49 protein-coding genes and 6 tRNA genes (2 of these 55 cut by a window edge) are annotated in these 57,671 nt (G+C 61.9%); 38 read left to right on the top strand and 17 right to left on the bottom strand.

Annotated features, from left to right (window positions below; translation table 11 throughout):
• Window positions 1-1,190, top strand: the 3' portion of a protein-coding gene (locus tag AC07OO_RS13765; protein ID WP_495082661.1) for an Acg family FMN-binding oxidoreductase. Its footprint begins 43 nt before the window's first position; 1,190 of the gene's 1,233 nt are visible here — the last part of the coding sequence; its start codon lies beyond the left edge, outside the window; the stop codon is at window positions 1,188-1,190.
• Window positions 1,191-1,297: 107 nt separating this feature from the next.
• On the opposite strand, the gene AC07OO_RS13760 is transcribed toward AC07OO_RS13765, so the two are convergent.
• The 7 genes from AC07OO_RS13760 to apaG all read right to left on the bottom strand — a co-directional run bounded on the left by AC07OO_RS13760 (window position 1,298) and on the right by apaG (window position 6,747).
• Entirely contained in the window at window positions 1,298-1,810 is a 513-nt protein-coding gene (locus AC07OO_RS13760; RefSeq protein ID WP_495082660.1) for a CinA family protein, read from the bottom strand.
• Window positions 1,807-2,409, bottom strand: coding sequence for a phosphatidylglycerophosphatase A family protein (locus AC07OO_RS13755; protein ID WP_495082659.1), 603 nt, complete (start codon window positions 2,407-2,409; stop codon window positions 1,807-1,809). The genes AC07OO_RS13760 and AC07OO_RS13755 overlap by 4 nt, the downstream gene beginning before the upstream one ends.
• Window positions 2,406-2,930: an SRPBCC family protein gene (locus AC07OO_RS13750; RefSeq protein WP_495082658.1), complete on the bottom strand. Its 525-nt coding sequence runs from the start codon at window positions 2,928-2,930 to the stop codon at window positions 2,406-2,408. The genes AC07OO_RS13755 and AC07OO_RS13750 overlap by 4 nt, the downstream gene beginning before the upstream one ends.
• Before the next feature lie 87 nt (window positions 2,931-3,017).
• On the bottom strand, window positions 3,018-3,254 hold the full coding sequence (locus tag AC07OO_RS13745) for an HNH endonuclease (protein ID WP_495082657.1): 237 nt from the start codon (window positions 3,252-3,254) through the stop codon (window positions 3,018-3,020).
• Window positions 3,251-4,273, bottom strand: a complete 1,023-nt coding sequence (gene thiL / locus AC07OO_RS13740) for a thiamine-phosphate kinase (protein WP_495083347.1) — start codon at window positions 4,271-4,273, stop codon at window positions 3,251-3,253. Before thiL ends, AC07OO_RS13745 begins: the two co-directional genes overlap by 4 nt.
• Before the next feature lie 21 nt (window positions 4,274-4,294).
• Complete coding sequence (gene tlpB / locus AC07OO_RS13735; protein ID WP_495082656.1) at window positions 4,295-6,346, bottom strand: transporter-like protein TlpB; 2,052 nt, start codon at window positions 6,344-6,346, stop codon at window positions 4,295-4,297.
• Entirely contained in the window at window positions 6,346-6,747 is a 402-nt protein-coding gene (gene apaG, locus AC07OO_RS13730) for a Co2+/Mg2+ efflux facilitator ApaG/CorD (protein WP_495082655.1), read from the bottom strand. The genes tlpB and apaG overlap by 1 nt, the downstream gene beginning before the upstream one ends.
• A gap of 68 nt (window positions 6,748-6,815) precedes the next feature.
• On the opposite strand from apaG, the gene rpe reads away from it, so the two are divergent.
• Window positions 6,816-7,493, top strand: a complete 678-nt coding sequence (gene rpe / locus AC07OO_RS13725) for a ribulose-phosphate 3-epimerase (protein WP_495082654.1) — start codon at window positions 6,816-6,818, stop codon at window positions 7,491-7,493.
• Between the two features lie 47 nt (window positions 7,494-7,540).
• A complete protein-coding gene (locus AC07OO_RS13720) occupies window positions 7,541-9,691 on the top strand; it encodes a putative bifunctional diguanylate cyclase/phosphodiesterase (RefSeq protein WP_495082653.1) in 2,151 nt (716 codons plus the stop codon).
• Window positions 9,692-9,712: 21 nt separating this feature from the next.
• Here AC07OO_RS13720 and AC07OO_RS13715 read toward each other — a convergent pair whose 3' ends face one another.
• Both AC07OO_RS13715 and AC07OO_RS13710 read right to left on the bottom strand, forming a co-directional pair.
• On the bottom strand, window positions 9,713-11,455 hold the full coding sequence (locus AC07OO_RS13715; RefSeq protein ID WP_495082652.1) for a methyl-accepting chemotaxis protein: 1,743 nt from the start codon (window positions 11,453-11,455) through the stop codon (window positions 9,713-9,715).
• A gap of 162 nt (window positions 11,456-11,617) precedes the next feature.
• A complete protein-coding gene (locus AC07OO_RS13710; protein WP_495082651.1) occupies window positions 11,618-12,202 on the bottom strand; it encodes a chalcone isomerase family protein in 585 nt (194 codons plus the stop codon).
• A 461-nt stretch (window positions 12,203-12,663) separates the two neighbouring features.
• Between AC07OO_RS13710 and AC07OO_RS13705 the strand changes: the two genes are divergently transcribed.
• From AC07OO_RS13705 to AC07OO_RS13565, 29 genes are all read left to right on the top strand, one after another.
• A complete protein-coding gene (locus AC07OO_RS13705) occupies window positions 12,664-14,193 on the top strand; it encodes an anthranilate synthase component I family protein (protein WP_495082650.1) in 1,530 nt (509 codons plus the stop codon).
• Window positions 14,193-14,522, top strand: coding sequence for a chorismate mutase (locus AC07OO_RS13700; RefSeq protein ID WP_495082649.1), 330 nt, complete (start codon window positions 14,193-14,195; stop codon window positions 14,520-14,522). Before AC07OO_RS13705 ends, AC07OO_RS13700 begins: the two co-directional genes overlap by 1 nt.
• A complete protein-coding gene (locus AC07OO_RS13695; protein ID WP_495082648.1) occupies window positions 14,519-15,094 on the top strand; it encodes an aminodeoxychorismate/anthranilate synthase component II in 576 nt (191 codons plus the stop codon). The genes AC07OO_RS13700 and AC07OO_RS13695 overlap by 4 nt, the downstream gene beginning before the upstream one ends.
• A 45-nt stretch (window positions 15,095-15,139) precedes the next feature.
• Window positions 15,140-16,216, top strand: a complete 1,077-nt coding sequence (ltaE, locus tag AC07OO_RS13690; protein ID WP_495082647.1) for a low-specificity L-threonine aldolase — start codon at window positions 15,140-15,142, stop codon at window positions 16,214-16,216.
• Between the two features lie 7 nt (window positions 16,217-16,223).
• A complete protein-coding gene (locus AC07OO_RS13685) occupies window positions 16,224-16,877 on the top strand; it encodes a LysE family translocator (RefSeq protein WP_495082646.1) in 654 nt (217 codons plus the stop codon).
• A 19-nt stretch (window positions 16,878-16,896) separates the two neighbouring features.
• On the top strand, window positions 16,897-17,955 hold the full coding sequence (gene trpD, locus AC07OO_RS13680) for an anthranilate phosphoribosyltransferase (protein ID WP_495082645.1): 1,059 nt from the start codon (window positions 16,897-16,899) through the stop codon (window positions 17,953-17,955).
• Entirely contained in the window at window positions 17,952-18,740 is a 789-nt protein-coding gene (trpC, locus tag AC07OO_RS13675) for an indole-3-glycerol phosphate synthase TrpC (protein WP_495082644.1), read from the top strand. The genes trpD and trpC overlap by 4 nt, the downstream gene beginning before the upstream one ends.
• Before the next feature lie 18 nt (window positions 18,741-18,758).
• Window positions 18,759-19,505, top strand: a complete 747-nt coding sequence (locus tag AC07OO_RS13670) for a uracil-DNA glycosylase (protein WP_495082643.1) — start codon at window positions 18,759-18,761, stop codon at window positions 19,503-19,505.
• An 89-nt stretch (window positions 19,506-19,594) separates the two neighbouring features.
• Window positions 19,595-19,680 (top strand) — tRNA-Tyr (locus tag AC07OO_RS13665).
• A gap of 34 nt (window positions 19,681-19,714) precedes the next feature.
• Window positions 19,715-19,788: transfer RNA gene (locus tag AC07OO_RS13660), tRNA-Gly, on the top strand.
• Between the two features lie 47 nt (window positions 19,789-19,835).
• Window positions 19,836-19,910 (top strand) — tRNA-Thr (locus AC07OO_RS13655).
• A gap of 79 nt (window positions 19,911-19,989) precedes the next feature.
• The gene (gene tuf / locus AC07OO_RS13650) at window positions 19,990-21,180 is read left to right on the top strand and encodes an elongation factor Tu (RefSeq protein WP_495082642.1); all 1,191 of its coding nucleotides are present in this window, start codon (window positions 19,990-19,992) and stop codon (window positions 21,178-21,180) included.
• A gap of 12 nt (window positions 21,181-21,192) precedes the next feature.
• Window positions 21,193-21,268: transfer RNA gene (locus AC07OO_RS13645), tRNA-Trp, on the top strand.
• 107 nt (window positions 21,269-21,375) lie between these two features.
• The gene (gene secE, locus AC07OO_RS13640) at window positions 21,376-21,759 is read left to right on the top strand and encodes a preprotein translocase subunit SecE (RefSeq protein WP_495083346.1); all 384 of its coding nucleotides are present in this window, start codon (window positions 21,376-21,378) and stop codon (window positions 21,757-21,759) included.
• Window positions 21,759-22,349, top strand: coding sequence for a transcription termination/antitermination protein NusG (nusG, locus tag AC07OO_RS13635; protein WP_495082641.1), 591 nt, complete (start codon window positions 21,759-21,761; stop codon window positions 22,347-22,349). The genes secE and nusG overlap by 1 nt, the downstream gene beginning before the upstream one ends.
• A gap of 144 nt (window positions 22,350-22,493) precedes the next feature.
• The gene (rplK, locus tag AC07OO_RS13630; RefSeq protein WP_057674553.1) at window positions 22,494-22,925 is read left to right on the top strand and encodes a 50S ribosomal protein L11; all 432 of its coding nucleotides are present in this window, start codon (window positions 22,494-22,496) and stop codon (window positions 22,923-22,925) included.
• Complete coding sequence (gene rplA / locus AC07OO_RS13625; protein WP_495082640.1) at window positions 22,926-23,621, top strand: 50S ribosomal protein L1; 696 nt, start codon at window positions 22,926-22,928, stop codon at window positions 23,619-23,621.
• 240 nt (window positions 23,622-23,861) lie between these two features.
• Window positions 23,862-24,389, top strand: coding sequence for a 50S ribosomal protein L10 (gene rplJ, locus AC07OO_RS13620; RefSeq protein ID WP_495082639.1), 528 nt, complete (start codon window positions 23,862-23,864; stop codon window positions 24,387-24,389).
• 42 nt (window positions 24,390-24,431) lie between these two features.
• On the top strand, window positions 24,432-24,809 hold the full coding sequence (gene rplL / locus AC07OO_RS13615; protein WP_495082638.1) for a 50S ribosomal protein L7/L12: 378 nt from the start codon (window positions 24,432-24,434) through the stop codon (window positions 24,807-24,809).
• A gap of 271 nt (window positions 24,810-25,080) precedes the next feature.
• The gene (gene rpoB / locus AC07OO_RS13610; RefSeq protein ID WP_495082637.1) at window positions 25,081-29,193 is read left to right on the top strand and encodes a DNA-directed RNA polymerase subunit beta; all 4,113 of its coding nucleotides are present in this window, start codon (window positions 25,081-25,083) and stop codon (window positions 29,191-29,193) included.
• Window positions 29,194-29,212: 19 nt separating this feature from the next.
• Window positions 29,213-33,442 carry a DNA-directed RNA polymerase subunit beta' gene (rpoC, locus tag AC07OO_RS13605; protein ID WP_495082636.1) on the top strand — a complete coding sequence of 1,410 codons (4,230 nt, stop codon included), beginning with the start codon at window positions 29,213-29,215 and terminating at the stop codon, window positions 33,440-33,442.
• Window positions 33,443-33,517: 75 nt separating this feature from the next.
• Entirely contained in the window at window positions 33,518-34,072 is a 555-nt protein-coding gene (locus AC07OO_RS13600; RefSeq protein WP_495082635.1) for a LemA family protein, read from the top strand.
• 7 nt (window positions 34,073-34,079) lie between these two features.
• A complete protein-coding gene (rsmB, locus tag AC07OO_RS13595) occupies window positions 34,080-35,408 on the top strand; it encodes a 16S rRNA (cytosine(967)-C(5))-methyltransferase RsmB (RefSeq protein WP_495082634.1) in 1,329 nt (442 codons plus the stop codon).
• A 7-nt stretch (window positions 35,409-35,415) separates the two neighbouring features.
• A complete protein-coding gene (locus AC07OO_RS13590; protein ID WP_495082633.1) occupies window positions 35,416-35,997 on the top strand; it encodes a DUF4390 domain-containing protein in 582 nt (193 codons plus the stop codon).
• Window positions 35,994-38,288, top strand: a complete 2,295-nt coding sequence (locus AC07OO_RS13585; RefSeq protein ID WP_495082632.1) for a sensor histidine kinase — start codon at window positions 35,994-35,996, stop codon at window positions 38,286-38,288. Before AC07OO_RS13590 ends, AC07OO_RS13585 begins: the two co-directional genes overlap by 4 nt.
• A 36-nt stretch (window positions 38,289-38,324) precedes the next feature.
• Window positions 38,325-39,002, top strand: a complete 678-nt coding sequence (locus tag AC07OO_RS13580) for a response regulator (RefSeq protein WP_495082631.1) — start codon at window positions 38,325-38,327, stop codon at window positions 39,000-39,002.
• Window positions 39,003-39,051: 49 nt separating this feature from the next.
• Window positions 39,052-39,127, top strand: a tRNA-Phe gene (locus AC07OO_RS13575).
• Between the two features lie 56 nt (window positions 39,128-39,183).
• Window positions 39,184-39,259: transfer RNA gene (locus AC07OO_RS13570), tRNA-Gly, on the top strand.
• A gap of 154 nt (window positions 39,260-39,413) precedes the next feature.
• Window positions 39,414-39,965 (top strand): hypothetical protein, encoded by a 552-nt coding sequence (locus tag AC07OO_RS13565; protein WP_495082630.1) that lies wholly within the window; start codon window positions 39,414-39,416, stop codon window positions 39,963-39,965.
• Between the two features lie 6 nt (window positions 39,966-39,971).
• On the opposite strand, the gene AC07OO_RS13560 is transcribed toward AC07OO_RS13565, so the two are convergent.
• The gene (locus tag AC07OO_RS13560) at window positions 39,972-42,137 is read right to left on the bottom strand and encodes an ATP-dependent helicase (RefSeq protein ID WP_495082629.1); all 2,166 of its coding nucleotides are present in this window, start codon (window positions 42,135-42,137) and stop codon (window positions 39,972-39,974) included.
• 239 nt (window positions 42,138-42,376) lie between these two features.
• Between AC07OO_RS13560 and AC07OO_RS13555 the strand changes: the two genes are divergently transcribed.
• On the top strand, window positions 42,377-43,348 hold the full coding sequence (locus tag AC07OO_RS13555; RefSeq protein ID WP_495082628.1) for an AEC family transporter: 972 nt from the start codon (window positions 42,377-42,379) through the stop codon (window positions 43,346-43,348).
• Between the two features lie 6 nt (window positions 43,349-43,354).
• On the opposite strand, the gene AC07OO_RS13550 is transcribed toward AC07OO_RS13555, so the two are convergent.
• Window positions 43,355-44,407 (bottom strand): AraC family transcriptional regulator, encoded by a 1,053-nt coding sequence (locus AC07OO_RS13550; RefSeq protein ID WP_495082627.1) that lies wholly within the window; start codon window positions 44,405-44,407, stop codon window positions 43,355-43,357.
• Window positions 44,408-44,517: 110 nt separating this feature from the next.
• Here AC07OO_RS13550 and AC07OO_RS13545 point away from each other — a divergent pair, with 110 nt between their 5' ends.
• From AC07OO_RS13545 to AC07OO_RS13535, 3 genes are read left to right on the top strand one after another with little or no spacing between them, the layout of a single operon-like run.
• Entirely contained in the window at window positions 44,518-46,125 is a 1,608-nt protein-coding gene (locus AC07OO_RS13545; RefSeq protein WP_495082626.1) for an FAD-binding oxidoreductase, read from the top strand.
• Window positions 46,122-47,765 carry a glycerol-3-phosphate dehydrogenase/oxidase gene (locus AC07OO_RS13540; protein WP_495082625.1) on the top strand — a complete coding sequence of 548 codons (1,644 nt, stop codon included), beginning with the start codon at window positions 46,122-46,124 and terminating at the stop codon, window positions 47,763-47,765. The genes AC07OO_RS13545 and AC07OO_RS13540 overlap by 4 nt, the downstream gene beginning before the upstream one ends.
• Window positions 47,758-49,320: an FGGY-family carbohydrate kinase gene (locus tag AC07OO_RS13535; RefSeq protein ID WP_495082624.1), complete on the top strand. Its 1,563-nt coding sequence runs from the start codon at window positions 47,758-47,760 to the stop codon at window positions 49,318-49,320. Before AC07OO_RS13540 ends, AC07OO_RS13535 begins: the two co-directional genes overlap by 8 nt.
• A gap of 108 nt (window positions 49,321-49,428) precedes the next feature.
• Here the strand turns inward: AC07OO_RS13535 and AC07OO_RS13530 are convergent, their stop codons facing one another.
• Window positions 49,429-51,111 (bottom strand): hypothetical protein, encoded by a 1,683-nt coding sequence (locus AC07OO_RS13530; RefSeq protein WP_495082623.1) that lies wholly within the window; start codon window positions 51,109-51,111, stop codon window positions 49,429-49,431.
• Between the two features lie 142 nt (window positions 51,112-51,253).
• On the opposite strand from AC07OO_RS13530, the gene AC07OO_RS13525 reads away from it, so the two are divergent.
• The gene (locus tag AC07OO_RS13525) at window positions 51,254-52,231 is read left to right on the top strand and encodes a tetratricopeptide repeat protein (RefSeq protein ID WP_495082622.1); all 978 of its coding nucleotides are present in this window, start codon (window positions 51,254-51,256) and stop codon (window positions 52,229-52,231) included.
• 35 nt (window positions 52,232-52,266) lie between these two features.
• On the opposite strand, the gene AC07OO_RS13520 is transcribed toward AC07OO_RS13525, so the two are convergent.
• The gene (locus tag AC07OO_RS13520) at window positions 52,267-52,887 is read right to left on the bottom strand and encodes a hypothetical protein (RefSeq protein WP_495082621.1); all 621 of its coding nucleotides are present in this window, start codon (window positions 52,885-52,887) and stop codon (window positions 52,267-52,269) included.
• A 311-nt stretch (window positions 52,888-53,198) separates the two neighbouring features.
• On the opposite strand from AC07OO_RS13520, the gene AC07OO_RS13515 reads away from it, so the two are divergent.
• Window positions 53,199-54,395 (top strand): hypothetical protein, encoded by a 1,197-nt coding sequence (locus AC07OO_RS13515; RefSeq protein ID WP_495082620.1) that lies wholly within the window; start codon window positions 53,199-53,201, stop codon window positions 54,393-54,395.
• Window positions 54,396-54,423: 28 nt separating this feature from the next.
• Here the strand turns inward: AC07OO_RS13515 and AC07OO_RS13510 are convergent, their stop codons facing one another.
• The 4 genes in view from AC07OO_RS13510 to AC07OO_RS13495 are tightly spaced (at most 60 nt apart) and all read right to left on the bottom strand, a layout consistent with a single transcriptional unit that may run on beyond the window.
• Window positions 54,424-55,839, bottom strand: a complete 1,416-nt coding sequence (locus AC07OO_RS13510; RefSeq protein ID WP_495082619.1) for an adenylate/guanylate cyclase domain-containing protein — start codon at window positions 55,837-55,839, stop codon at window positions 54,424-54,426.
• Window positions 55,840-55,850: 11 nt separating this feature from the next.
• The gene (locus AC07OO_RS13505; RefSeq protein ID WP_495082618.1) at window positions 55,851-56,444 is read right to left on the bottom strand and encodes a GNAT family N-acetyltransferase; all 594 of its coding nucleotides are present in this window, start codon (window positions 56,442-56,444) and stop codon (window positions 55,851-55,853) included.
• A 60-nt stretch (window positions 56,445-56,504) separates the two neighbouring features.
• A complete protein-coding gene (locus AC07OO_RS13500; RefSeq protein ID WP_495082617.1) occupies window positions 56,505-57,611 on the bottom strand; it encodes an alpha/beta fold hydrolase in 1,107 nt (368 codons plus the stop codon).
• 6 nt (window positions 57,612-57,617) lie between these two features.
• On the bottom strand, window positions 57,618-57,671 hold the final stretch of the coding sequence (locus tag AC07OO_RS13495; protein ID WP_495082616.1) for a hypothetical protein. The gene runs 393 nt beyond the window's last position; the window shows 54 of its 447 coding nt (coding positions 394-447); its start codon lies beyond the right edge, outside the window; its stop codon occupies window positions 57,618-57,620.

Here is a 57,671-nt window from a genome sequence, read left to right as displayed (position 1 = left end):
GCCGTCGCCAGTTCATACGCCTGGTTGGCGGTGGCGCGGTGTCCGCCATCGCCGTGGCTGGCACGGCGGGCCTGTCCGGCTGTGCGCAAGGCATGCCGCCCGAGGCGATTGAAGCCTGGGCCGGTCCGGGTAGCGACATCGCCCAGCAGAGCGATGTGCGGCGCTGGTTGCTGAGCTACGCCATCCTGGCGCCGCATTCGCACAACCTGCAGTCCTGGGTGGCCGACCTGCGCACGCCGGGTGAGATCACGCTGTACTGCGACCTGCAGCGTGTGCTGTCGCAGACTGACCCACTGTCGCGCCAGATCATGGTGAGCCACGGCACCTTTCTGGAATTGCTGGACCTTGCCGCGCGTGAAAAAGGTTTGCGCACCGATGTCACGTTATTTCCCCAGGGTGCCTTTGGCCCCGCCAAGCTCGACACCCGCCCGGTGGCCACGGTGCGCCTGACACCGGACGCCATGGTGCAAAAAGACCCGCTGTTCGCCTACATCCTGCAGCGCCATACCAACCGCAGCGCGTATGACATCACCCGCGCCGTGCCCGCTACAGCCTGGACGGCGATGGCGATGGCGGCGGCGGCCGGCGGCGCGGCCCCCGTGCGCACGGGCTTTGCTGGACTGGAGCAGGGCGCGGCCACGCTGGACCAGCACCGCAGCATTGCGCGGGACGCCTGGCGCATCGAGCTGACGGTGCCGCGCACCATCATGGAGTCGTTTGACGTGCTGCGTGTGGGCCAGTCCGAGATCGCTGCCCATCGCGACGGCCTGTCGCTGACGGCGCCTATGGTGGTGGCCATGGACAGGCTGGGCCTGTTCGACCGCAAAAACGCCCCCAAGCCCGACGACTACGCCACCACCAGCCAGATCCAGGCCTTCGATGCCAAACTGGCCTCCACCCCCGGCTTCTGGTGGCTGGTGACGCCGGGCAATGACCGCGTGACCCAGGTCAACGCGGGCCGCGCCTATGCCCGTGCGCAGTTGGCGGCCACGGCCCAGGGGTTGGCGCTGCACCCGCTGTCGCAGGCGCTGCAGGAGTATGCGGAGCAGCAGAAGCCTTATGCCGACATCCACGCGCTGGCCGGCGCCACCGCCAGGGGCGAGACGGTGCAGATGTGGGTGCGAGTGGGTTTTGCGCCAACCGTCGAGCCCGCGCCACGGCGGCGACTGCTGGACTTCATTCGGACGTAGGGAAAAACGTGAGAGTTAGGAGGCTGGGCGGCGGGGCGTTCTGCGCAGGTAAAGGAGGAGACCGAAGGGCGGGGGACACGGAGCAGAACGCTCCGCCGCCCAGCCTCCTAACGTAGCAGCTCAACCAGACGCCGCAGCGCATGCTGCACTGTGGCGGAACGCACCTGCGCGCGGTCACCGGCGAAGTGCTGCAGCTCAGTCACCACACCAGCCGGCGTCGCCCAGCCCAGCCAGACCGTGCCCACCGGCTTGGCCTCACTGCCACCACCGGGGCCGGCCACACCGGTCACTGCAACCGCCACCTGGGCGGCAGAGTGTTGCAGGGCGCCCTGCACCATGGCGCGCACCACGGGCTCACTGACGGCGCCGTGGCGGGTGATCAGCGCGGCGTCCACGCCCAGCATCTCGGTCTTGGCGGCGTTGGAATAGGTCACAAAGCCGCGCTCAAACCAGTCGCTGGAGCCCGCCAGGTCGGTGCAGCAGGCGGCGATCATGCCGCCGGTGCAGCTCTCGGCGGTAGCCAATGTCCAGCCATGTGCTTTGAGTAAATCGGCCGCTAGCCCTCGTGAAATATGTACATGTTGCTCCGAATTTGATAGTGAATCCGTTGCAGGCTTCATACCAGAAATCTCCACAGGGCGATGACCAGCACCGTGCAGGCGGCCGCCACGATGTCGTCCAGCATGATGCCAAAGCCGGCTTTGCGCCAGGCGGCGCGGTCGGTGGCCGGGTTCAGGTGGTGGTACAGGCCGTCGGCCCAGCCCACGGGGCCGGGCTTGACCGCGTCAAAGAAGCGAAACAGGCCAAAGGCCAGCATCTGGCCGACCAGGCCGGTGGGCATGACCAGCCACAGCACCAGCCAGAAGGCCACCACCTCGTCCCACACGATGCTGCCAGGGTCCAGTACCGCCATATTGCGCGCCGTCACGCTGCAGGCCCACCAGCCCAGCGGCAAGGACAAGCCGATCAACAGGCCCCAGCGCATGTCGTTCATCCACGGCGCCAGCACCAGGAACGCCACCCAGGCCCACAGCGTGCCAGCCGTGCCGGGTGCGATGCGCGACAGGCCGGAGCCAAAGCCCAGCGCAATCCAGTGCGCCGGGTGGGACAACAAAAAGCGCAGGCTGGGCCGCGCCACCGGCGGAGGGCGGCCGCCATCGGCCGGGAACACCGTCACCGGGTCGGCAAAGGGGTCAGGCTGGTGGGCATCTGCATTCATGGTCGGGGCGGTAACTGTGCCAGGTAGGCATCGAGCTGTTCAAAGCTGGCATTGCAGCCCTGGGTCATGGAGGCGTGGCCGGCTTTGAACGCCGCGATCTCGTCCACGGTGGCGTCATGCGGCTGCCACTCGATGCGGATGTGGGTCTTGTTGTCGCCCTCGGCAACGAATGTGGTGGTCGACAGCGTCTGCAGCGGCCAGGCGGCCGACATGGGGTGGCGCGTGATGCCGCCATTGGCATCGGAGAAGGCCACGACCATGGACAGCGTGTGCGGCGCGTCTATGGTGACAAAGGTCCATTTACCCCACATCTCAAAGCCGGTCGGCGTGCGCAGGCAGTAGTGAAATTCGCCGCCGGGGCGCAGGTCAAAGCGGCTGACCGGCATGGAGAAGCCCGTGGGGCCGAACCATTGCATCAGCGGCTCTTGCTCGGTATAGGCCTTCCACACCGCGTCCAGCGGCCCGTTGACCGTGCGGCTGATGCGAAAGGTGGCGTCGGGGTTGGTGTTGAGGGTTGTCATGGCGGGTTCCGTCGTGGCTCGTGGCAGTGGGCGGGTGTTGCGCCATTATCAGCCGCCCCCAGGCGAGGCTGCGGCACTTTTGCAGCCTCAGACGGAAGAAGGGGAGGGGGATGCCGCTTGACTGCGTTGGTGGTTGCACACAGCGTGGCTGATGGCCAGGTTTTCCAGGTGGCTGTTGCCGCCTTCGCTCAGGGGCTTGATGTGTTCCAGCGTGGCCTCTGGCGGAGCCACGGGCTGGCCGCAGACCCAGCAGGGCACGACGCCGTGCAGTTGCCGGGCTACGGTTTTGTAGATTTTGTCGCGGGTCAGTCCTAATCGGCTCATGCTGAAGTGAAGTGGTTGAAGGCTTGGAAGCTGTTGGCTAGCACGGTGCCCTGCGCATCCACCAGGCGCAGCCCCGGTGCTGGCTCGATCTGGCCTATGCAGGTGACCGGCGTGGTGCTGGTCTGGGCTGCTGCTTGCACGGCGGCGCGTTGGCTGGGCGGGGCGCAGAACACCAGCTCGTAGTCGTCGCCACCGGCCAGCACGCAGCGCAGGGCCATTTCAGCGGAAACGGTTTTGCCAAACTGGCCGCTAGCCCCCGTCAAATCTAGGTGAGATGCTAATAAACTCATAGCAACGCTGGTGTCCAGCCTGGCGCCAACGCCCGAGCGCTGCAGGATGTGGCCCAGGTCGCCGACCAAGCCGTCGCTGACGTCGGCCGCAGCACTGGCGATGCCCCGCAGTGCCAGGCCCAATGCCACGCGGGGCGTGGGTTGCTCCAGGCGCTGGCGGGCAGCGGCCAGCAGGTCGCCCGGCAACGCGATATGGCCCTGCAGCGCTTGCAAGGCCAGGCAGGCATCGCCCAGTGTGCCGCTCACATAGATGTCGTCGCCCACCTGGGCACCGCCGCGCAACAGAGCCGAGGTGGCTGGCAGGCCTGGTCGCAGGGCGGGGCCGGCGGGCACTTCGCCGAACACGGTAATGCAGATGTTCAAAGGCCCACGGGTCGTATCGCCGCCAATCAGCTCGCAGCCGTGGGCATCGGCCAACGCCAGCAGCCCTTGGGCAAACGGTTCCAGCCAGTTGGCGTCGGCCTGCGGCAGAGCCAGTGCCAGCGTAAAGGCCAGTGGCCGCGCGCCGCAGGCGGCCAGGTCGCTGAGGTTGACGGCCAGCGCCTTGTGGCCCAGGCGGTAGGGGTCGGTGCCGGCAAAGAAGTGCCGCCCCTCGACCAGCATGTCAGTGGAGATAGCCATCTGCATGCCCGGTGCAGGCTGCAACAGCGCGCAGTCGTCGCCCACGCCCAGCACAGCCCGCGGCGTGGGGCGCGTGAAGAAGCGCCGTATCAGTTCGAATTCGCCGATGGCCATGGTCGTTTGCTGCCGTCAGCCTTCTTCGCGGGCCGGGCGCAAAAAGCTCATCGGTGCCTGGCGCAGCCGCTCGAGCACGGCGCGGCGTATGCGCACGCGGCCCAGGCCGGTCACGCTGTGGGCGCGCAGGGCCACATTGAAGGCCAGGTAAAAACTCACACCCAGGTTCAGCGCGCCAATGAAGGGCAGGCTGGCGACTGCCCACCACAAGGCAGGGTTGCGCACCACATCCCAGCCCAGGCTGGCGCAGGCGGCGGCCAGTTGGCCGGTGGACAGTGTCACATGCCGCACATCCAGCCCCAGGCTGAAGAAGCCGAAGATGACCGGCAGCAGACCCAGCATGAAGCCCAGTGAAATATTGGACGCAAAGCCCGAGATATGGTCGCGCATGAAGCTCGCCCAGCGGTCGGCCCGCGCCGCGCCCAGGCGGCGGGTGATCTGCGGGTTGTAGCGTATGGCCGAGTCCAGCCGGTGCAATACAAACCAGTTTTCCACCCAGCCGGCAAAGATGCTGGCGGCAAACAGCAGCACGCCGGTGAAGGCGGCAAACAGCAGGCAAGGGCCTAATAGCGTCAAGGCATGGAAGACGTGGTCCGCTTCGGCCGCATTGATCATGGGCTTGCCGCGTAGCAGTTGCATGGCGCCCGAGATCAGCAGCACGCTCGGGAACACGACCACCACATTGCCCAGCACCGCCGCCACCTGCGAGCGCACCAGGTGGGTGACCTCGTCGACAAAATCCTTCAGCGCGCTGGCGTCGGAAAAATCGCGCAGCTTGGCGGCCATGGCCGGTGCCGTCATCGCCGGTTGTTTGGTGGCCAGCGTGCAATGCAGCAGCTGGATCAGCACAAAACTGCCCGCATAGACGACGCCGCACCAAAAGCCGTACCAGAAGGCGGTCAGGCCCACGGTCATGACCAGGAACTTCATCAGCGTGGTCAGCGCAGTCAGGGCGCCGCCGCCAGCGGCACTGCGCAGCATGGCGCGGTACTCGCCGCGGGTGCGGGTGATGTAGTGCTCGCCGCGCTCCGAGCTGCGTTCGGCCACCTTGGCGGCCAAGAGCGAGGTGCTGTGCGAAAACAGCGCACGCAGGCTGCGCTGCGACTGGCCCACGCTGGCCAGGTGCGAGAACAGCTGCGCCGTATGCACCGGACCTGGTGCGCCCATCAGGCAGTCCAGCAGCGTGCGGATGCGCAGCACGCGTTCGCGTAACTGGCGCAACCGAAACACCAAGTCCACCGAGATGCCGTGCGCGTCCAGATGGGTGTAGACGGTGGCGGCGGCATGGCGGCAGGCGTCGAGCTTGGCGCGAAAATGCTGGGCGGCCTGGGCCAGTGTGTCGGCGGAGCCGCTGCCGTCTTGCTGCGCCAGCCAGGTGTCGCGCAATGTGTCGAAGTCGGCCGCCAGCGTATGGAAGGGGCTGGCCTCCAGCGCGGGGGCGCTCATGCGCAGGCGTATCTCGGGCGAAAAGCCGGTGGCGCGGATCTGGCTGGTGCAGAAGTTGATGGCCTCCAGCAAGGTGTTTTGCCAATAGCTGAGCGTGGGGTAGGTCTGCACATCGTGGCCCGCGGCTGGGGCGCTGATCAGACGACCCAAGCGCTCCAAACTGTATTCCGACAGCTCGGCCAGCCACTGCGCATCGCGCGGGCTGGGCATGATCAGCGAGAACAGTTCCGACGCGTCGCTGGTCTCGGGCGACACCGGCAGCAGCTTGTAGTGCAGGCGGTCTACCAGCTCGCTGACAAAGGCGTTGCGCGATGCAAAACCATAGTCCGACAGCAGCGTTGTGCCATCGACCGATTCCACCAGCGTGCGCCACCAGACCTGCAGGCGCACTGTCATCTCGGGGCTGGCTTCGACCGCGTCCAGGAAGATGTCCATGCGGGCCGATGCGCTTTCGGTGGGCGCCGCGCTGCCGCGTATCCAATCGACCAGGGCGATCAGCCACAGGTGGCGCTGCACCTGCGGTGCATCCGCATCCATGGTCTGGAGCAAGGCAGCCAATGCCTGGCCACTGCCGCTGTGCTTGCCGGGCAGGGTGGGTGCCGCTACTGCGTTGGAGGGCATCAGTGCAGCGTGCGCGACCCGCCCACGCCGGACTCGCCGCTCAGCGCGTCGAGTACAAACATGGGCACATCGGCGTCAAACTTTTCACCGTCTTCGGCCACGCAGAAAAAGCTGCCGTGCATGGTACCGGTGGGCGTGCGCAGCCGCGTGCCGCTGGTGTATTCAAAGGCCTGACCGGGCTTGAGCAGAGGCTGCTGGCCGACGACGCCCAGGCCCTTGACCTTTTCGGTGTGGCCATTGGAATCGTTGATGTTCCAGGTGCGCGAGATCACCTGGGCTGCTATGTCACCGGTGTTGCTGATGGTGATGGTGTAAGCAAACACATACAGGCCTTCGTCGGGCGCGGACTGATCGGGCAGGAATTGGGGTAGAACTTCGACAGAGATTTGGTACTTGGCCATAGGGCGCAATGCTATCCGGTCCTGAAAGACAGTTTCGCGCCAAGGAATCAAGTGTTTAAACTCCAGGGATGACCTTCCGCATCGCCCCCTCCATACTCTCTGCCGACTTTGCCCGCCTGGGCGAAGAAGTCAAAAACGTCATCGCCGCCGGTTCCGACTGGATCCATTTCGACGTGATGGACAACCACTACGTGCCCAATTTGACGTTTGGCCCCATGATCTGCCAGGCCTTGAAGCCACATGCCAAGACCGTCGCCGGCGTGGCCGTGCCAATTGATGTGCATCTGATGATCTCGCCAGTGGACGCGCTGGCGGCGGCCTTTGCGGATGCCGGGGCCGACTACATCAGCTTCCATCCCGATGCGTCCAGCCACGTGCACCGCAGCATCCAGGCCATCAAGTCCAAGGGCGTCAAGGCCGGCCTGGTTTTCAACCCCGCCGAACCGCTGGATGTGCTGGACTGGGTGATCGACGACATCGACCTCATCCTCATCATGAGCGTCAACCCTGGCTTTGGCGGCCAGAGTTTCATCGACTCGGCACTGCGCAAGATCGAAGACGTGCGCAAGCGCATCACTGCCAGCGGCAAGGACATCCGCCTGGAGGTGGACGGCGGCATCAAGGCGGACAACATCCGCCGTGTGGCCGATGCCGGTGCCGATACCTTTGTGGCCGGCAGCGCCATTTTTGGAAAACCCGATTACAAGGGCGTTATCGACGCCATGCGGCAGGCGCTGGCTGCCTAGGCCACACCAACCCCGCTGCTTGGTACAGGCGACCCTTTCGCAAACCCATGCCAAGCAGTTCCATTCCATCCAAGCCTGCGGCCGAGATACCCGCTGAGACAGCGGCCGCGCAGGTGGAGCGCCTCAAACGGCTGGCCCTGGTGGCCGAGCGCAGTTCCAATGCCGTGGTGCTGGCCGATGCCGACCGCACCGTGGTCTGGGTCAACAATGCTTTTTCCGCCATGACCGGCTTGCCCGCAGAGGCCTGCCTGGGCCAGCGCATGGCCGTGCTGCTGGAGCGCGGCAATGCCGACCCCACGGTGGCGGCGCAGTTCCAGGACGCGGTCGCCGCGGGCCTGCCGCTCAAGCGCGAGATCAGCCTGCGTTCCACCACCGGTGAGGCGCGCTGGGCCTTGATGGACATGCAGCCCATGCGCGGCGACGATGGTGCGGTCAGCGGCTGGGTCACAGTGGCCACCGACTTGACCGATGTGCGGGCCCAACAGCGCCTGTTGTCGTTGGCGGTGGACGGCGCGGGTTTGGGCACCTGGCAGTGGGACGTGCGCAGTGGCGGCATGCAATGCAATGACCGTCTGCTGGAGATCATGGGTTACCAGCGTGAGCAGATGGCCATGCATATTGACGCCTGGAACGCGTTGATACACCCCGATGACCTGGGGCCCTGGATCACGGCGGTGACCGCCCAGTTGCGCGACTCCAGCATGCCACTGCGCATGTCCTTGCGCATACGCCACCAGGCCAGCCGCTGGGCCTGGATCATGTTCGTTGGCGCGGTCGTGGATCGCTCCAGCAAGGGCCACGCTATCCGCATGGCCGGCGTTGCCATGGATGTGCAGGCGCAAAAGGCCATGGAGCAGGAACTGCGCGCTGCGGCCCGTACCGACAGCCTGACGCAGTTGCCTAACCGCAGCGCGGCCCTGCAGTCCATTGCCCAGGCCATCCAACGCCGCCAGGCCCAGCCGGGCTACCATTTTGCGGTGCTGTTCATGGACTTTGACCGGTTCAAGCAGGTCAACGACACGCTGGGCCATGCTGTAGGGGATGCGCTCTTGCGCCAGATCGCCACCCGCCTGCAGCACAGCCTGCGGCCCGGCGACAGCCTGATGCACACCAGCGACTTTGCGCATCTGGCGGCCCGTATCGGCGGCGACGAATTCGTCGTGGTGCTGGACGATATCCGCGGTGACCTGGATGCCGAAATCGTGGCCAGCCGATTGATCGATGTGCTGTCCATGCCCTACACCATCGGCTCCAACCGGGTCAATTCCTCGGTCAGCATTGGCATTGTCACCAGCGCCTATGCCGCAGAAGACGCCGATGGCGCGCTGCGCGACGCCGACATTGCGATGTACGAGGCCAAGCGCACGGGCCGCGCCCGCTATGTAATGTTCGAGCCCTCGATGCGCCAGCAGGTCAGTGCCTCGGTGGCGCTGGAGAATGACTTGCGCCTGGCGCTGGAAAAGCAGGAGCTGTTCGTCGTCTACCAGCCGCTGGTCGACCTGGAGCGCGGCACATTCATCGGCGTGGAGGCGCTGCTGCGCTGGCGCCATCCACGGCGCGGTCTGGTGTCGCCGGTGGAATTCATCCCAGTGGCCGAGGCCTGTGGCCTGATCGCGGCGCTGGGCCAGTTTGTACTGCAAACCGCCTGCCGTACGTTTGCCGCCATGCCACTGGCCACCGCCCCCGGCGCGGTACCCACGCTGTCGGTCAACCTGTCGCGTGCGCAGTTGCGCCAGCCAGGCCTGGCGGCCGATGTGCAGGACGCGCTGCGGGCCAATGGCCTGGCGCCCCAGCAACTGGTGCTGGAGGTCACGGAAAGCCTGGCCGCGCAGGATGAAGAGGTGTTGACTACGTTGCACGCGATACGCGCACTGGGTGTGGCGCTGTCGCTGGACGACTTCGGCACGGGCTATTCCTCGCTGTCCTGCCTGCACGAGCTGCCGGTGAATTACGTCAAGGTGGACCGCTCGTTCGTCAGCCGCGCCCAGGACAGCCCCTACCACCGCGTGCTGATCGAGGCCACGATACGCATGGCCCACACGCTCGGGCTGGGCACGGTAGCCGAAGGTATTGAAACCGAAGGGCAGGCGCAACTGATGGCGGAGCTGGGGTGCGACAAGGGTCAGGGCTATCTGTACAGCAAGCCGCTGGAAGAAGAGGCCCTGGTGGCCTGGACACAGGCGCGCACCGCCGCCTAAGTCGGCAGGCGGGGGCCGGGGCTAAAAGGTTTCCCAGTCGTCATCGCCACCGGCCGGGGTGGGCTGTTTGGCGCGTGCGGCCACTGCAGGTTTGGGGAGCGCGGTGGCTGCTTCCGGTTTGGCAGCCGGTCTGCTGGCCAGTTTGGGGGCTGGTGCGGTCGGGCGGGGCGCGGTGCTCGGCTTGCTGGCGGCCATCGGCGCCCGCGCAGGGACCGACCGGGCCAAGGCTCCACCGCCGTCATCCACCTTGAATTCGGCCACCACTTGCACCAGATCGTTGGCCTGGCTCTTGAGGCTGCTGGCCGCGGCGGCCATTTGCTCCACCAGGGCGGCGTTTTGTTGCGTGGCCTGGTCCATTTGCATGACGGCTTCACCCACCTGCTGCACGCCCATGCTTTGTTCGCCACTGGCCGCGCTGATCTCGCCCATGATGTCGGTGACGCGCTTGATACTGTCCACCACTTCTTTCATCGTGGTGCCGGCTTGGTCCACCAGGGCCGTGCCGTGGCCCACACGCTCCACGCTGGCACCGATCAGGGATTTGATTTCCTTGGCCGCCTCGGCCGAACGGCCGGCAAGCGAACGCACCTCGGATGCCACGACCGCAAAGCCCCGGCCTTGCTCGCCTGCGCGGGCGGCTTCCACGGCCGCATTCAAGGCCAGGATATTGGTCTGGAAGGCAATGCCATCGATGACGCTGATGATGTCGGAGATCTTCTTGGAGCTTTCGTTGATGCCCTTCATGGTCTGAACCACCTGGTCCACGACAATGCCGCCCTGCACGGCCACGCTGGATGCGCTTTGGGCCAACTGGTTGGCTTGGCGGGCGCTGTCGGCGTTTTGCTTCACGGTGGATCCCAGTTCCTCCATCGAAGCGGCCGTTTCTTCCAGTGCACTGGCCTGCTGCTCGGTGCGGGCCGACAAGTCGTTGTTGCCCTGGGCAATTTCGGCACTGGCCGTGGCCACGCTCTCGGAACCCTGGCGGACATTGATGACCAGCTTGGCCAGGCTGCTCTGCATCTCTTGCAATGACACCAGCAGGGCTGCAATCTCGTCTTTGCCGCGGATATCGATGGTGTTGTTCAGGTGGCCGTGGGCCACCTTCTCGGCCAGTTCTACGGCACGGGCCAACGGCAGCACGATCTGGTGACTCAGCCAGATGCCGCCGGCCATGCCCAGTGCGGCGCCCAGCAACATGACGATCAGGGCCAGGCTGGTGGCGCGGTCGGCGGCCTTGCTGGCTGCGGCCGCGATGGTGGCTTCATCCTTGGAGAGTTTGGTCTTGAGTTCCTTCATCAGCGCGCCGGATTCGCGGTCCTTGCCGCGGGCGGCCTTGTCACCAGCTGCCGGGTCCATGCCGGCGGCCTTGAACTCTTCAAAAGCCTTCTTGTAGGCCTCGCTCACAACGGGAATGGCCTGGTCCAGCTTCTGCAGCGTGGCCTTGGCCTCGCTGTCCATCTTCATGCCGTCCAGCTCCTTGAGCCCATCCTGGACCTGCTTCATCTCCTTGAGGTGCGAGCCCCAGTACTTGTCGAGGTCGGCCGGCTCTTTGCCGCGCAGCAGCACGTTTTTCCACTCTTGTACGGCGGACGAGAAGCTGGTGTCCACCTCGGCCACCTTTTTGTTGGCGGCTACCGTGTTCTTGACATCGATTTCATAAATGTCCAGAGAGCTATTGAGCTTGTAGATGCCGAAGAACCCCCCCAGAAGAAGCAATCCCAGAGCGAGGGCAAAGGCGAGCGGTAGTTTCAGGCGGAGTTTCATGTGACATCCTTGTTCGTGGATCCAACATTCACGCGTGTATGCCACTACTTTAGTCCTGTTTCGTTACTCCGTGTTGCAAATTTCATGCACCAGACGGACGCAAAAAAGCCCGCGGGCGCTGGGGCCGGCGGGCTTGTGGCACCAAGGGGCCTTGCCTGCTGCTTACTTGGTACCCAGCATCGCATCCTTGAGCATGAAGTCGGCTGGCGAGCTGCCAAACCAGATCGACATGATGGCGCGGTAAAACTCGGGCGACGTAAAGGGCTCGCCCTGCACCTGGCCCTTGGCGGTGACCACCATGCCGGTACCGGGAATCCAATCGATGGTGATGACATCACCGGGCACCAACTGCTTGTTGACGGTGAAGATGTCGCCCATGCGGATCAGGCCGGGAACCAGCTTGGACATTTCGGCTTTGGAGACGTTGTCTTCCACGCCCCGGGTCAACAGCTTGCCGAAGGGGCCGGCTTCGATTTCGCGCAAAAAGGTCATCGTCAGGCGTTTGGGGCCGGGGGCGGCCACCAATTCGTCCAGCGAGCTGACTTTCTTGCTGGTGTACAGGTCGGCCACATAGACCTTGAACGGGCCTTTGTAGCGCGTGCCGGCGCCATTGAGCTGCAATGTCGCGCCGCCGACCTGGCTGGTCTCGGGCACCTTGACCCCGTGGATAACCAAGGGGGCGGCAAAGGCGCTGGCGCTTATCACCAGGGCTGCAGAGGCCAGAATGAATCGTTGGAATACGGGCATGGAATCTCCCACTAAAAAATGAACGATCGTTCGCTTAATGCGCCAATTCTGCGCCGTTTACAAGTGGTAACAACCTAGGGTTTTCGCGAACTGGGTTACGAGTATCGGTCCAAAAGAGACCGACGCCGGGGTTTGATACACTGGGCGCATGTTCGTTCACCATATCTTTTTGACGGGTTGTAGCGACCGGGGAGCCTGGCCCTGGCGTACGCTGACCGTCATGCCTGAACCCGAGACTGCCGCTTACGCCTGATAACCAGGTGAAATGCGCGCGTGGTTCTCAACGGGTTCTGCGCGAACAAGCGGCACGGACTCCCCACTCCGACATCTTGCGCGCACCCAGTCTTCCCCCGGCCTGCCCAGGGGAATCGGTTTGAGAAAGAGACGCGCCCTCCGCTCGATTGCAAGACGGGTGCGTCGGTGGCACCCGGTGCCATCCTGCAATGAGAGGACTGCATTCCGTGATTTCAGAATCTGAATTCCAAGCCCTGGCCGCCCAAGGCTTCAACCGCATCCCACTGATGGCCCAGGCCTTTGCCGACCTGGAAACGCCACTCTCCCTGTACCTGAAGCTGGCCCACACGCCAGGCCAAACGCCAGATGCTGACAACGGCAAACACAGCTTTCTGCTGGAGTCCGTAGTCGGTGGCGAGCGCTTCGGCCGCTACAGCTTCATCGGCCTGCCCGCCCGCACGCTGTTGCGCGCCAGCGGCTTTGGCACCAACGCCCGCACCGAGGTCGTGACCGACGGCGTGGTGGTGGAAATCTCCAGCGCCAACCCGCTGGATTTCATCGCCAGCTACCAGCAGCGCTTCAAGGTGGCCCTGAGCCCCGGCCTGCCGCGCTTTTGCGGTGGCCTGGCCGGCTACTTTGGCTACGACGCCGTGCGCTATATCGAGAAAAAGCTGCAGGACACGTGTCCGCCCGACGAGCTGGGCTGTCCCGACATCCTGCTGCTGCAGTGTGAAGAGCTGGCCGTCATCGACAACCTGTCGGGCAAGCTGCACCTGATCGTGTACGCCGACCCCACCCAGCCCGACGCTTATGCCCGTGCCGGACAGCGTCTGCGTGCGCTGAAAGAGCGGCTGGCCCAGGCGGTCAGCATCCCGGCCGTCAAACCCACGCCCACCCACCCGGCCCAACGCGACTTTGCCAAGGCCGACTACATCGCCGCCGTGGAGCGCGCCAAGGAGCTGATTGCCGGGGGTGACTTCATGCAGGTCCAGGTGGGCCAGCGCATCAAGAAGCGGTACACCGAGTCGCCGCTAAGTCTCTACCGCGCACTGCGTTCACTGAACCCCAGCCCCTATATGTACTACTACCACTTTGGGGATTTCCATGTGGTGGGTGCGTCGCCGGAGATTCTTGTCAGGCAAGAGTTGGTCACCGCTGGCGCTGCAGTGTCTACAAAAATCACGATTCGCCCTCTGGCAGGCACGCGCCCCCGCGGCGCCACGCCCGAGCTGGACAAGGCCGCCGAGCAGGAACTGGTCGGCGATCCCAAGGAACGCGCCGAACACGTGATGCTGATCGACCTGGCGCGCAACGACATCGGCCGCATCGCCCAGATCGGCAGCGTCAAGGTGTCGGACGCCTTCTGTGTGGAGCGTTACAGCCACGTCATGCACATCGTCAGCAATGTCGAAGGCACGCTCTTGCCCGGCATGACCAGCATGGACGTGCTCAAGGCCACCTTCCCGGCCGGCACGCTGACCGGCGCGCCCAAGGTGCACGCGATGGAGCTGATCGACCAACTGGAACCCACCAAGCGCGGCCTGTACGGCGGCGCCTGCGGCTACCTGAGCTACGCCGGTGACATGGATGTGGCCATTGCCATCCGCACCGGCATCATCAAGAACCAGACTTTGTACGTGCAGGCCGCCGCCGGGGTGGTGGCCGACAGCGTGCCGGAGCTGGAGTGGAAAGAAACAGAGGCCAAGGCGCGCGCGCTGTTGCGGGCGGCGGAACTGGTCGAAGAGGGATTGGAATAATGAAAACCAACAAGGCGATTGAACAGGTGCAGCACTGCACCACGATGACCGATGTGCGCCGCTGTGTCGACGCGCTGGACGATGTGCTGGTGCCCCTGCTGGTGCAGCGCAGCGGCTACATGACCCAGGCTGCGCGCATCAAGCAGGCCGAGAACCAGGTGCGCGACGAAGCGCGCATCGAAGCCATCGTGGAGCGCGTGCGCGCACGTGCGGTGGCCGAGGGCGGCGAGCCCGCCGTCATCGAAGCCGTCTACCGCAGCCTGATGGAGGTCTGCATTTCCTTTGAGCACCGTGAATTTGCGCGCTTGCGGCAGGGAGAAACAGCATGAAACTCGTCATGATCGACAATTACGACAGCTTCACCTACAACATCGTCCAGTACATCGGTGAACTGGGCGCCGAGGTGGAAGTCTTCCGCAACGACGAGATCACGGTGGAAGGCATCGCCGAGCGCCGCCCGGACCGCCTGGTGGTGTCGCCCGGCCCCTGCTCACCAGCAGAAGCCGGCATCTCGGTCGCCGCCATCCAGCATTTCATGGGCAAGCTGCCCATCTTGGGCGTCTGCCTGGGCCACCAGAGTATTGGTGCGGCCTTGGGCGGCACCATCATCCGGGCGCAGCAATTGATGCACGGTAAGACCTCGGTGATCACGACGACGCAGGAGGGCGTGTTCGCTGGCCTGCCGAAGCAATTCACTGTCAATCGCTACCACTCGCTAGCCATCGAACGCGCCACTTGCCCCAAGGAGCTGGCCGTGACCGCGTGGACGGATGATGGCGAGATCATGGGGGTGCGCCACAGCGGCCTGGCCCACGCGGTGCGCATGGAGGGGGTTCAGTTTCACCCCGAGTCCATACTCACCGAGCATGGGCACGCGATGTTGAAAAACTTTCTGCTATGAAAAGTCTAGCAATATGTTTATATTTGACGAGGGCTGGAGGCCAGAATGACTAATGCCTATTCTGGCGAGACGGTTGACCTGCGCAGCGACACCGTGACCCAGCCCACGCCCGGCATGCGCGCCGCAATGATGGCCGCGCCGCTGGGCGACGATGTGTTTGCCGACGACCCTACGGTCAATGTGCTGCAGGAAAGAATCGCCGCGCTGTTGGGCTTTGAGGCCGCGCTGTTCATGCCCACCGGCACGCAGAGCAACCTGTGCGCCATCATGGCCCACTGCCAGCGCGGCGACGAGTACATCGTGGGCCAGATGGCCCACACCTACCGCTGGGAAGGCGGTGGCGCGGCCGTGTTGGGCAGTGTGCAACCGCAGCCGTTGGCCCACCAGCCGGACGGCACGCTCGCACTGGCGGATATCGAAGCCGCCATCAAGCCCGACGATGCCCACTTCGCCCGCAGCCGCCTGCTGACGCTGGAGAACACGATCGGCGGCAAGTTGCTGCCGTTTGACTACGTGCAGGCGGCGACCAACTTGGCCCGGGAACGTGGTCTGAATCGCCACCTGGACGGCGCGCGGTTGTTCAATGCGGCGACGGCGCAGGCGGCGAAAACCGGGGGTGACGTGTTCGCCGAAGCGCGGCGGATCGCCCAGTGCTTTGACAGCGTCTCCGTCTGCTTCAGCAAGGGCCTGGGCGCCCCCGTGGGCTCGGCGCTGTGTGGCAGCCGCGAGCTGATCGCCCGCGCCCACCGTGTGCGCAAGATGGCTGGCGGTGGCATGCGCCAGGCGGGTTTGCTGGCAGCGGCGGCCTCCTATGCGCTGGATCACCATGTGCTGCGCTTGGCCGATGACCACGCGCTGGCGCAACGCATGGCCACCGGACTGGCGGGCATTGAAGGCCTGGTCGTGGAGCCACCCCAGAGCAATATCGTGTTTGTGGACCTGGAGGGCGCCGCGCGCAGCCAGTCTGCCGCACTGCTGGCGTTTCTAGCGGGGCAGGGCATACGCGCCACTGGCCTGTACCGCTTGCGCTTTGTGACCCACCTGGATGTGGATGTCGAGGGTGTGGATCGCGCCGTGGCAGCCATCCGCAAATTCTTTTCATCCATCCCCCATCAGGAGTAAGTACACCGTGCCTACCGATCAATTGCTGTTGTTCATCGCGGCCGGGTGGCTGCTCAATCTGACTCCCGGGCCGGATGTTTTGTACATCGTCTCCAACGCGCTGAAGTCCGGCGCGCGGGCAGGCGTTGTGGCTGGCCTGGGTATTACTACCGGCTGCTTCGTGCATATTGCAGCGGCGGCCCTGGGCGTAGGAGCTTTGTTGGCCGCATCCGCGTGGGCTTTCACGGTACTGAAATGGCTGGGAGCTGCCTACCTGCTGTGGATGGGCGTGCGCATGCTGTTCGCGCGGGCCTCCAGTACGGGCGGCATCCTGGCCGCGGCCCAGGTGGAGCAGCCCGAGGCGACGTCGTTGAAACGGGTTTTTATCGGCGGTTTTTGGACCAATGTGCTGAACCCCAAGGTGGCGATCTTCTTCCTGGCGTTCGTTCCGCAGTTCATCGCCCCCGACTTTGACAACAAGGCGCTGGCCTTTGTGTTGCTGGGCGTGTTGTTCAACATCAATGCCATTCCCGTGAACACCGGGTGGGCCTTGACCGCGGCCTGGATGGCCCGGCGCGTGGGCGCCGTGCAGCGCGGCCTGCACTGGTTGGACCGGGTCGCCGGTGCGATGTTCGTAGGTTTCGGAATCAAGTTGGCGCTCACCGAGTCGCCCCAGGTTTAAACACACAGAGGAATTCAGCATGCCCACCCCCATTGGACACATCACGCCGCAGGAAGCCCTGCAGCGCACCATCGAACACCGTGAGATATTCCATGATGAAATGCTTCACCTGATGCGGCAAATCATGTCCGGAGAGATGTCGCCCGTCATGATGGCGGCCATCACCACCGGCCTGCGCGTGAAGAAGGAGACCATTGGCGAAATTGCCGCCGCCGCCCAGGTGATGCGCGAGTTTTCGACCAAGGTCGAGATTGCTGACAAAACCAACTTGGTGGACATCGTGGGCACCGGGGGTGATGGCTCCCACACCTTCAATATTTCCACCTGCTCCATGTTCGTCGCCGCTGCGGCGGGTGCCAAGGTCAGCAAGCATGGCGGGCGCAGCGTCAGCAGCAAATGCGGCAGCGCTGACGTGCTGGAGTCGCTGGGGCTCAACATCAACCTGTCGCCCGCGCAGATTGCCCAGTGCGTGGCCGATACCGGCATCGGCTTCATGTTCGCGCCCAACCACCACCCGGCGATGAAGAACGTGGCGCCGATTCGGCGTGAAATGGGTGTGCGCACCATCTTCAACATCCTGGGCCCACTGACCAATCCGGCTGGCGCCCCCAACATCCTGATGGGCGTGTTCCATGCAGACTTGGTGGGCATCCAGGTGCGTGCCTTGCAGCGCCTGGGCGCTGAGCACGCGCTGGTGGTCTATGGTCGCGACGGCATGGACGAAGTGTCGTTGGGTGCCGCTACGCTGGTGGGGGAGCTCAAGGACGGTGTCATCACCGAGTATGAAATCCACCCCGAAGACTTCGGAATGGCCATGGTCAGCAACCGCTCGCTGAAGGTCGAAACGGCCGAAGACTCCAAGGCCATGCTGATGGGCGTGCTGGACAACCAGGCGGGCCCGGCCAAGGATATCGTGGTGCTGAATGCCGGCTTGGCGTTGTATGCCGCCAATGTGGCGGGTAGCATGGTGGAGGGGCTGCAATTGGCCCGTACGGCCATCGAATCCGGCGCGGCCAAGGCCAAGTTGCAGGCCCTGGTGGCACTGTCCCGCCAATTAGCAGCCAAGGACGCAGCATGAGTGATATTCTGGACAAGATCGTGACCGTCAAGCGCCAAGAGGTGGCGGCGGCGCTGAAGCGCAGGTCATTGGCTGCGATGCGGGCCGACGCCGAATCCCGGGTGCTGACCCGTGACTTCGTGGGTGCGCTCAAGGCCAAGATCGCGGCAGGCCAGCCGGCCGTGATTGCTGAGATCAAGAAGGCCAGCCCCAGCAAGGGTGTGCTGCGCGAAGACTTCATTCCAGCTGACATAGCGCAGTCGTACGCCGAATACGGTGCAGCTTGCCTGTCGGTGCTGACGGATGTGCAGTTTTTCCAGGGCGAGGTGGACTACCTCAAGCAGGCGCGCGCCAGTTGCCAGTTGCCGGTGTTGCGCAAGGATTTCATGGTTGATCCGTACCAGATCTACGAATCCCGCGCCATGGGCGCCGACTGCATTTTGCTGATTGCGGCTTGCCTGGACGATGCGCAGATGAAAGACCTGGAGGCCATCGCCCGCAGCCTGGACATGGCCGTGTTGGTGGAAGTGCACGACGGCGCCGAACTGGAGCGTGCGCTCAAGCTCAAGACGCCGCTGGTGGGCATCAACAACCGCAATCTAAAGACGTTTGAGGTCACGCTGGACACCACGCTGGCGCTCAAGGCCAATGTGCCGGCGGACCGGATTCTGGTCACCGAGAGCGGCATCCTGAGTCGTGACGACGTGTTGCGCATGGGCGCGGCGGGCGTTAATGCCTTCTTGGTGGGCGAGGCCTTCATGCGTGCGCCGGAGCCGGGCGAGGCCTTGGCCGCACTGTTTGGCTGAAAAGGAAGGGCTGTTGCCATGTCGCAAACCCCTTCTTCTGATGACGCGCTGGCTGTGCACAGTGCGCCTGACCAGTTGCAGTCGGCCGATCCAGCCGCTTGGCCGGTAGCGGCTGGGTGGCAGCCGCTGGTGGACCGGTTTTTCCAGTCTGCGCCAGGGCAAAGTCTGCTGGGCTTTCTGGGTGATCGCCTCTACGCCGGGGCCACTGTCTTTCCGCCGCAACCGCTGCGGGCGCTGCAGTTGACGCCACCCGAGGCCGTGCGGGTCGTCATCCTGGGGCAAGACCCTTACCACGGCCGTGGCCAGGCCGAGGGGCTGGCGTTTTCCGTCGCGCCGGGCGTGCCATTTCCGCCGTCACTGCGCAATATCTTCAAGGAGCTGCTGCGCGATATGGGCACACCCATCCCCACCATGCCCCGGCCGGGCGGCAGCCTCGTGAAATGGGCGCAAAAGGGCGTGCTGCTGCTCAACACCTGCCTGACCGTGGAGGAGGGGCAGCCCGCCAGCCACTCCGGCAAGGGCTGGGAGCTGCTGACGGATGCCATCATCCGCCACGTCTCGCAGGAGGCGCAGCCCACGGTCTTTATGCTGTGGGGTTCTCACGCCCAGAGCAAGCGGTCGCTGATCGATGCCAGCCGGCATCTGGTCCTGACGGCCAACCACCCGTCGCCGCTGTCGGCACTGCGTCCGCCCTTGCCTTTCATCGGCTGTGGGCACTTTTCGCGGGCACGCGCCTGGCGGGACGCGCACCAAACCACGCCCTGAGCGAGGCCCGAAACAACATATTTCGGAAAAATCTTAGGCGCTGGATATGACAAGGTCAAAAACTAATGGCATAATCCGGGGTTCACCTTGGAGAGGTGGCCGAGTGGTTAATGGCAGCAGACTGTAAATCTGCCCTCTTACGAGTACGCTGGTTCGAATCCAGCCCTCTCCACCAGTGATAAGCCTGATTGTTGGTTGGATGAGCCTATGCGGGGTTCGTATAGTGGTAATACCTTAGCCTTCCAAGCTAAAGCGAGGAGTTCGATTCTCCTACCCCGCTCCACGGTCGGCTTGTTGCCTTGGTTTTGTAAAAAGGTTTGTAAAGAATTTGCCCTTTTGGCTCAGTGGTAGAGCACTCCCTTGGTAAGGGAGAGGTCGCGGGTCCGATTCCCGCAAAGGGCACCAGTTTTGTGCATCGCCGGCGTTGTTGCTGGTGGTGCGGCGAATGTTGTTGATTTAAACCATTTCTTTTCGGAGTCTGATAATGGCAAAAGAAAAATTCACACGTACCAAGCCCCACGTGAACGTGGGAACCATTGGCCACGTTGACCACGGCAAGACCACCCTGACAGCCGCCATCACCACCGTGCTGGCAGCCAAGTTCGGCGGCCAAGCCAAGGCCTATGACCAGATCGACGCGGCTCCTGAAGAAAAAGCGCGCGGTATTACCATCAACACCGCCCACGTCGAATACGAAACGGCCAACCGCCACTACGCCCACGTGGACTGCCCTGGCCACGCCGACTATGTGAAGAACATGATCACCGGCGCTGCCCAGATGGATGGCGCTATCCTGGTCTGCTCCGCAGCGGACGGTCCCATGCCCCAGACCCGCGAACACATCCTGTTGGCTCGCCAGGTTGGCGTGCCCTACATCCTCGTGTTCCTGAACAAATGCGACATGGTCGACGACAAGGAACTGCTGGAATTGGTCGAAATGGAAGTGCGCGAACTGCTCTCCAAGTACGACTTCCCCGGTGATGACACCCCCATCATCCACGGCTCCGCCAAGCTCGCCATGGAAGGCGACAAGGGTGCTTTGGGTGAAGAAGCCATCATGAAACTGGCCGACGCCCTGGACAGCTACATCCCCACCCCCGAGCGCGCAGTCGACGGCACCTTCCTGATGCCCGTGGAAGACGTGTTCTCCATCTCCGGCCGTGGTACCGTGGTGACTGGCCGTGTCGAGCGCGGCGTGGTCAAGGTCGGCGAAGAAATCGAAATCGTCGGTATCGCTGACACCCAAAAGACAACCTGCACCGGCGTGGAAATGTTCCGCAAGCTGCTGGACCAAGGCCAGGCTGGCGACAACGTCGGTATCCTGTTGCGTGGTACCAAGCGTGAAGACGTGCAGCGCGGCCAAGTGCTGTGCAAGCCCGGCTCCATCAAGCCCCACACCCACTTCACCGGCGAAATCTACGTTTTGTCCAAGGACGAAGGCGGCCGCCACACACCTTTCTTCAACAACTACCGTCCCCAGTTCTACTTCCGTACAACGGACGTGACCGGTGCGATCGAGTTGCCCGAAGGCAAGGAAATGGTGATGCCTGGCGACAACGTCTCCATCACCGTCAAGCTGATCAACCCCATCGCCATGGAAGAAGGCCTGCGCTTCGCGATCCGCGAAGGCGGTCGTACCGTGGGCGCCGGTGTGGTTGCCAAGATCTTCGCTTAAGGAATATTGCGAAGGGGTATAGCTCAATTGGCAGAGCGTCGGTCTCCAAAACCGAAGGTTGTAGGTTCGATTCCTACTGCCCCTGCCAACCAGTTGGTCTAAAACTGGTGGCAAACAGGCCCGCTACCCCGTAGCGGGCTTTGTGTCTTGAGCAGGCAGAGTTGGTTCGAACGAGAAACGCGAAATAAAGAGATTATGGCCACGTCACAAATTCAAACCGTCAATACCGGGGCAGACAAGGCCAAGTTGGCTGCTGCCTCAGTCCTGGTGGTGGCTGCGTTGGCTGCCTTCTATTTGCTGGATAAGCAAGGTGCCTTGGTTCAGTGGGCTGCATTGCTGCTGGGCTTGGGCGCGGCCGCGGCTGTTTTCTTTGTGTCAGAAACTGGCAAGCAGTTGATCGCGTTTGGTCGTGACGCTTGGCGCGAAGTGCGCAAGGTGGTATGGCCTGCTCGCAAGGAAGCCATTCAGATCACGGCCTATGTCTTTGGTTTTGTGTTGATCATGGCTATGTTCCTGTGGTTGACAGACAAAACGCTGGAATGGCTTCTCTACGATTTGATTCTGGGGTGGAAGAAATAATGACCGATGTCGTAGAAACCACTGTGGGCGAATCGTCGGCGGCAGCGCCTGCGAACCCAGATTTGCGTTGGTATGTTGTGCATGCCTACTCCGGTATGGAGAAGGCGGTTGAGCGCAATATCCAGGAGCGCATCACGCGCGCTGGCATGCAGGGCAAGTTTGGCCGCATCCTGGTTCCCATGGAAGAGGTTGTTGAGGTCAAGAATGGCCAAAAGAAGACAACCGAGCGTAAGTTTTTCCCTGGCTATGTGCTGGTGGAAATGGTTATGGATGATGACACTTGGCACTTGATCAAGCACACCAATAAGGTGACGGGCTTTGTCGGTGGTGCCAAGAACCGTCCGGCGCCCATCTCTGAGGCTGAGGTCATGAAGATCGTCAACCAGATGCAAGAGGGTACCGACAAACCCCGTCACAAGGTGGAATTCCTGGTGGGCGAGTTTGTGCGCGTCAAGGAAGGTCCATTCACCGATTTCAATGGCTCGGTGGAAGACGTCAACTACGAGAAGAGCAAGGTGCGGGTGTCCGTCACCATCTTCGGCCGCTCCACGCCGGTTGAGTTGGAGTTTTCTCAGATCGAGAAGACCTGACGGGCTGAGGCGTAGTCCTCTGATATTTGGAAGTTCGCATTTTCCGACTCGGTGCGAATGGTTTGAAAGAAAGAGTTGTTAACCCCGGGAAGCCGCAATTCTGAGTTGTTCAGATCAAGGCGTTATCACCCGTAAGGAGAAAACATGGCGAAGAAAATCGTCGGTTTTATCAAGCTGCAAGTGCCAGCCGGTAAGGCCAACCCATCCCCCCCCATCGGCCCCGCTCTGGGTCAACGTGGTTTGAACATCATGGAGTTCTGCAAGGCATTCAATGCGCAGACCCAAGGTGTAGAGCCTGGCCTGCCTTTGCCCGTGGTGATTACCGCGTTTGCAGACAAGAGCTTTACTTTTGTCATCAAGACGCCGCCCGCAACGGTCTTGATCAAGAAGGCCATCAAGCTGGACAAGGGCTCTTCCAATCCGCTGAAGGACAAGGTTGGCAAGATCACCCGCGCTCAGCTCGAAGAAATTGCTAAGACCAAGATGAAAGACATGACAGCTGCCGATCTGGACGCTGCAGTTCGCACCATCGCTGGTTCTGCCCGTTCCATGGGCGTGAATGTGGAGGGCGTGTAAATGGCCAATCTGACCAAAAAACAAAAGACGCAAGTCGGCAAGATCGACAGCAACAAGCTGTACCCTTTGGCTGATGCCCTGGGCCTGGTGAAGGAATTCGCGACTGCCAAGTTCGACGAATCCATCGACGTGGCCGTACAACTTGGCATTGACGCCAAGAAGTCGGATCAAGTGGTGCGTGGCGCCGTCGTGTTGCCCAACGGCACCGGCAAGACCAAGCGCGTGGCTGTTTTCGCACAAGGTGCCAAGGCTGAAGAAGCCAAGGCTGCAGGCGCAGACATCGTCGGTATGGACGACCTGGCTGCCATGGTCAAGGCTGGTGACATGCCTTTCGATGTGGTGATCGCCGCTCCCGACGCTATGCGTATCGTTGGTACCTTGGGTCAAGTTTTGGGTCCACGCGGCCTGATGCCTAACCCCAAGGTTGGTACTGTTACACCTGACGTTGCTGGCGCAGTCCGCAATGCCAAGGCTGGTCAAGTGCAATTCCGCGTCGACAAGGCAGGCATTGTGCACTCCACGATCGGCCGTCGCTCGTTTGAAGCGGCTGCACTGAAGGGCAATTTGGCCGCATTGGTCGAAGCCCTGAACAAGGCCAAGCCTGCTTCCAGCAAGGGCGTGTATTTGAAGAAGGTTGCTGTTTCGTCGACCATGGGTGTGGGTGTTCGCGTAGACATCCAATCCATCGCGGCGTAATCGCAAGAGAAGAAATTTGAGCGGCCGGAAACGGTCGCTTGATGTGGTGGGCCGTTTCACCTTCGGGTAAAGCGGGTCATCCAAGACCGTTGGCGTACAGCTTGACTGTGCTTAATACATAAGCCAACGCAGATGGCGATCCCGCTGCAGATGGAATTGAAGAGTTTCGTTAACAGTTGGTCGCTGCAATGTGGAGCGCAACGCGGTGCAAACCGCAATGCGCATTTAAAGGAGTAGACCTTGAGTTTGAATCGCAGTGAGAAAGAAGCGGTCATCAGTGATGTGACCGGCCTCGCCGCTAAAGCTCAAACGCTCGTGATCGCGGAATACCGTGGCATCACGGTCGCTGACATGACCAAACTGCGCAATACCGCGCGTAGCAATGGTGTGACGCTGAGTGTGTTGAAGAACACCTTGGCTCGCCGTGCTGTCGCTGGTAGCAGCTTTGAAGTCGTGTCCGACCAGATGACCGGTCCTCTGATCTATGGTTTCTCTGCCGACGCAGTGGCCGCCGCGAAAGTGGTGGCCGAATTTGCGAAGACCAACGACAAGTTGGTCATTCGCGCTGGTGCGTATGGCGGAAAAGCCCTGGACGTGAACGGCGTTAAGCAACTCGCAAGCATCCCTTCCAAGGAAGTGTTGTTGGCTCAGTTGTTGGGCTTGATGCAATCCCCCATCTCGCGTACAGCCCGTGTGCTGGCCGCTTTGGCGGAAAAACGTGGCGCAGGCGCAGCGGAAGCTGCTCCCGCTGAGGCTGTTGCAGCGTAATTGCTGGCAGTCCGTAGTAACCAATATTGTTAGGAAATCAAAATGGCATTCGATAAAGACGCATTTTTGACCGCGCTGGACAGCATGTCGGTCATGGAACTCAACGACCTGGTGAAAGCCATCGAAGAGAAATTTGGTGTGAGCGCTGCCGCCATGGCCGCTCCCGCTGCTGCTGGTGGCGGTGGTGCCGCTGCTGCTGCTGAAGAGAAGACCGAGTTCAACGTCGTTCTGACTGAAGCTGGCGCCAACAAGGTGTCCGTCATCAAGGCCGTGCGTGAAATCACTGGTCTGGGTCTGAAGGAAGCCAAGGACCTGGTTGACGGCGCTCCGAAGAACGTCAAGGAAGGCATTGCCAAGGCTGACGCTGAAGCCGCTCTGAAGAAGCTGGTCGAAGCTGGTGCTAAGGCTGAACTCAAGTAATTGAGCCGTCTACAAGGGCTGGGGGTTCCGATAGGGGCCCCCAGCCTTTGGTGCTTGTGAGAGTGCACTAAAAAGTTGCGTTAGAACGCAGCTTTTTAGTGTTTTCTGACCCCGACTACAGAAAATGCCCTTGGAACGGGCTGCGTGCAACGCGCAGCCGTCCGCCAATGATTGGTAGTGGCCAATCGCCAAGAGAGACCGAGTGGGATGGTGCTCGGTACGACAGTCGTTTAGGACCCCCAGGTTCCTTTAGTCTTTGCCCGGAGATCTAATGGCTTATACATACACAGAACGCAAGCGGATTCGCAAGAATTTTGGTAACCGCGACAGCGTGCTCGAAATCCCTTATTTGTTGCAAATGCAGAAAGACGCCTACACGGCCTTTTTGCAAGCCGACGTAGCCCCCAAGAAGCGAACCGGCGAAGGTTTGCAAGCTGCGTTTGAAGCCGCCTTCCCCATCGTCTCGCACAACGGCTTTGTCGAGATGAAGTACCTGGAATACAGTTTGGCCAAGCCCGCATTTGATGTGCGGGAATGCCAGACCCGTGGTCTGACCTTTGCATCGGCTGTGCGCGCAAAAGTCCAGTTGATCATTTATGACCGTGAATCCTCCACTGCGCAAAACAAGGTGGTCAAAGAGGTCAAGGAACAAGAAGTCTACATGGGTGAAGTGCCCTTGATGACGGGCAAGGGTTCCTTCATCATCAACGGCACTGAGCGCGTGATCGTGTCCCAGTTGCACCGTTCCCCCGGCGTGTTCTTTGAGCACGACAAGGGCAAAACCCATAGCTCGGGCAAGCTGCTGTTCTCCGCCCGCATCATTCCTTACCGCGGTTCCTGGTTGGACTTTGAGTTTGATCCCAAAGACCTGCTGTATTTCCGCGTGGACCGTCGCCGCAAGATGCCGGTCACGATCCTGTTGAAGGCCATTGGCCTGACCAACGAGTCCATCCTGGCCAACTTCTTCGTCAACGACAACTTCCGGTTGATGGACAGTGGTGCGCAGATGGAATTTGTCGCCGAGCGCCTGCGCGGTGAAGTGGCCCGTTTCGACATTACCGACAAGAGCGGCAAGGTTGTGGTCGCCAAAGACAAGCGCGTCACCGTGCGCCACACCCGTGAACTGGAGCAGTCCGGCACCACGCACATCAGCGTGCCCGAAGACTTCCTGATTGGCCGCGTCGTGGCCTGCAATGTGATTGATGGTGATACTGGCGAAATCGTGGCCAAGGCCAACGAGGAGCTGACCGAAGCGCTGTTGAAGAAGCTGCGCCTGGCCGGCGTGCAGGATCTGCCTTGCATCTACACCAACGAATTGGACCAAGGCGCCTACATCTCGCAAACCCTGCGTACCGATGAAACCGTGGACGAATTTGCCGCCCGCGTGGCCATCTACCGCATGATGCGCCCCGGTGAGCCACCCACGGAAGACGCGGTGCAAGCCTTGTTCCAGCGCCTGTTCTACAACCCCGACACGTATGACCTGTCGCGCGTGGGCCGCATGAAATTCAACGCCAAGATGGGCCGTTCCGAATCGACCGGTCCCAAGGTGTTGACCAACGAAGACATCTTGGCTGTGGTCAAGATCCTGGTGGATCTGCGCAATGGCCGTGGTGAAGTCGACGATATCGACCACTTGGGTAACCGCCGCGTGCGTTGTGTCGGTGAGTTGGCCGAGAACCAGTACCGCACCGGTTTGGCACGTATCGAAAAGGCTGTCAAAGAGCGCCTGGGTCAAGCCGAACAAGAGCCCTTGATGCCGCATGACCTGATCAACAGCAAGCCGATCTCGGCCGCGTTGAAGGAGTTCTTCGGTGCCTCGCAGCTGTCTCAGTTCATGGACCAGACCAACCCGCTGGCCGAAATCACCCACAAGCGCCGTGTATCGGCCCTTGGTCCAGGTGGTCTGACGCGTGAGCGTGCTGGCTTTGAAGTGCGTGACGTGCACGTGACCCACTATGGTCGCGTTTGCCCTATCGAAACGCCTGAAGGTCCAAACATTGGTCTGATCAACTCGCTGGCTTTGTACGCTCGCCTGAACGAGTACGGTTTCATCGAAACACCGTACCGTCGCGTGGTCGATAGCAAGGTGACGAACGACATCGACTACCTGTCGGCTATTGAAGAAGGCAAGTACGTGATTGCCCAGGCCAATGCGGCGCTGGACAAAGACAACAAACTGACGGGCGACTTGGTGTCTGCTCGTGAAAAAGGCGAGTCCATTCTGGTGGGCGCTGAGCGCGTGCAGTACATGGACGTGTCTCCTGCTCAGATCGTGTCGGTTGCGGCATCGCTGGTTCCGTTCCTCGAGCACGACGATGCGAACCGCGCCTTGATGGGCGCCAACATGTCGCGTCAGGCCGTGCCCGTGCTGCGCCCCGAGAAGCCCATGGTGGGTACCGGCATTGAGCGTGTCGCGGCTGTCGACTCCGGCACCGTGGTCACCGCCACCCGTGGCGGTATCGTGGACTATGTGGATGCGACCCGTGTTGTTATCCGCGTCAACGACGCTGAAGCGCAGGCTGGTGAAGTGGGTGTGGACATCTACAACTTGATCAAGTACCAGCGTTCCAACCAGAACACCAACATCCACCAGCGTCCCATCGTCAAGAAGGGCGACAAGCTGTCCAAGGGTGACGTGATTGCCGACGGCGCTTCTACCGATCTGGGCGAAATAGCCATCGGCCAGAACATGCTGGTGGCCTTCATGCCTTGGAATGGCTACAACTTCGAAGACTCGATCTTGATTAGCGAGCGCGTGGTGGCGGAAGACCGTTACACCTCGATCCATATCGAAGAACTGGTGGTGATGGCGCGTGACACCAAATTGGGTGCGGAAGAAATTACCCGCGATATCCCCAATCTGAGCGAACAGCAGCTGAATCGTCTGGACGAGTCCGGCATCATCTACGTGGGGGCAGAAGTGTTGCCCGGCGATACGCTGGTCGGCAAGGTCACACCCAAGGGTGAAACCACGTTGACACCGGAAGAGAAGCTGTTGCGCGCCATCTTCGGCGAAAAGGCTTCCGACGTGAAGGACACCTCGCTGCGCGTGGACCAGGGTTCGCAAGGTACCGTCATTGATGTGCAAGTGTTCACCCGTGAAGGCATCCAACGCGACCGTCGCGCCCAACAGATCATTGACGATGAGCTGAAGCGCTTCCGCTTGGACCTGAACGACCAGTTGCGTATTGTGGAAGCGGACGCGTTCGACCGTATCGAAAAGCTGCTGACCAACAAGGTCGCCAACGGCGGCCCGCAAAAGCTGGCCAAGGGAACCAAGATCGACAAGGCCTATCTGGCCTCCGTCGAGAAGTTCCACTGGTTCGACATCCGTCCTGCCGAAGAAGATGTGGCTGCCCAGTTGGAGTCGGTCAAGAACTCCATCGAGCAACAGCGCCATAGCTTCGACCTCGCGTTTGAAGAAAAGCGCAAGAAGCTCACGCAAGGCGACGAGTTGCCCGCGGGCGTGCTGAAGATGGTCAAGGTCTATATCGCGGTCAAGCGCCGCCTGCAGCCCGGCGACAAGATGGCCGGCCGCCACGGCAACAAGGGTGTGGTCTCCAAGATCACACCTGTGGAAGACATGCCCTACCTCGCCGACGGTACACCCGTGGACATCGTGCTGAACCCGTTGGGCGTGCCTTCGCGTATGAACATCGGTCAGGTGTTGGAAGTGCACTTGGGCTGGGCTGGCAAGGGCCTGGGCCAACGCATTGGCGACATGCTGCAACGTGAAGCCGCAGCCACTGAGATCCGTGGCTTCCTGGAACAGGTCTACAACGGCACTGGCCGCAAGGAAGACCTCGGCCAGTTGTCGGACGAAGAAGTGCGCAGCATGGCCCAGGAGTTGACCAGTGGCGTGCCGTTTGCATCGCCCGTGTTCGATGGCGCTACCGAAGCCGAAATTGGCAACATGCTGCAACTGGCTTACCCGGATGACGTGGCCAAGGCCAAGGGCCTGACACCCGCGCGCACCCAGGCGCAGTTGTATGACGGTCGCTCTGGTGATCCGTTTGAACGCACCACCACCGTTGGCTACATGCACTACCTGAAGCTGCACCACTTGGTGGACGACAAGATGCATGCCCGTTCGACTGGTCCCTACTCGCTGGTTACGCAGCAGCCGCTGGGTGGTAAAGCCCAGTTCGGTGGACAGCGTTTCGGTGAAATGGAAGTGTGGGCGCTGGAAGCGTATGGCGCCTCCTACACCCTGCAGGAAATGCTCACCGTCAAGTCCGACGACGTGCAAGGCCGTACCAAGGTCTACGAGAGCATCGTCAAGGGCGAGCACTCCATCGAAGCCGGCATGCCGGAATCGTTCAATGTGTTGGTCAAGGAAATCCGTTCCTTGGGCATCGACATCGAACTCGAACGTTCTTAATTGAAAGGGAAAGAGTCACATGAAATCTCTACTCGACCTGTTCAAGCAGTTCACCCCTGATGAGCACTTTGAAGCCATCAAGATCGGCATGGCTTCGCCCGAGAAGATCCGTTCCTGGTCTTTCGGTGAAGTGCGCAAGCCAGAAACCATCAACTACCGCACTTTCAAGCCCGAACGTGACGGCCTGTTCTGCGCCAAGATCTTCGGACCCATCAAGGACTACGAATGCCTGTGCGGCAAGTACAAGCGCCTGAAGCACCGTGGTGTGATCTGCGAGAAGTGTGGCGTTGAAGTTACACAGACCAAGGTTCGCCGCGAACGCATGGGCCACATTGATCTGGCCGCGCCTTGCGCCCACATCTGGTTCCTGAAGTCCTTGCCCAGCCGTCTGGGCCTGGTGCTGGACATGACACTGCGTGACATCGAACGCGTGCTGTACTTTGAAGCATATGTGGTCACCGATCCCGGCATGACCCCGCTGAAGAAGTTCAGCATCATGTCCGAAGACGATTTCGACGCCAAGTTCAAGGAATACGGCGACGAGTTCCAGGCCAAGATGGGCGCGGAAGGTATCAAGGATCTGCTGCAAAGCATCGACATCGAAGGTTCGATCGAGAAGCTGCGCAACGACTTGACCGGTTCTGAACTGAAGATCAAGAAGAACGCCAAGCGTTTGAAGGTTCTGGAAGCGTTCAAGAAATCCGGCATCAAGCCCGAGTGGATGGTGCTGGACGTGCTGCCCGTGTTGCCACCGGACCTGCGTCCGCTGGTGCCTCTGGACGGTGGCCGTTTTGCGACCTCTGACCTGAACGACCTGTACCGCCGCGTCATCAACCGCAACAGCCGTCTGCGCCGTTTGCTGGAACTGAAAGCTCCGGAAATCATTGCACGCAATGAGAAACGTATGCTGCAAGAAGCCGTGGACAGCTTGCTGGACAACGGCCGCCGCGGCAAGGCCATGACAGGCGCCAACAAGCGCGCGCTGAAGTCCCTGGCCGACATGATCAAGGGTAAATCCGGTCGTTTCCGCCAGAACTTGCTGGGCAAGCGCGTGGACTACTCCGGTCGTTCCGTGATTACCGTGGGCCCAACGCTCAAGCTGCACCAGTGCGGTCTGCCGAAATTGATGGCCTTGGAATTGTTCAAGCCCTTCATCTTCGCGCGCCTGGAAGCCATGGGCATTGCGACCACCATTAAGGCCGCCAAGAAGGAAGTCGAATCCGGCACGCCCGTCGTGTGGGATATCTTGGAAGAGGTCATCAAAGAGCACCCCGTGATGCTGAACCGTGCGCCTACGCTGCACCGTTTGGGTATCCAGGCCTTTGAGCCCATCCTGATCGAAGGCAAGGCGATCCAACTGCACCCCCTCGTTTGCGCGGCCTTCAACGCCGACTTCGACGGTGACCAGATGGCCGTTCACGTGCCCTTGTCGGTGGAAGCCCAGATGGAAGCCCGCACGCTGATGCTGGCCTCCAACAACGTGCTGTTCCCCGCCAACGGCGAGCCATCCATTGTTCCTTCGCAGGACGTGGTGCTGGGTCTGTATTACACGACCCGTGACCGTATCAACGGCAAGGGCGAGGGTCTGATCTTCTCCGACACCGGTGAAGTGCAGCGCGCCTTCGACGCGGGCGAGGTCGAACTCAATGCCCGCATCAACGTGCGTTTGACCGAGTGGACCAAAGACAAGGCAACTGGCGAGTTTGTGCCCTCCACCAAGTTGTGGGAAACCACGGCTGGCCGCGCCTTGTTGTCCGAAATCCTGCCCAAGGGCCTGCCTTTCTCCAACATCAACAAGGCGTTGAAGAAGAAGGAAATCTCCAAGCTGATCAACGTGTCTTTCCGCAAGTGCGGGTTGAAAGACACGGTGGTGTTTGCCGACAAGCTGCTGCAAAGCGGCTTCCGCCTGGCAACCAAGGCCGGTATTTCCATCTGTATCGATGACATGCTGGTGCCGCAAGAGAAGCACGGCATCATTGCCCGTGCCCAGAAGGAAGTCAAAGAGATCGAACAGCAATATGTGTCCGGTCTGGTGACCTCTGGCGAGCGCTACAACAAGGTGGTAGATATCTGGGGCAAGTCGGGTGACGAAGTGTCCAAGGTCATGATGGCCAAGTTGTCCAAGGAAACGGTCACCGACCGCCATGGCAACCAGGTGCAACAGGAATCCTTCAACTCCATCTACATGATGGCCGACTCCGGTGCCCGCGGCTCTGCAGCCCAGATTCGCCAGGTGGCCGGTATGCGGGGTCTGATGGCCAAGCCTGACGGCTCCATCATCGAGACACCGATTACCGCGAATTTCCGCGAAGGTCTGAACGTGTTGGAGTACTTCATCTCCACCCACGGTGCCCGTAAGGGTCTGGCCGATACGGCGTTGAAGACAGCGAACTCCGGTTACCTGACCCGCCGTCTGGTGGACGTGACGCAAGACTTGGTCGTGACCGAGCAGGACTGCGGCACCCACGGTGGTTACCTGATGCGCGCCATTGTCGAAGGCGGGGAAGTGATCGAGTCCCTGCGCGACCGCGTGCTGGGCCGCACGACCGCAGAAGACGTGCTGCATCCTGAGAACCGTGCTGTGTTGGCTTCGGCCGGCGACATGCTGGACGAAGACCTGATCGATGATCTGGAAGCCGCTGGCGTGGACGAAGTCAAGGTGCGTACCGCGCTGACCTGCGAAACCCGCTTTGGTATCTGCGCCAAGTGCTATGGCCGCGACTTGGGCCGTGGTGGCCTGATCAACGGCGGTGAAGCCGTCGGTGTGATCGCTGCGCAGTCCATCGGTGAACCCGGTACCCAGCTGACCATGCGTACCTTCCACATTGGTGGTGCCGCTTCGCGTGCTGCCATTGCTTCGAGCGTGGAAGCCAAGTCCAACGGGGTGATCGGCTTCAACGCCACGATGCGCTATGTGACCAACAGCAAGAAGGAACTGGTCGTGATCGCCCGTTCCGGTGAAATCATCATCCATGATGAGCATGGCCGTGAGCGCGAGCGCCACAAGGTGCCCTACGGTGCGATCTTGACCGTCAAGGCCGACCAGACGATCAAGGCTGGCGCCATCCTCGCCAACTGGGATCCGTTGACCCGCCCCATCATTACCGAGTTCGCTGGCAAGGCGCATTTCGAGAATGTGGAAGAGGGCCTCACGGTTGCCAAGCAGGTCGACGAAGTGACCGGTTTGTCCACCATGGTGGTTATCGACCCCAAGCGCCGCGGCGCAACCAAGGTGGTGCGTCCCCAGGTCAAGCTGATCGACGCGACTGGCAACGAAGTCAAGATCCCCGGCACCGACCACTCGGTGACGATTGGCTTCCAGATCGGTGCGCTGATCCAGGTGCGCGACGGTCAGGACGTGGGCCCCGGCGAAGTGCTGGCCCGTATCCCGATCGAAGGTCAGAAGACCCGCGACATTACCGGGGGTCTGCCCCGCGTGGCTGAGCTGTTCGAAGCCCGTACCCCCAAGGACAAGGGTACGCTGGCCGAGATCACCGGTACGGTGTCTTTCGGTAAGGAGACCAAGGGCAAGATTCGCCTGCAGATCACCGATCCCGATGGCAAGGTCTGGGAAGAACTGGTGCCCAAGGAAAAGAACATGCTGGTCCACGAAGGCCAGGTGGTCAACAAGGGTGAAGTGGTGGTGGACGGCCCGGCCGACCCGCAAGACATTCTGCGCCTGCTGGGCGCCGAAGAGCTGGCCCGCTACATCGTGGACGAAGTGCAGGACGTCTACCGCTTGCAAGGCGTGAAGATCAATGACAAGCACATCGAAGTGATTGTTCGTCAGATGCTGCGCCGCGTGGTGGTGGAAGCTGCAGGCGACTCCAGCTACATCAATGGTGAGCAAGTGGAGCGTTCGGAAATGCTCAACACCAACGATGCACTGCGCGCCGAAGGCAAGATCCCCGCGACCTACAGCAACCTGTTGCTGGGTATTACGAAGGCGTCTCTGTCCACCGACAGCTTCATCTCCGCGGCTTCCTTCCAGGAAACCACCCGCGTGCTGACCGAGGCTGCCATCATGGGCAAGCGCGACGAGCTGCGTGGTCTGAAGGAAAACGTCATCGTCGGTCGTCTGATTCCTGCCGGTACCGGTTTGGCCTACCACGAGGCACGCAAGGTTCGCGAAAACATGGACGACGCCGAGCGCCGCGCCATCGCCGAAGCCGAAGCGGCCGAGTTGGCAGGTGGTGATGCCGAAGCCGTCGCGGCATCCCACGACAGCGAAGGTGCTGCTAGCGAGTAAAACCGCATCGCTACACTAAACGTAGCACCCCAAACCCTTTTCACGAGGGGTTTGGGGTTTTTTGCATAATGGGCTATGGATCTTTCGCTGGTACTGGGGATCACACTGGCGCTGTGTGTGTTTTGGAGCGTTGGTGTCTACAACCGCCTGATGCGTATGCGGGCCAGGGGTCTGCGCGCCCTGGGCTCGGTCAAAAAGCATATGCGGCTGTATGCGGATCTGGTCCGCGACGACGTGGCCCAGGGGGCCGCCAGCCAAGCGCACAAGCCCAGCATGGAAGGTCTCCCCGATGACGATTGGTTGCAGCTGCAATCCGCACTCCAGGAGTTTGAGGCCGCTTTGAAAGATGCTCCTGCAAGCGCCTTGCGCGCTGACCATTTGTCGCGGTTGGGCCACGCATTTGACACCGTACAGCAGGTCTGGCATTCGGTAGACAGTGCTCCGCCTGATCTGGCCGGACCGGTGGTGCCCGCGACCCTGCGCACCCTATGGGATACCACGACCCGGCGCGTCGAAACCGCGCGCGGCGGTTTTAACCAGATCGCCGGCCAATACAACGAAGCCCTGGACCAGTTCCCGGCACGCCTAGTGGTAGGCATGATGGGCTTCAAACCCAGCGGCTTGCTTTAAGGATTTCATGCATTCCAAAACTGAACCGGTGCCTCTGTGGCGCCAACTGAGCGCAGCGGCGGGGGTGATACAGGCCGTGCGCGAGGGCATCTCCGGCACCGCTGCCGTCGAGCGCGTTCCTGCTGAGCTACGCCCTGGCGTGCAGGCCTTGGCCTTTCATGTATGGCGCAACCTGGGCCGGGCCGAGGCCCTGCGCAAGCGGCTCGCCACCCGCATGCCGCCGCCTGCGGCGGACGCCTTGCTGTGTGTTGCTTTGGCGTTGGCCTGGAACGATGCCGATGCGCCGTACGACACGTTCACTCTGGTCAACCAGGCGGTAGAGGCAGCCAAGCGCAGTGCTGGCACCCAACCCCAGGCCAACTTTGTGAATGCCTGCCTGCGGCGCTTCCTGCGTGAGCGGGAGGCCCTGGTTGCGAGCACCGACAACGATCCGGTCGCTGTGTGGAACCACCCCGGCTGGTGGATCAAGCGCCTGCAAAAGGAACGCCCCGCACAATGGCGCGATATCTTGACAACGGCCAACCAGCACGCGCCTATGACCTTGCGGGTCAATCTGCGCAAAACCAACCCGTCGGAGTATCTGGCGGCCTTGGAGCAAGCCGGCATCCCCGTGCAATCCTCGGCAGGCGCCTGCATCGTCTTGGCCCGACCGGTCGGGGTACAGCAGTTGCCGGGCTTTGCTGAAGGCCGGGTGTCGGTGCAAGACGGGGCTGCCCAAATGGCGGCGCCCTTGCTGTTACAGGGATGGCCTACCCAGGGCCTCGGCCTTCGCGTTCTGGATGCCTGTGCGGCGCCTGGGGGCAAAACGGGCCATCTGCTGGAGTTGGCCGACAGCGAGGTTGTGGCCTTGGAAATTGATGCCGTTCGTACCACCCGTATAGGTGAAAACCTGGTGCGGCTGGGTTTGCAAGCCCAGGTGCTCAGCGCCGATGCCGCCAAGCCACAGGATTGGTGGGATGGCCGGCCCTTCGACGCCATTCTGCTCGACGCACCCTGTACCGCATCGGGCATCGTACGACGCCATCCCGACGTGCGCTGGTTGCGCCGCGAGTCCGATGTGGGGCAATTGGCAGCCATCCAGAAGCGCATTTTGCAGGCGCTATGGCCCTTGTTGCGGCCTGGCGGGCGGCTGCTGTACTGCACCTGTTCGCTGTTTTTGGCGGAAGGGGACGCCCAAGTGCAAACGTTTCTCGCACACAACACCGACGCGGTGTTGCTGCCGTCGCCGGGCCATTTAATGCCCCAAAATGCCACAAAAGTGGATGCCGTCCCGGACAATGGACCTTGTGACCACGATGGCTTTTATTACGCGTTGCTGCAAAAACAGATGGCCTGATGCCGTTTTGCGCCAGCTATGTGTGCTGGCTTTTGCGGTGTTCGCGGGGCTTTGCCAGGCCCAGGTCGCCACCGAAATCTCACAATTCCAGGTGGAACGCGCGGATGAAGAGGTTCTGGTTTCGGCGCAGGTGGCTTTTGAACTGCCCAGTGCAGTGGAAGACGCTCTGCTCAAGGGCATCCCCATGTTCTTTGTAACCGAGGCCAGTGTGCTGCGGGAGCGCTGGTACTGGTACGACAGAAAGCTGGCCTCGGTGCAGCGCCGTTTGCGTCTGGCCTACCAGCCATTGACCCGCCGCTGGCGGCTCAATGTGACCAACGGGGCGGGCCGTGAGGTCAGCGTGGGCCTGGCCTTGAACCCCAGCTTCGACACGCTGGAAGAGGCCATGTCCTCCATCAAGCGCATCGCGCGCTGGAAAATCGCCGATGTGGCCGACCTTGACAGCGGCGTGAAATACAAGATCGAATTCAGCTTCAAGCTGGACTTGAGCCAACTGCCGCGCCCCTGGCAAATTGGTGCCCTGGGCCAGTCGGATTGGGACTTGGCTGCCTCCACCAACACCACGTTGACGCTCGCAGCCACCAAATGACGACGGACGATTTTCGCAATAGCGAACCGGCGCACACGCTACAGAGTTCCAGGGCCTTGCGCTGGGTAGTGGCCGCAGGCGCCGTCGCCATGGTCATCATCGGCTTGATCCTGCTGTACCTGTTGACACAGGCTACCAATAACCGCGAGATCAATGAAAGCAACTACGCGCGGCTGTTTATTGTGAATGTAGTTGTGGCGTCGGTCCTCTTTGCGGCCATTCTGTGGGTGGGCTACCGCCTGTTCGTGCGATTGCGTCAGGGGCGGTTTGGTAGCCGCCTGCTGGTCAAGCTGGCGGCCATCTTTGCCTTGGTCGGCGTTGCGCCCGGTCTATTGGTTTTCGGCGTTTCCTACCAGTTCGTTTCCCGTTCCATCGAAACCTGGTTTGACGTCAAGGTCGAAGGTGCGTTGGAGGCCGGGCTCAACCTGGGGCGCGTGACCCTGGACACGCTGTCTAGCGACCTCACGGCCAAAACACGCGCGGCGGCGGCCCAGCTATCCGAGACGGCGGAGGTGGCCATCGGTCTGCAATTAGACCGCATGCTGGAGCAACTGGGTGCTGCGGACGTAGCTGTTTGGAGCGCTTCAGGCAAACTGCTGGTCAGTGCGGGCCAGTCGCGCTTTCAACTGACCCCGGGCAAGCCAACCGCTTCCCAATTCCGGTCCGCGCGTTCCGATCGAGCACTGTCCTGGGTTGAAGGCCTGGACGACACCGCGGCGGCCAACCCGGGTAGCGTGCGGGTCAAAGTGTTGGTACCGATTTCAAGCTCCGTGCTAGGCCTGGCACCTGAGGGTCGCTATCTGCTGGTGTCGCGGGTTCTGCCTCCCAATCTGGTGACCAATGCTTTGGCGGTGGAGAGTGCCAACCGGGAGTACCAGGAACGGGCCTTGGGCCGCGAGGGCCTCAAGCGCATGTACCTGGGTACCTTGGCGCTGAGCCTGTTCCTGGCGGTGTTTGCCGCCGTGCTGTTGGCGGTGATCCTGGGCGACCAGATTGCACGCCCCTTGCTGATGCTGGCCGAAGGGGTGAGTCAGGTAGCTGCCGGTGACCTGACACCCAAATTGGCGACGCGCGGCAAGGATGAGCTGGGCGGGTTGACCAGGGCCTTTGCGTCGATGACCGAACAACTGGCCGACGCACGCCAGGCGGTGCAGCAAAGCATGTCGCAGGTCGATGCGGCGCGGGCTAATTTGCAAACCATTCTGGACAATTTGACGGCCGGCGTCATCGTGCTGGATGCAGAGGGTGGCATTCGCTCTTCGAACCCCGGTGCCGCGCGCATCCTGAAGGTGGCCTTGGCGGAGTACGAAGGCCGGTCATTGGCTTCTATCGACGGCTTGCAGGAGTTTGGCCAGGCGGTGCAAACCCAGTTTGCGGACTTCCTGCACCAGCGTACCGAACAGGACCTGGACCACTGGCAAAAGTCGTTTGAATTGAGCGCCGGCAACGCCACCGCTGCCCACGGCCCGTTTGACCGCACGCTGACCCTGGTCGCCCGGGGGGCTGAACTGCCGGGCAATGCGCGGCTGCTGGTGTTTGACGACATTTCCGACATCGTGTCGGCCCAGCGCGCCCAGGCCTGGGGCGAAGTGGCCAGGCGCCTGGCGCATGAGATCAAGAACCCGCTGACCCCCATCCAGTTGTCGGCCGAGCGGTTGCAGATGAAGCTCGCAGGCAAGGTGGAGGGGGCTGACCTGGCCGTGCTGACCAAGTCCGTCAAAACCATTGTCGACCAAGTGGACGCGATGAAGCGCCTGGTCAACGATTTCAGGGACTATGCACGCCTGCCCGCAGCCGAGCTCAAGCCGGTGGATCTGAATGCTTTGGTAACGGATGTCTTGCATCTCTACGAAAGCGAAGGCCAAAACGTGCCGGTGCGGGCCGAACTGGATGCCGCCGCCCCGAAGGTCATGGGCGATGCGCAGCAACTGCGCCAGGTCATTCACAACCTGCTGCAAAACGCACAAGACGCCAGCGAAGTAATCCATGCGCAGGCCGCCGGAGAAGACCGCAGCGTTGTGGTCCGCACCCAGTACCAACGCACCGCCGCACGCGTGCGCTTGAGCGTGCTGGATTGCGGTGGAGGCTTTCCGGAACACATACTCAAACGCGCGTTTGAGCCTTATGTCACGACCAAAGCCAAAGGCACGGGCCTGGGCCTGGCCGTGGTGAAGAAAATTGCCGATGAGCATGGCACACGCATCGACATCGTAAACCGTGTTACAGACGGTAGCGTGGTCGGTGCGCAAGTATCGTTATCATTGGCGACCGACGCCCAAGCCCCGGCTTGAGCGCGCACACAGGCAAGAAAGAGACATCGCGATACCATGGCAAACATTCTGGTTGTTGATGACGAGCACGGCATTCGGGATTTGCTTTGGGAAATCCTCAACGACGAAGGTCACAACGTAGAGCTCGCAGAAAATGCGGCGCAGGCACGCTCAGCCCGTACACGTGAGCGCCCCGACCTGGTGCTGCTGGACATCTGGATGCCTGACACCGATGGCGTGACCCTGCTCAAGGAGTGGTCCTCCAACGGGCTGCTGACCATGCCGGTCATCATGATGAGTGGCCACGCCACCATCGATACCGCGGTGGAGGCGACCAAGATCGGCGCTTTGGCGTTTCTCGAAAAGCCCATCACGTTGCAAAAACTACTCAAGGCGGTGGAGCAAGGCTTGGCCCGCAGCAGTCAGCACAAGGCGCCACCCGTGGCGGCTGCACGGCCCCTGGTAACCGCGCTGGAATCCGCTACCTATGCGGCCCCCATAGCCATAGCGACCACCGAAGCCGGCCTGCAAGCCACACAAAATTTTGTGCTGGACAAGCCGTTGCGCGAGGCGCGGGACGAGTTTGAGAAAGCCTATTTCGAATACCACCTGGCCCGCGAAAACGGTTCCATGACGCGGGTCGCCGAGAAGACCGGACTGGAGCGCACCCACCTGTACCGCAAGCTCAAACAACTGGGCGTCGACCTGACGCGCGGCAAGCGCAACGGAATTTGACAGCGCGATTTCAAAATCGCGAAATCTTCCTGCTATAATCGATGGCTCAGGCCCGGTAGCTCAGTCGGTAGAGCAGAGGATTGAAAATCCTTGTGTCGGTGGTTCGATTCCGCCCCAGGCCACCAAATTTAAAAACCCGTCGTCTGATGGGTTTTTATTTTGACCACCCCGGTGGTCACATGCGGGAATAGCTCAGTTGGTAGAGCGATACCTTGCCAAGGTATAGGTCGAGAGTTCGAGCCTCTTTTCCCGCTCCAAATTTCCCCCCTGTTTTCCGTTGATCCCTCTGCATTGGCAGAGGGTTGCGGTGTTTAGCGCTTGTTTGCAGGCTTTTACATGCCCGATAGGCCTCCACGGGTGGCGAAGAAACGCCGGCTGGAGTAGCATTGCCACAAATTACGGAGAATTTCCATGTTCAGTGGTTTTCTTGGTAGGGGCAAAAAGCCGGACAGTCCACCCGATGCTGTGGATTCCCGTGGGCTGGAGGTGGTGGAAGACGACCCGGACACTACCTGGGGCCTGTGGGAAAGCGCGGTGGCCGAGCAGGACTCCAAATTCAGCGCACTCCCCACCCTAGACTCCGACCCCAACGGCCCCGCATACCAGAGCACAACGCCCATGGGCTTGTCCGATGCTGATGCACAAAACATGTCTCGCGAAGAGCGCACCCTCGCCCAGCGCAAGGACGATGCGCTGATGACCGTCGAGCTGCACCACCACCGCATCGCCAACACCATCCGCACGCTATGGGGCTACAAGGAATGCAGCGACTACATTTCCAAGCTGATACTCAGTGGTGGTGATGGCATGGGCCATGCCCGTATGGGCTTCCAGCAAGACGCTGCCAATGCGATGATGCTGTTGGCCGAGCTGCACGACCTCCAGTTTGGCCGCACCGATGACAGCATAGGCTCCGGCTTTGCTGACCTGAGCGTGCGTACCGGGTACGACGGATTCCGCTAAACCTAACTAGCGCGGTGTAGCGGCCGCTGCATTCAGCGCCGCCTTTTTTGCAAACTCCGCCCGCAGCGCCTTGAGTTTTTCGCGCGGGTCTTCGCGCACGGTGGCCTGGTCCAGCCCCATTTCGGCGATGAAGCGGCTGGGCAGGGCGGCCACCATCTCTCGCCCCTTTTTACGGCGCCGCGTCCAACTGACGGCCAGGCTGCGCTGGGCGCGGGTGATGCCCACGTACATCAGCCGGCGCTCTTCCTGCAGGTGCTGGGCTACGTCTTCGTTGGCGGACTCGTGGGCCGCCTCTGACCCACCCAGGGAGTCGGCACCGTCTTTCAGCTTGAAGGGCAGCATGCCCTCCGTCACACCCACCAGCAGCACATGGGGCCACTCCAGCCCCTTGGATGCGTGCAAGGTGGATAGCGTGACCACGTCCTGGTCTTTCTCCCGCTCGCTGATGGTGGACAGCAGGGCAATGTTCTGCGCTACTTCCAGCAGCGACTTCACCTCGCGCTGCATGGTCACGCCGGCGGCGTCATCCAGCTCGCCGCCGCAGCGCTCGGCCATCCAGTCGCAAAACTCCAGCACATTGGCCCATTTGGCGGCGGCCACTTTGTCGCTGTCTTCGCTATCGAGCAGGTGCTTTTCGTAGCCTATGTCCTTGAGCCAGTCCATCATGAAGGTCTTGGCGGCTTCGGCCCCCTCGGTATGGCGGGCCCGGTATTCCAGGTCGTTCACATAGCGGCCAAACTCGTGGAGGCTGCCCAGCGCCTTGGCCGCCAGCACGGAGCCCAGCGAGCTGGAGAACAGCGACTCGAACAGGCTGAGCTTGTACTGGCTGGCAAACACCCCCAGCGTACCCAGCGTGGTGTGGCCTATGCCGCGCTTGGGCGTGGTCACGGCCCGCAGAAAAGCCGGGTCGTCGTCATTGTTGGCCCACAGTCGAAACCAGGCACACAGGTCGCGGATCTCGGCCCGGTCGAAGAAACTCTGGCCGCCCGACACCTTGTACGGAATATTGGCCTTGCGCAGCGCTTTCTCAAAGGGCTTGGCCTGGTGGTTGGCGCGGTACAGCACGGCGAAGTCGCGGAACTCCTTGTACTGCTTGCCCTCTTGCAGCAAGGCCCCTTCGGCGCGCAGGCTCTGGATACGGGCCACGGCCCGCTCAGCCTCATGCTCCTCGTTGTCGGCGTCCACCACCCGCACCGGCTCCCCTTCGCCCAGCTCGCTGAACAGCGTTTTGGGAAACATCTTGGGGTTGGGGCCGATCACGTTGTTGGCGGCCCGCAAAATGGCGCTGGTGGAGCGGTAGTTCTGCTCCAGCTTGATGACCTTGAGCGCCGGGAAGTCCACCGGTAGCTTGCGCAGATTGTCCAGCGTGGCCCCGCGCCAGCCGTAGATGGATTGGTCGTCATCCCCCACCGCGGTGAAACGGGCGCTGTCGGCTGGGTTGCCGCCGACGATGAGCTTGAGCACCTCGTACTGCGTGGCATTGGTGTCCTGGTATTCGTCGACCAGCACGTGGCCCATCATGCGTTGCCAGCGCTGGCGCACGGGCTCGTGGTCGCGCAGCAATTTGAGCGGCAGGCTGATCAGGTCGTCAAAATCCACGCTCTGGTAGGCCGTCAGCCGCTCTTCATAGCGGCCCATGACGACCGCCGTAACCCGCTCGTTGTCGTCCGCGGCCTGGGCCAGGGCCTGTTCGGCATTCAGGCCCGCGCTCTTCCAGGCGCTGATGGTCCATTGCCACTGGCGGGCGGTGGCGGCGTCGGTGGTGCCACCGGCGTCTTTCAGGATATTGGTCACGTCGTCGCTGTCCAGGATGCTGAATTGCGGCTTGAGCCCCAGCACGGCACCGTCCTGGCGCAGCATGCGCACACCCAGTGCGTGGAAGGTGCAGACCACCACATCCTTGGCCGCCTTGCCGATCAGGCCCTTGGCGCGCTCCCGCATTTCCGCCGCCGCCTTGTTGGTGAAGGTGATGGCTGCAATCTTTTGCGGCGCCAGTCCCGCCTGGATCAGCCGGCCGATCTTGTGCGTGATGACCCGTGTCTTGCCCGAACCGGCGCCGGCCAACACCAGGCAGGGGCCGTGCATGTAGTTCACGGCCTCCTGCTGGGCCAGGTTCAGGCCGTGGGCAATGGGGGAGGCGGGGGGAGAGGAAGGAGACGACGGGGCAGACATTCGAACGGGGCATTCCGGGCAGACAAGCGCCCCATCTTACCGGGCGGGCATTCCGCCATCTGGAGTGTTCAGACGGGGCTGGAATGCATTAAAAACCCTATTTTGGGTATGTTGCAAAGGGTTGATAGCGAATTTGGCCTCTAGCCCTCGTCGGATATGCATCATCCGCTATCAAAAGTATAGTGATTTGCTCGACAACTCCTGGCGCCACCGCGCCCAAAATACCGGACAATGGCCCCGTGCTGCAAATCCTCACTGTCACATTTCCCTTTTTCGCCCTGGTCCTGTGCGGGTTCATCGCCGCGCGTCGGGGCATGCTGCCCATGGCGGCCATTCCCGGCCTGAACACCTTTGTGCTGTTCTTCGCGCTGCCCTGCATGCTGTACCGCTTCGGCGCCAGCACGCCGATTGCGCAGTTGCTGGACCCTAGCGTGGCGCTGACCTACCTGCTGTGCGCCCTGGTCATGGTGGGCTTCGTCGTGGCCGTCACACGCCACGGGCGCATTGGCTGGAACGATGCCGCCTTTGGCGCCTTGGTCGGCGCCTTCCCGAACACCGGCTTCATGGGTGTGCCCCTGTTGGTGGCACTTTTGGGCCCCAAGGCTGCCGGGCCGGCCATCGTGACCATTTTGGTGGACATGGTGATCACCACCTCGCTGTGCATCGCGCTGTCGCGGCTGGGCGCCCACGCCCCCGGCGAGGCATCGGCCGGGCAGGCCGCCAAGAATGCGCTCAAGGGCGTGGCCACCAACCCCATGCCCTGGGCGATCCTGCTGGGCGCCGTGGTGTCGGCACTGCAACTGGATTTCCCTAAACCCGTCGTGCAGACCGTAGGCCTGCTGGCCGACGCGGCGTCGCCTGTGGCCCTGTTCACCATCGGGGCCGTGCTGGCCCGCTCCCAGATGCTGGCCAAAGAGGACAAAGCCCATGCCGTGCATTGGCTGGAAGTGGTGCCGGTGGCGGCCATCAAGCTCTTCCTGCACCCGCTGCTGGTGCTGCTGGTGGGGGCCGGCGCCATCCAGCTGGGCGTGCATATCGACCGCTTTGCGCTGACCGTGCTGGTGCTGCTGGCCGCCTTGCCCAGTGCGAGCAATGTGTCGCTGCTGGCTGAACGCTTTGGGGCGGACAACGGGCGCATTGCGCGCATCATCCTGGTGTCCACCGCTGCCGCGTTTTTTACGTTTGCCGGGGCTGTGACGCTGATGACCTGACGCCTGTCAGGGTGCTCCCCGCTTCTCCCGGTAACTCCCCGGACTCTCCCCCGTCCACTCTTTGAACGCGTGGTTGAACGCGCTCTGGTCTTGGTAGCCCAGCAAAAATGCCACATCGGCCAGGCTCAGGTCGCGCTGCCGTAGGTAAGCCGGGGCCAGTTCTTGGCGCGTCTGGTCCAGCAACTGCTGGAAGCTGGCGCCGGCATCGGCCAGTTTGCGTTGCAGCGTGCGCTGGCTTAAGGCAAGCTCTTCGGCAATGGTGCCGACGCGGGCCTTGTCCTGGGCGAGGTTGTTGGCGATGCTGGCGCGCACCTGGGCCACGATGCCACCGTCGCCGCCCTGGGCGCGTAGCTTGGCCTGCAGCAGTTGCTCGGCATGTTGTTGCAGCACCGGGTACAGGCTGACATCGGCGTTGGGTACGGGCAGGGCCAGCAGCGCCGCGTCAAAGCGCGCGCAGTTGACCGGGGCGCCAAACGTCATGTCGGGGCCAAATAGCCGGTGGTGTTCGCTGACATCGGCCGGCGCGGCGTGGGTGAAGGCCACCGGTGCCGCCGGTAGGGGCGTGCCGGCCAGCCAGTCGCTGAAGACGCGCACACCGGCGAACACGCTCTCGGCCAGATGGCGGCTGGCAGTGGGAAAGTGGCTGCGCCACCGGTACTCGGCAGTGCCATCTTGCACCTGCAGTTCCGAGCGGCCCAGGTCGTGGGCCAAACCTTCATAGCGCAGGGTCTGCTGCAGCACCTGGCCGAAGTCGCGGCAGCTCAGCAAAATCAAACCATAGACCGCATAGGTGCCCAGCTTGACCCGCTGGCCCACATGCAGGCCAAAGTGGGGGTGCTGGGCGAGTTCGGCGCCGGCGTCCAGCAGGCGCACATAGTCGGTGGCGGCAATGGATTCGGGCAAAGGCGACAGCGCACTCTCGGGCAGGCCCACGGCCGCGGCTAAGTCACTCAGTGCCACGCCGCGCTCCACGGCCAACTCCAGCAGCGGCTGCAGGTAGGCGCCCGCCACCCGTCCGCCCATGGGGTGGTTTTCAACAGCGGTGGGAGCGGTTGGCACGTTAGAACAATCCCTTGTCATGAATGCGCAATACAGGGCGCATGCGCGTGGCTACAGTCGCGGCCAGTGTAGCAATTGCATGCTGCAAACGACAGCCAGGAGTACGGGTCATGAAGCGATGGAATGGATGGGGTGACGACAGCATAGAACTGGTTTTGCCAGCGGAGGCCATGCAGTTTTTGGAGCAACGCATTGGCGCCGGCATGCCCACGCCCGATGCCACGCTGGCGCAGGCCTGTGCCACCATACCCGCCAGCCGTTTGCCCACACACCCTCTGGTCGACACCCGCGCCGAGGCACGGCTGCGCAACAGCCTGGGCCACAGCCTGCCCGACTGGCTGAAGATGCGCAGCGGCCAGGTGGGGCGCGTCAGCGATGGCGTGGCCTTTCCCGAGAGCGCGGAGCATGTGCGGGAACTGCTGCAATTCGCCAAGCGTTGCGGCGCATCGGTGATACCGGTCGGCGGAGGCACCAGCGTGGTTGGGCATTTGACGGTGCCGGAGGCTGCTGGGCGGCCTGTGCTCAACATCAACCTGTCGCGCCTGAGCGCCTTGATCAACCTGGATTGCGAGGCCCAGCTAGCCACATTTGGCGCCGGCGTGCTGGGGCCGGATCTGGAAGCGCAGCTGCGCGCCCACGGCTACACGCTAGGGCATTTTCCGCAGTCGTTTGAATATTCCACACTGGGCGGCTGGGTGGTCACGCGTTCATCCGGCCAGCAGTCGCTGCGCTATGGGCGCATCGAGCAACTGTTTGCCGGTGGTTCGATGGAAACACCGGTGGGTACCTTGAATGTGAATACTTTCCCCGCCTCCGCCGCGGGTACAGACCTGCGCGAAATGGTGCTGGGCTCCGAGGGCCGCATGGGCGTGCTGACCGAGGCCACGGTGCGCATCACACCGCTGCCCGCACGCGAAGAATTCCACACCGTCTTTTTCCCCAGCTGGGCGCAGGCGCAAGAGGCCGTGCGCGCCATCGTGCAGGCCAAGCTGCCGCTGTCCATGCTGCGCCTGTCCAACGCGGTCGAGACGCTGACCACGCTGACGATGGCCGGCCACAAAACGCTGATTGGTTTGCTGGAGGGTTACCTGAGTCTGCGCGGTTGCAAGGACGGGAAGTGTTTGCTGATGATCGGCGCCAGCGGCAACACCGACACCGTGGGCCAGGCACTCAAGAGCGCCCAGCGCATCGCGCGCCGCCACCAGGGCGTGGCCATTGGCCAGGCCATGGGCAAGAAGTGGAAGGACAACCGCTTCCGCAACGTCTACCTGCGCAATGCGCTGTGGCTCAAGGGTTATGCCATCGACACCGTAGAGACGGCCTGCGACTGGAGCCGGGTCACGCCCATGGTCGGCGCGCTGGAAGGCGCGGCCACCCATGCGCTGGCACAGGACGGTGAACGCGTGCACACCTACACCCATCTGTCGCACCTGTACGCCCAGGGTGCCAGTGTCTACACGACTTTTGTCTATCGCCTCAGTGGCGACTATGCGACCGACCTGGCACGCTGGCGTGCGATGAAGGCCGCGGTGTGCGAGGCCATCGTCGCCAACGGCGGCACCATCAGCCACCAGCATGGTGTGGGCGTGGACCACGCGCCCTATCTGGCGGCGGAAAAGGGTGCCATGGGCATGGCGGCTATGCGCAGTCTGTTCCAGCATTTCGATCCGCAAGGCATCATGAATCCGGGCAAGCTGCTGCCCGCGGAAAACGCATGAGCAACGGCGCATCTGCTGTGCAGCCGGACGCGCAACGGGCGCAACTGCTGGCAAGTTTGCATGGCGAGCCATGGGACATCATCGTCATCGGTGGTGGCATCACTGGTGCCGGCATTTTGTTGGAAGCATCCCGCCGCGGCCTGCGTGCACTGCTGGTCGAGCAGCGCGACTTCGCGTGGGGGACATCCAGCCGCTCCTCCAAGCTGGTGCACGGCGGCCTGCGTTACCTGAAGGAGGGCAAGCTGGGCCTGACGCGGGACTCGGTGCGCGAGCGGCAGAATCTGATGCATGAGGCCGCCGGCCTGGTCGACCCGCAGAGCTTTGCCTTTGCCGACTACAAGGGCCGTAAGCCCGGGCGTTGGATGTTCCAACTGGGCCTCGCAATCTATGACTGGCTGGCCGGGCAGCGTGACGATCGCCACTATTTTTCACCCAACGATTTTTTGATGCTCGCGCCGAATATTGGCCGCGCTGATTTGCAGGGCGGCCTGTGCTACGTCGATGCCAAGACCGACGATGCGCGCCTGGTCTTGCGCGTGTTGCAAGAGGCACGCAGCCTGGGCGGCGTGGCCATCAACTATGTGGCGGCTGAGCAGTTGCTGCGCGATACCGATGGTGGTTCAGTGAATGGTGTGCAGTTGAAGGACGCCGTCAGCGGACAGAGCCATGCGGTGCATGCCAAGGTCGTCATCAACGCCACAGGTGTCTGGGCCGATAAGCTGCGCCAGCAGCAGGGCGCGGCACCCAAGCTGCGGCCCTTGCGCGGCAGCCATCTGGTACTGCCTGCCTGGCGTTTGCCCATCGCCCAGGCGATCAGCCTGATGCACCCCGAAGACGGTCGCCCGGTGTTTGCGTTTCCATGGGAAGGTGCAACCTTGGTCGGCACTACCGATATCGACCACGGCGGTGACTTGCGCGTGGATGCGACCATCACACCCGCGGAAATGCGCTACCTGCTGGCGGCGTTGCACTTCCAGTTCCCCCAATTGCAATTGACACAGGACGATGTGATAGCCACCTATGCTGGTGTGCGCCCCGTCATCGATACCGGCAAGGCCGATCCGTCCAAGGAAGGGCGTGACCACGCGGTGTGGATGGAGCAGGGCTTGCTGACCGTGACCGGTGGCAAGCTGACCACGTTCAGGCTGATTGCGCTGGACGCGCTGCGACACCTGGCCCATCTGTGGCCTGCGTTGGCGGATTCCGCCCCGGCCGGTGCTACCGTGCTGGAGCCCAGTGCTGCGCTGCCCGCCCACGCGGGCTTGCGCACGCAGCAGCGCCAGCGTTTGCAAGGCCATTACGGTGCACAAGCGGCGGAGGTGGTGTCCGCCGCACACGATGGTGAGCTAGACACCATCCCCGGCACGCACACGCTGTGGGTGGTGCTGCGCTGGGCCGCGCGCCATGAGGCCGTTATCCACCTGCAAGACCTGCTGCTGCGCCGCACGCGCCTGGGCCTGCTGCTGCGCGGCGGCGGCGCGGACCACCTGCCACGCATACGCGCTATCTGCCAAATTGAACTGGGCTGGGACGACACGCGCTGGGAGTCCGAACAGGCCGCCTACCTTGCGCTGTGGCAGCAGCATTACAGTCCGACACCAACAGCAGAATCCAAAGATTCGGAGAGCACCCATGGCTGAACCTACGATCCTTGCCATCGACAACGGCACCCAAAGCGTGCGCGCACTGCTGTTCGATCTGCAGGGCAATATCGTCGCCAAGGCCCAGGTGCGTCTGGAAGCGTATTTCTCCGAACACCCCGGCTGGGCCGAACACGACCCCGAGGACTACTGGCAAGCCGTCTGCACCGCCTGCCAGAGGCTGTGGCAAGAGAACCCCGGTGCGCGCGACACCGTCAAAGGCGTGGCGGTCACCACGCAGCGCGGCACCGTCATCAACCTCGACGCGCAAGGCCAACCGCTGCGCCCCGCCATCACCTGGCTGGATCAGCGCCGCACCGACACCGTGCCACCCATTGGCACGCTGTGGAAGTGGGCCTTCAAGCTGGCCGGTGTGCAAAGCACCATCAACTATTTCCGTGGCGAGGCCGAGATCAATTGGATCAAGGCGCACCAGGCGGATGTGTGGAACGAGACCGACAAATACCTGTTGCTGTCCGGCTACCTGAACCACCGCCTGTGCGGCAGGTTTGTGGACTCGGTGGGCTCGCAGGTGGCCTACCTGCCGTTTGACTACAAGCAACTGGGCTGGGCGAAAACCGGCGATTGGAAGTGGCAGGCGCTGGCCGTCAAGGCCGAGTGGTTGCCCGAACTGGTGGCACCCGGCGCGCGCATGGGCAGCATCACTGCCGCGGCGAGTGCCGCCACCGGCATCCCCGAAGGCACACCGCTGATGGCCGCCGCGGCCGACAAGGCCTGCGAGGTCATAGGCTCCGGCGGCCAGGCGCCCCACATCGGTTGCCTGAGCTATGGCACCACGGCCACCATCAACACCACCAGCGCCAAATACCTCGAGGTCACGCCCCTCATCCCGCCCTACCCGTCGGCCATACCCGGTGCCTACAGCACAGAAGTACAGATATTCCGCGGCTACTGGATGGTTAACTGGTTCAAGCAACAGTTTGGCCACCACGAGCAGCAGCAGGGCGCCGCGCAAGGCGTGGCACCCGAGGCGCTGTTCGACGAACTGGTCAACACCGTGCCACCGGGTTCCATGGGTCTGATGCTGCAGCCCTACTGGTCGCCCGGCATCAAGATCCCCGGCCCCGAGGCCAAGGGCGCCATCATCGGCTTTGGCGACGTGCACACCCGTGCCCACGTCTACCGCGCCATCCTCGAAGGCCTGGCCTATGCGCTGCGCGAGGGCAAGGAGCGCATCGAGAAGCGCAGCGGCGTGCCCATCACCGAGCTGCGCATCTCCGGTGGCGGCTCGCAAAGCGATGCGGCCATGCAACTCACGGCCGACATCTTTGGTCTGCCCGCCTCACGCCCCCATGTCTACGAGACCTCGGGCCTGGGCGCAGCCATCGACGCCGCCGTGGGGCTGGGCCTGCACCCGGACTTTGACACCGCGGTCAAGGCCATGACCCGCGTCGGCAAGACCTTCACGCCGATTGCCGCCAACCATGCGACCTACAACGCGCTGTATGCGAGCGTCTACCAGAAGATGTACGGAAAGTTGCAGCCGCTGTACCGGGCGATCCAGCGCATCACCGGCTATCCGCATATGCCCTAGTTGCCTGCCAGCATGTGTTTTTGGGGAAATGGGTTAAGAAAAAATGGCAGGTAGCCCTCGTCGAATATAAATGGGAAGCTATGTAATTTGTAGCAAATCGACGGTCTGCTACAGCTTGCCCTCTTTCCACATGATGACCATTTCAATTGGCCAGAACTCAAACGGGACAACCATCACGGCGTCCGTCGTCGGATGGGTTAGCAGCGGAAACGAGCCAGCCGACAGCACACCGTTGGGAATGTGCTTGCGAAACACCATGAAGGCGGCGGCACGCATCTCCTTGTTGGAAAAGACGGGCGGCAGCTTGAAACCCATGGACCGGTCCATCTCATCGCTGACCAACTGCGCGACAGCGGCCAACGCCGGATCGTTGGGCTGGGTTTCTTTCAGAGCAAAAATCTTGTGCCCGATCAGCCGCAGCTCCTGGGGGCGTGCGTCAAAGTAGGTGTCGTTGGAATGGACCAGGAGGGCGGGGCAGTCCACATCGCCGGGGGCAAACAGCAGTTTGTTGGCCTGTACTAGCGCACCCCATACGATGATCCCCTCTGTCAACAGCAGGGTCTGCTGTTTCAAAATCTCGCTCAAAGCGTCGGTCTCTTGCAGCCAGTAGGGTGCCTTCGCAGCTACCGACGCCAGCATGATGGGGTTGAACCTTTTCTGCGTCTGGACGAACGTGTCTCGCATCTTGCTGATGGCCCGTTCCATTTCGGGTTGCAGCGGCAGCGGGGCGACATAGTGTGCGCCGTTGGCCCATGCTTGCTTTGCGGTCGGAGCAGGCGTATTCCGCGGCGCAGGGGCGGCCTCTTGCACTTCCCGCAATTGATCCCACGTCTTTCCAAATGCCCACTTGATGCTCTTGATTCCACGCTCCATCGCACCATTCAACATAGAGACCTTGTCGTTTTCGACGTTTGCTTCGCGCAGCGTGGGGTCGAGGATTGCGAATGCGCGCCCGTCCTGGGCAGGACGGTAGGGAAAGGCAATCTTCAAACGCAGCGGCGACTTGCCGTAGGTGTACAGGAGCACCATCACCGCATCGCAGCGGCCGTGCTCGAAATCCGCCATACCGTCATAGGCAAGGACCTGCCAGGTCGCGCCTTGCGGGTTGTCTTCCAGGCTGCGCCCCGCCATTTCCAGGGCGCCATCGATATCGCTTCCTGGCATGCCCGTCATCGGCATGACCCAAGTCGTTGGTGCCGTGGAACTGAGACTGGTTGGCAGCACTGCGCCACCGTCGGCAGCCATCATCATCTGCCACGAAGCGATCTGCCCCAGGGCGTGCATGCCCGTCCACCACACGACCGGGCCGTCGCGTTCGATTTGCGCTACGAGACTCGCTACATATTCGCCCGCCCCGATTGCAGGACCACCATCACCCAGGACTTGCGACTCGACCCAGCCCAGCGGCATGAACGCAGCCCCCTGATCGAGCGCGTTGGCAATGAGCCGCGTAAATGGCGTGTCGGGCAGTTGGGTCCCGGCCGGCAACACGCGAAGCGCAGACGCGCGGTCATGCCAGTCGATGCTCGCTCCCGTATGTCGGCGCGTCACCTCGATCAGGTAGTACGCGATCAGCGCGCAGAAGTTGCGACCGGGCAGGGTCTCCTGCAGTGCCTCGCGCGAGGGCTTGGCCCGCTCGCGTATCGCCGCCATCAACTGGTCGAGCCTGCCCAGGCTTTGCTCCGAATAGTCGAGCCGCGCCTGCTGCAAGGCTTTGGAAAATTTCCAGCCCCCCTCCACTTCGCCGCCGCGCGCATAGGTTTCGAGGAAATGTTGGGCTACTTCATTCATATTGCTTTTCTGGAGCTTTGTTGATGGACCGGCGGCTTGGTGAGTGCCAAATATCTTACCCACCACAGGTTGCCCAACCTATCTTGAGGCTCAGGTGGCCTCCTTGGTAGGATACTTGCGTACTCGAACTCAATCGCCAAACATGCCGGACAAAGAAATAAATGCCCCTGCCTGGGGGTTGATGGGGCACACCCCAGAGGTCACCTGCGCAAAGTGTGACTATGCCCGCAAGGCGACAGATACCGTGCCCGCTTGGCAGTGTCCCCAGTGCGGGGTCGCCTACCTCAAATCGAAGGCTGCAGCGGAAGAGACGGCGCAACGTCGCGCGATGCGGCGCACAGCGAATGATGTGGCCGAAAAAGATGCAGAGCCATCGGACCCACCGACGCGCAAGTGGGTGGTGATCACCGTGTTCGCGTTGATTGGTGCCGTGGGTTGGCAATGGAATTACAAGCAATCGAGCGCCCGCGAAAAATTGGCCCAAAGAGAGGCGGCAGCCCGCCAGCAGCAGATCGATGCGGCGAAGCAAGAAATGCAGGAAGACGACAAGCTGATGCAGGCCATCGGTTATGCGCTCAACGGTAACGCGGCCAATAGTCTGGAAGCGCTGAATGCATACGCGTCAAAAGGCTCCACGCAAGCCATGGTGGCGTTGGGGCGCATCTACCAGACCGGCCGTGGGGTGGTGCGCAATCACGAACAGGCGATGGCCTGGTACCAAAAAGCAGCCGCAGGGGGAAGTGGCGTCGCCATGGTCAATCTTGGCTATGTGTATGAAATGGGGGACGGCGAGCAACGACAGCCTGAACTTGCGGCCAACTGGTATCTGCGTGCGGCGCGACAGGGTCACGCGTCGGGCTTGTACAGTTTGGCAGGCTTGGTCGAAAAGGGAAACGGCGTTGCGCAGGATATGCGCCAAGCCTATATGCTGTATGAGCTGGCGGGCAAGGCGTTTAGTGAGAATCCCAACGCGGACTATCTGTTGATACCCCGTGATCGCAGTGGCTTGGGCGCAGTGTCGAACCAGATCAATATGCGCAAAACCATGTCGCCCGTGGATGTTGTCAAAGGCAAGGAGCAGGCCGACGCATGGAAAATTGGTCAGCCGTTCCCCTCATAGTTCGGTCGGTGCAACGCCGAAGCGGTGGGCGCAGCTTACCGGCGGAACCACCAGAACATGCCCAGGAATGCCAAGCCGCCTATGAGCGGCGACCACGCCAGTAACAAAGACGGCAGTGATGCCTTGGGCAGACCAGACCAAACCTCGACCGAAACGCTGGTGACGTTCATGTTCTTGGCGCCAGCAAACCCCAAGCAGGGGGCGATCGCCTTGTCATCTTTTACGCTGATGGGCGCAATGGCCACTTGGCGTTCTACCAGTGCGCCGGCCTTGGCCTCCTGCTTGCTGACTTCAAGCACAAGCCCCAGACGTTTCGTGTTGTCTATCACCCAACCGGGTTGAAAGTAGGCAGTTGCATCACCGTTCTCTATCGCTGTACCGGAGACCTTGACAACCAGTGTGTAGGGGTTGCCACTGGTGACCAAGCTCAATTCTTTTCCAGCCCAGTCTTGTGTCTCGGCGAAGATGGTTGCAGGGTTCGTGGTCTTCTTGGGTGTGTAGCGCGCAAACTGGGCCAACGTCTCCACAGGCAGGTCGTATGTTTCGACCAATTTCTTTCCATACGCTCCAGGTTTGCTGTTTGCGGCTTCCGCTCCGGCCATGGTGGCGAGGCCAATAGTGCAGCACAGAGCCAGCAGGCTCCAGATCGCGGTCATGCCACACCGCATCATGTATAGCTGCCGAGCAGTAAAACAGGAAAATACCACGACATATCCTTTCTGGAATTGGGAATCTACGAATCATGGGCAGATAGACGCTGTATCAACGTCAACGCTGCGTTGGAACACGGTACAGGTGGGATTGTCACCAATTTCCGGACGCAGATGCCAAGGTGTTGCGCACGTGGTCGCGGGCGGTGTCGTAGCGCAGGGCGATACCGGAGTGCGCATTTGGCGGTACTGGCCTTCGTGAAGCGTGTGGGGAGATTGTTTATCGACGCTAATGGCCGCAAAACTCAAGGTGTCTTATGAATGATTTACTCCCCCTCTCCAGCGCATCGTTTTGCAAGCGGTATGCACTTGCCGCCCTCTCAGGGGTGGTCATGGCGTTGCACCCACCCGTTTTTGCATCCCCTATGGATTTGTCCACCACCGACGGCTTTGAGCGCACTTGTGCTGCGCTGCCGTCGGCACCAACGGGCTTGAAGAACAACCAAGAGCGCCAGGCTTTTGTGGTTTGCCGTGATGTGGCTTTGGTGCAGAACATCATCAGCTTCGTGAAAAAAGGTGAGCGTCGCTACGAGGCGGAGAAGCCTAGCGACGCCGAGCTCAACAGTGTGGTGCGCGGACAATTGAGCCTGGTGCGAGACGAACTGCGCAGCGTGCGCATGGTGCTGGAGCAACTGAAGTTGAAGAAAGACGAAGGCCTGTTGCTGGCGCCCGCGCAGTGGAAGAGAGACCTTGATGGTGATGGAAAGCTGTCGACCTGGGAGGCGAACTTTTTCGCGATTCCCAAACCCGGCAGACACGGCTTGCAATTGAGTATGCCCAGCGATGACGCGGATTACTATGCCAAGGAATACCAGATGGCGGCCAAAATTCGTATCGACCAGAGTGACATTTTGTGGGGCCTCTCATACCACTACTTTGCCGAAGCTCTGTTGGAGATCGTGCTCTCGTATAGGCTCAACAACACCGGGTTTGGTCGCGAATCGATAGAGTTGCATGATGCCAGTGGCATGCGGCGCGCGGCAGCGTTGCTGACAAAGGGATTTAAAACATCCGAGGCCATGCGCCTGTCGGTATTGGCCGAGCGTGACGACCAAGACGAATGGATCGCCAATCCGGGACAAAAGAACTCGGTCTTCCCCCTTCCCTTGGATGCGCAGGATTTTCAGGTGTGGGGCGGCTTGCTTGCCCACGTCATCCCTTTGTTCGAAGGAAAAACACTGCTCATTGGGCATGCGAAAGCCAGCGGTCTTTTGGGTGCCGTCGCAAAACTATGTCCCAGCAACCAGGGGCTCAGCATCCCTCTGTTTTTCAGCCATCCACCGAGGTATCCGATGGCCCAGTTTGAACGCCTCGATTTGTCCAGCATGTGCCAAGCCATAGATGCCAAGCACCCTGCGTCGGGGCTGCTTGCGTTCATCGAGGGTTATGCCAATCAAGCTCAGGCCAATGGCGGCGCTATGCGCTTCCTGCGGAATCTGCTGTGGACAAATTAGCCTGTGTGGATTTCACGTCGGCCATGCATCACGGGATCTCGAACACCGTTAACGCATTCGCAATGCCGCGCAACTGGTGGCTCTGCGCCTGCGCCGTAAGGCCCGCGGCCTGCAGCAGGTCCGCAACGCCGGGGTAATCGACCACCGGCTCGGTGGCGAAGATCGAGTTGGACGTTGCCAGCCCCTGCACACGCGCGGCGATGTTGACTGCTTGGCCGAAGTAATCCAGGCGGTCGTTCAAGGACACAGCCAGGCAAGGGCCTTCGTGCAGGCCTATTTTCAGCACCAGGTCTTCGCGTCCACTACTCTGCGCGTTCAGCACGCGCATGGCCTCGCGCATGCCCAGGGCGGCGGCCATGGCGCGGCCAGGGGTAGGGAAGGTGGCCATCACCGCGTCACCAATGGTCTTGACGACGGCGCCGGCCTGGTCGGCCACGACGGCGTTCAGCACCTGGAAGTGGGCGCGGACCATGTCATAGGCCACCAGGTCGCCGACACGCTCGTACAACTCGGTGGAGGCGCGCAAATCGGTGAATAAGAAGGTCAGACTGGTGATCTTCAACCGCTGGTCAATGTCCAGGGTCTCAGCCTTGTAGATGTCACGGAAAGTCTGGTTGGTCAGCAGGCGCTTGGCGGTCAGGAAGGGGCCGCGGTTGCCCAGCACATGGTGCAGGGCATCACCCGCGATGTAGACCGCCGGCAGGACGCGCTCGGTGGTCTGGTTGTCCAGCGTCAGCCGCAGCGGGCCGGGGCGCATCGCCACCGTGCCGGTGGGGGCATGTACGGTGTTGAGCACCACCTCCAGGTTTTGCCGTTCTCGCGTGGGCTCGCCCTTCACATCCAGAAAGTGGGCGGAGTGGGTGACTGCGTCGAAGACGATGACGAATTGCGCCGGCAGTTGCAGCGACAAATAAGCCTTCTCGCCCGGCGGTAGTTCGACCGAGTCGATGATGATGTCTTGCAGCAGTGCGTCAAACGCCTCACCCTCGGGTAACTGCACGCCCGAGCCCCAGAAGATTTGCCGCATGTAGTCCCAGATGGGCAGACGGTGCGGGTCGTGCGCAGCAATGGCGCGCACGCGAGGGTTGACGGTGAAGACCACCTCGACCATCTCGTCCAGCGTGGGTTCGTAGCCGGCCGCGCACAGCGCGCACGAGTAGGCGTCGCGGCGCACGGTCTTCAGCGTCGCGTTCGATGACAGCACGCCGCCACAACCGGGGCACAGCACATTCCAGGCCAGGTCAAACAGGCCCAGGCGCGCGGCATGCAAGAAGCCTGCAATGCAGCGCTCTTCCATCAATTGGTGTTGGTGCGCAAAGGCGAGCACATTGATGCGGTTCAGCGCCGCATCGGGTGCTCCGGCGACCAAGCGCTCAATGGCTGCCACCACCTCCGGGTCGGCGGATTGGCGCAATACCGAGAAACGGGCAGCAGATGCGCTCATCGGGAAATGCTCTACGCGTCCACTGCCTGCGCCAAGCCATAGGCCTGCATGCGCGACTGCACCGCCTGCACGTTGTGGCTCAGCAGCACCAGGTCATGGACCTGGCCCGCGCGGTCCTTGACGTGCTCGACCAGCAAAGCTTCGGCCTTGAAGCCAAGGTCTTCAAACACGGCAATCGCAGCGCGCTGGTCCACGGTCATCTGCACGCACAACTTTTCCAAGCCCATCGCGATGGCGACCAGAAAGCATTCTTGGATCAAGACCCGGCCCAGGCCTCGGCCGCGCTGTCCGGGGCTGACCAGCACGCGCAGCTCGCCGACATGGGGCGACCACGACAGCGGGTCGGTAACGATGGCCGTGCAGCCCACGATGTTGCCGGCCTCGCGCGCCACCAGGCTGTGGATGCCACCGTCCTCCAGCGCCCTCATCCACGCGGCCAGCACCTTGGCTTGGCTGACATCGCGGCGTAAGAACAGCAGATCATGTGCGGGTAATGTGGCGATGAAAGCGCCGACCTCGTCCGCTTGCGTGGGCTGCATCATTGCAATGTCCAGCGTGGCCCCTTCGCTGGGGATGCTTTTGGGATAACGCGGGGTGGGGTTCATGGAATGCCTCGGAGGGTGAGCGTCAGGGACGTGTCAAACGGGTTTGGGGGCAGGGTGCTTTTAAGTAGAGCGGGTTTGCAGCCATTGGTCGAGTTTGGGCCACATGCGTTTGATGGCATTTGGCCCGGCCACCAAGCTGACATGGCCGCCGGGTAGCACCACCTCTTCCTTGTCGGCAGAACTGGCCAGCGCCACCAATGGCTGGCCGCAGGCCGGTGGCACGATGTGGTCGTTGGCGGCCAGCACGTGCAGCAGTGGTATGCGGATGTTGCGCAGGTCCACCGGCTGGCCGCCGATACGCAGACTGCCGTTCATCAGTGCGTTCTTGCGGAACAGCTCCTTGATGATCTGGCGCACATAGTCGCCCGGCAGCGGCAGAGTCTCCGCGGCCCAACGGTCCATCACACGGTAGGACTTGACGAATTCATCGTGCCAGAGGTTGTCCCACAGCCGTACCTGGCCTGCGGCACCACTGACCGGGCGCAGCATCTCGAAGAAGCGGATCACCGTTTCCGGTTGCAAAATGCCGGCCGCATCGACCAGGCGGTCTACATCAAGCGCACGCTCATCGAACCAGGACTTCCACAACTCCATCTTGTGAAAGTCGACGGGTGTGGTGAAACAGACCAGGTTCTTGGCCGGGCCGTCGGGGTTTTGCGCCACGTAAATCGCCGACATCAGGCCGCCCATGCAATAGCCCACCAGGCTGACATCCTCTTCGCCGGAGTCCTGCTGCACGCGTGTGATGCAGTCGGGGATGAAGTCTTGCGTGTAGTGCTCCAGTGTCAGATGGCGCTCTTCCGGGGACGGTGGATTCCAGTCCATCACATACACGTCGTAGCCGCGCAGCAGCATGAATTCGATCAGGCTTTGCCCCGGTGCCAAGTCGAAGATATAGCCGCGGTTGGTGCTGGCCATCACCAACAAAATGGGCACACGGTAAATCTCATCGGACTGTGCGTGGTAGTGGTACAGGCTCAGTGTGCCGCGGCGATGCAGCAGTGTCTTGGGGGTCAGACCAACAGCCGGCGGTGGCGCGCCCAGCAAGGCCAGGCCCTTGGCGCCCCGCTGCAGCGAGCGGTTGATTTCACCACGGAGGCGCTCGCGCAGGGAGAGGTCGCTCTCCACGGCCTTGTCTTGGTTCTTGCTCTTGCTGTATGCGCCCATGGCGGTTCAGCCTTTTGGTACGGGGCGCTTGTGTGGGCGTTTGGTAGTAACCCGCTTCGC

The organism is Rhodoferax sp. GW821-FHT07G04, from assembly GCF_059418585.1.
Note: the sequence above shows the minus strand (reverse complement) of the source record. Positions and strands in the feature narration are given on the sequence as shown.

Bases quoted from the DNA above. Each gene is read 5' to 3' on its own strand.
- AC07OO_RS13695 (WP_495082648.1), top strand. From the start codon at position 14,519: ATGAAACTCGTCATGATCGACAATTACGACAGCTTCACCTACAACATC.
- AC07OO_RS13585 (WP_495082632.1), top strand. From the start codon at position 35,994: ATGACGACGGACGATTTTCGCAATAGCGAACCGGCGCACACGCTACAG.
- AC07OO_RS13500 (WP_495082617.1), bottom strand. From the start codon at position 57,611: ATGGGCGCATACAGCAAGAGCAAGAACCAAGACAAGGCCGTGGAGAGC.
- rplA (WP_495082640.1), top strand. From the start codon at position 22,926: ATGGCCAATCTGACCAAAAAACAAAAGACGCAAGTCGGCAAGATCGAC.
- AC07OO_RS13520 (WP_495082621.1), bottom strand. From the start codon at position 52,887: ATGACCGCGATCTGGAGCCTGCTGGCTCTGTGCTGCACTATTGGCCTC.
- trpD (WP_495082645.1), top strand. From the start codon at position 16,897: ATGCCCACCCCCATTGGACACATCACGCCGCAGGAAGCCCTGCAGCGC.
- AC07OO_RS13580 (WP_495082631.1), top strand. From the start codon at position 38,325: ATGGCAAACATTCTGGTTGTTGATGACGAGCACGGCATTCGGGATTTG.
- rplL (WP_495082638.1), top strand. From the start codon at position 24,432: ATGGCATTCGATAAAGACGCATTTTTGACCGCGCTGGACAGCATGTCG.
- AC07OO_RS13560 (WP_495082629.1), bottom strand. From the start codon at position 42,137: ATGTCTGCCCCGTCGTCTCCTTCCTCTCCCCCCGCCTCCCCCATTGCC.
- AC07OO_RS13760 (WP_495082660.1), bottom strand. From the start codon at position 1,810: ATGAAGCCTGCAACGGATTCACTATCAAATTCGGAGCAACATGTACAT.
- AC07OO_RS13530 (WP_495082623.1), bottom strand. From the start codon at position 51,111: ATGAATGAAGTAGCCCAACATTTCCTCGAAACCTATGCGCGCGGCGGC.
- AC07OO_RS13710 (WP_495082651.1), bottom strand. From the start codon at position 12,202: ATGCCCGTATTCCAACGATTCATTCTGGCCTCTGCAGCCCTGGTGATA.
- AC07OO_RS13515 (WP_495082620.1), top strand. From the start codon at position 53,199: ATGAATGATTTACTCCCCCTCTCCAGCGCATCGTTTTGCAAGCGGTAT.
- AC07OO_RS13670 (WP_495082643.1), top strand. From the start codon at position 18,759: ATGTCGCAAACCCCTTCTTCTGATGACGCGCTGGCTGTGCACAGTGCG.
- apaG (WP_495082655.1), bottom strand. From the start codon at position 6,747: ATGGCCAAGTACCAAATCTCTGTCGAAGTTCTACCCCAATTCCTGCCC.
- AC07OO_RS13545 (WP_495082626.1), top strand. From the start codon at position 44,518: ATGAAGCGATGGAATGGATGGGGTGACGACAGCATAGAACTGGTTTTG.
- AC07OO_RS13750 (WP_495082658.1), bottom strand. From the start codon at position 2,930: ATGACAACCCTCAACACCAACCCCGACGCCACCTTTCGCATCAGCCGC.
- AC07OO_RS13720 (WP_495082653.1), top strand. From the start codon at position 7,541: ATGCCAAGCAGTTCCATTCCATCCAAGCCTGCGGCCGAGATACCCGCT.
- rpoB (WP_495082637.1), top strand. From the start codon at position 25,081: ATGGCTTATACATACACAGAACGCAAGCGGATTCGCAAGAATTTTGGT.
- AC07OO_RS13755 (WP_495082659.1), bottom strand. From the start codon at position 2,409: ATGAATGCAGATGCCCACCAGCCTGACCCCTTTGCCGACCCGGTGACG.
- AC07OO_RS13505 (WP_495082618.1), bottom strand. From the start codon at position 56,444: ATGAACCCCACCCCGCGTTATCCCAAAAGCATCCCCAGCGAAGGGGCC.
- AC07OO_RS13600 (WP_495082635.1), top strand. From the start codon at position 33,518: ATGGATCTTTCGCTGGTACTGGGGATCACACTGGCGCTGTGTGTGTTT.
- secE (WP_495083346.1), top strand. From the start codon at position 21,376: ATGGCCACGTCACAAATTCAAACCGTCAATACCGGGGCAGACAAGGCC.
- AC07OO_RS13535 (WP_495082624.1), top strand. From the start codon at position 47,758: ATGGCTGAACCTACGATCCTTGCCATCGACAACGGCACCCAAAGCGTG.
- trpC (WP_495082644.1), top strand. From the start codon at position 17,952: ATGAGTGATATTCTGGACAAGATCGTGACCGTCAAGCGCCAAGAGGTG.
- rpe (WP_495082654.1), top strand. From the start codon at position 6,816: ATGACCTTCCGCATCGCCCCCTCCATACTCTCTGCCGACTTTGCCCGC.
- AC07OO_RS13565 (WP_495082630.1), top strand. From the start codon at position 39,414: ATGTTCAGTGGTTTTCTTGGTAGGGGCAAAAAGCCGGACAGTCCACCC.
- rpoC (WP_495082636.1), top strand. From the start codon at position 29,213: ATGAAATCTCTACTCGACCTGTTCAAGCAGTTCACCCCTGATGAGCAC.
- AC07OO_RS13525 (WP_495082622.1), top strand. From the start codon at position 51,254: ATGCCGGACAAAGAAATAAATGCCCCTGCCTGGGGGTTGATGGGGCAC.
- AC07OO_RS13745 (WP_495082657.1), bottom strand. From the start codon at position 3,254: ATGAGCCGATTAGGACTGACCCGCGACAAAATCTACAAAACCGTAGCC.
- tuf (WP_495082642.1), top strand. From the start codon at position 19,990: ATGGCAAAAGAAAAATTCACACGTACCAAGCCCCACGTGAACGTGGGA.
- tlpB (WP_495082656.1), bottom strand. From the start codon at position 6,346: ATGCCCTCCAACGCAGTAGCGGCACCCACCCTGCCCGGCAAGCACAGC.
- rplK (WP_057674553.1), top strand. From the start codon at position 22,494: ATGGCGAAGAAAATCGTCGGTTTTATCAAGCTGCAAGTGCCAGCCGGT.
- nusG (WP_495082641.1), top strand. From the start codon at position 21,759: ATGACCGATGTCGTAGAAACCACTGTGGGCGAATCGTCGGCGGCAGCG.
- AC07OO_RS13700 (WP_495082649.1), top strand. From the start codon at position 14,193: ATGAAAACCAACAAGGCGATTGAACAGGTGCAGCACTGCACCACGATG.
- AC07OO_RS13540 (WP_495082625.1), top strand. From the start codon at position 46,122: ATGAGCAACGGCGCATCTGCTGTGCAGCCGGACGCGCAACGGGCGCAA.
- ltaE (WP_495082647.1), top strand. From the start codon at position 15,140: ATGACTAATGCCTATTCTGGCGAGACGGTTGACCTGCGCAGCGACACC.
- AC07OO_RS13715 (WP_495082652.1), bottom strand. From the start codon at position 11,455: ATGAAACTCCGCCTGAAACTACCGCTCGCCTTTGCCCTCGCTCTGGGA.
- rsmB (WP_495082634.1), top strand. From the start codon at position 34,080: ATGCATTCCAAAACTGAACCGGTGCCTCTGTGGCGCCAACTGAGCGCA.
- AC07OO_RS13510 (WP_495082619.1), bottom strand. From the start codon at position 55,839: ATGAGCGCATCTGCTGCCCGTTTCTCGGTATTGCGCCAATCCGCCGAC.